The organism is Phytohabitans aurantiacus (assembly GCF_027923225.1).
Classification (GTDB): domain Bacteria; phylum Actinomycetota; class Actinomycetes; order Mycobacteriales; family Micromonosporaceae; genus Phytohabitans; species Phytohabitans aurantiacus.
Map to the genome: position 1 here is coordinate 112,065 of NZ_BSDI01000007.1, position 56,939 is coordinate 169,003.

Here is a 56,939-nt window from a genome sequence, read left to right on the forward strand (position 1 = left end):
TCGGGCGACACGCCCAGCGTGTGGGCGGTCTCGTCGCCGACCGCCAGGACGTCCAGCCGCCGGCCGGTGACGGTCAGGTAGCAGATGGTGCCGCCGATCACGACCGCGGCCACGGCCAGCAGGGCGTCCCAGCGGGCCAGGCCCAGCGACCCGAGCAGCCAGAACATCACCGACCGCGAGCCCTCGGCGGACCCGGAGGCGAAGATGAGGAAGCTGGTGGCCGCGTAGAGCGCGTATCCGACGGCCACGCCCGCCAGCAGCAACCGGATCGAGGTGACCCGGCCGCCGCTGCGGGCGATCAGGAACACCAGCAGCGACGCGGCGAGCGCACCCACGAACGCGCTGGTCGACAGCGCGTACTGCCCGAAGCCGGCGCCCGCCCCGAACAGGATGGCCGCGGCGGCGCCGCTGGACGCTCCGGAGTTGATGCCCAGCAGGTACGGGTCGGCAAGCACGTTGCGCACCATCGCCTGCAACGCCACGCCACAGGTGGCCAGCCCGGCACCGACGAGCATGCCGAGCAGCACCCGCGGCAGCCGCACCTGCCAGACGATCGCCTCCTGCGGCGGCGTCCAGCTCACCTCTCCCACGCCGAACAGCTGGTGACCGAGGATCCGCGCCACGGTCAGCGGGCTGATCGCGATCGCCCCCGTGCCGACCGCGAACACCCCCGTCATGGCCAGCCCGACGGTCAGGGCCAGCAACCACGACACGGTGCGCCGCCGCTGCGCGCCGACGCCGAGCACGTCGTGGTCCTGGCTCGCCGGCAGGGCGCTGCCCAACGTCGAAACCCCAATCACCGCTCTTGAGTACTTGCCAAAGTTAGGCAATAACCTAACAGCAAGATCAAAGCTGGTGAAGGGTGGTGAACGCCACTCGGGCCCGCTAGCGGACCAAGATCTCCCGGGTGTAGTAGTTCGAGCGGCCACTGCCGTCGACGAACTCCGTGAAGATGGCCAGCGGCAGGATGCCCAGGTTGAGGCGGCCCTGGAGGTAGACCCGCATGAAGCCGTGGTCGTACACCGCCAGGAACGCCGGGCCGCCGCCGGTCGCCGAGATGTCGGCGTAGTGCGTGTCAGCCGGATCCACAGTGGAGCGGGCGCCGCCGGTCACGCTGATGTCGGCGTACACCTCCGCCGGCACCTCGCCCCACTCGATCGGCCCGTCCGGGCCCGCCCCGCGCACCGCCACATACAGGTCGCCGTCCCGCACCGAGCAGGTCACCTCGCTGATCCCGCGCGAGGTCACGTCGGTGTTGTGCCAGTGCCCGACCATCGGCTCCGGGGTCACCGGGGATCGCAGCATCGACAGCAGCTCGTCGCCCCGGGTGTACGCGAGATCGGTCATGACATCTCACCCCGCCGGTGCATGTACTCGCGGGAGAAGTAGCCGCGGCGGCCACTCCCGTCGGTGAATCGGGTGTACGCCGCGCACACGGTGATGAGGTGCATGACGTTGAACTGGAGTTGCACCTCCGCGTGCCCCAGGTCGAAGAAGACGCGGTAGGCGCAGGCACGGTTGGAGCGCGGCCCGTCGGTGTAGATGGCCTCCGCTGGCGCCTCACCCCAGTCGATCAGGTGGTCGGCCTCCGGGTCGCGGCACCACACGTGTGTCCACACTCGACCGTCGCGCTCGCCGACAGCCAGGCGACGGACCCCGAACGTGTGCCGGTTGGCGTTGCGCCACTCGCCGAGGATCCCACTCAGTTCAACGGTCATTGGTATCCCGCCATTCGATCGACGTCGATGCCATCCTAGGGTGTGCGAGGCGCGCCGCCGAGCGTCGTAAACCCCCCGGGGGGTGCGCCGCCGTCACGACCTTCCCGCGAGGTCGTGCGGTCCCCGGCGGTACCAGATCACCGGCTCGGCGCCGGGATCGCCGGCCTGCCACAGCGGCCCGCCGAAGACCAGTACGTGGTCGGCGACGGCGATCGTGTCCCGCACCGCGCACACCGCGCCGGTGACCGCCCCGGGCAGGAGCGGCACACCGTGCGTCCACCGGTGCGGCACGCCCGCGAAACGCGCGGCCGGCTCGCCGGAAGCGAACGCGCGGGCCAGGCGCCGCTGAGCCGTCGACAGTACGCAGATCCCGAACCGTCCGGACCGCTCGACCGCGGCCAGGGTACGGCTGCGCGCGGCGAGCGAGACGAGCAGCAGCGGCGGGTCCGCCGACACCGACGCGAGCGCGGTGACGGTGCAGCCGAGCGGCCGCGCACCGTCCGCGCCGGTCACCACCGCCACTCCCGTGGGCCAACCGGCCATCAGGTCGCGGAACCGGTCGGCCGGCGGCGCCTGCACCGGCATCTCAGGGCTTGAAGAACGAGGCGTCATGGTCCCGTCCCAGCGCGGCCCGGCCGATGGTGGCGATGAGGTGGTCGTCGTTGTCGTGGCGCACGTAGAAGGTCAGGTCGCGCAGGATCCGCTCGACTGGGCTGGGTCGCACGAGCGAGCGCGCCCCGCAGGCCCGGACGCAGTGGTCCACGGTGGACAGCGCGAGATGCTCGACCACGTGCCGGGCCCGGCTGCCGGCGACCCGGGCCTCGGCGGTGCGACCGCTGTCCCACAGCCGCGCCACGTGCGCCAGCCACAGCCGGGCCGTGTCGAGGTCGACCGCCATGCCACCGACCCGCTGCTGCACGTACGGGTCGCCACCCTTGTCCTGCTTCTCCAGGTACCGGATCGCGTAGTCGTACGCACCCTCGGCCGCACCGAGAAAGCTCGCGGCGTAGTGCGGGATGAACGCCGACTGCCAGCCCTGCCGCACGTAGTCGCCCGGCGCGCCGAGCTGCCAGGCCGCCGGCACCGGCGTCCGGTCGAAGTGGACGACGTGGCTGGCGGTGGCCCGCATGCCAACCGGGTCCCACCACGACGTGTCCACAGTGACCGATGGATGCCGCAGGTCGCAGCCGAGCAGCAGCACGCTCTCCGGCGCGTCCGCGTGCCGCGCGCCGCCCGGCCCGGCGAGGCTCACCAGCAGGACCGCCCAGTCCGCGCCGGTCGCGCTGGTCGCGAACGCCTTGGTGCCGTCGACGGTCCAGCCGTCCGCGGTACGGGTCACCGTGGTGCCGAAGCGGCGGACCTCGCCGGGCTTGGGGGCCTGCGGCTCGCCGCTCCAGGCGACCCACTTCTCGCCCCGGCGCACCACGCCGTCGAACCACCGCTGGCGCTGCGGGCCCGTCGCGAACGCGTCGACGAGTACCAGCGCGTTCGCGTGCCCCTCCCAGCAGCGGGCCAGCGACAGGTCGACCCGGGCCAGTTCCCGGGTCATCTCCCACAACGTGTGGGTGTCGTGGCGCAGCGGGCCCAGGCCGAGCCCGCCGCTCTGCGCCGGCACGGTCGGGGCGAGCAGCCCGGCGGTGAAAAGGTCGTCCAGGTCGGCGGCGGGAAACTCCGCCTCGCGGTCGTACCCGGCGGCCCGGGCGGCGAACCGGTCGCGGGCCAGGTCGGCGACGCGCCGTACGGCGGCGGCACCGGTCACGCGTGTCTCGAAGTCGACGCTCATCGTCCCTCAGCTCGATAGAAGTGTTCGCGGACGTAGCAGGGGTACCGGTGGCCGCCGTCCCCGAAGGTGCTCGCCGTCTCGATGGTCAGCAGGCGCCGGTCGAGGTACCCGACCATCTCCACGCGGCCGGCGGCGAGCTCGAAGAAGGCGGTGAACGCGATCGCGACCGCGCTGCGCATGTCGCCGGCGTACGCGCTGCCGACCGTCTCGTGCCAGTCGTGGCGGCGCGGCGCCCACACGCCGTACGGGCGCACGGCGAGATAGCCGTCGCGCTCCCGGATCCGCACCCGGGCCAGCCGGGTGGCCGCCGCGTCCACGTTGCGCCACAGCCCGTCCAGGGCGCTGGGATCGAGCTGCCACGGCCCGAGCGGCGCCGAGGTGGGCCTCGGGTCGCCGTACCGCCCGGCCGGCTCGACCGCCATGGGAGCGGCCGGGCCGTCACGGTGGAAGAACTCCCGTGTCCAGTACGGTGCCGGCCAGCCCGGGCCGCTGAACGCCTGGTACGTGGTGACGACCAGCAGCCCGCCGCGGGTGTACGCCGCCAGCCGCAGGCCGCGCAGCTCGGTGTCGTGCACCGCGGTGAACGCCCACGCGGCGGGCAGGTTCGGCGTGGCCGCGTACGCCCGCGCCTCGATCTCGCCCCAGTCGTAGGGCTGGCGCCGCCCCGCGCCGAGTACCCGAAGGCGCAGATCGCCGCCGCCGTCGGACAGCACCAAGCGCCGCACGCCCCCGGCGGCGGGGTCGGTGTTGCGCCAGCCGCCCAGCAGCGCGGCGTGATCCAGCACCGAGTGTCCGTTATGGAGAGTCGAGACCCGCATGGGTCACCACCTCTCGGATCGTCGGCTCCGGCGGCATCGGCCGGCCGGTCATCAGCCGAAACTGGTGGGCCGCCTCGACGGCCATCACGCGCCGGCCGTCGACCGTGCGCAGCCCGCGACCGCGGGCCTCCGCCACGAGCGCGCTCACCCCGGAAGGCGGGCACACCAGGTCGACCACGGCGGCACCGGCGCTGAGCCCTTCCACCGGAAACGGGAGTCTGGTGTGGACGGACGTGGCGTGCACCACGACGCACGGCCCGGTCGGACGGAACGCGTCGAGCGGTGTGAACGGGAGCCCGAGCAGGTCGGCGGCGAGGCGGCCACGGGTCTCCCTGCGGTTGACCATCGTCACGTCGGCCCCCACGTAGCGCAGCGCCACCGCGGCCGCCCGGCCCGCCCCACCGCAGCCAACGACCGCGGCCGGACGGCCGGCGAGCGGCACACCGACCCAACGCAGCGCCGCCGCGACGGCGGACGAGTCGGTGGTGGCCGCCCGCCAGCGCCCGCCCCGCCGGGTGAGGGCGTTCGCCGCGCCGGCCGCCCGGGCAACCGGGCTGACCACGTCGGCGACGTGCAACGCCACCTCCTTCAGCGGGCCGCTGACGGTCAGGCCGCGCAGCGGCATGCCGAGCGCGCGCAGCCCATCCGGTACGGCGGGCCAGAATCCGGTCAGGAAGTCGCCGATCCCGGTCAGGTGGAACGGCAGGTACAGGGCGGGGATGCCGCGTTCCCGGTACGCGTGGTTGTGCAGGCCCAGGAAGCTGGACGCCAGTGCCACCGGGCCGGCCAGGCCGTACAGGTCACGCAACGGCGGCAGGGCCGCGAACGGGTAATCGGCGCAGATCCGCGCCACGTCGAGGGCGCCGGTGCTTCGGGACCGGTCGAGCGGGCCGGCGACGGCGGGCGCCCCCAGCCACGGGGCGAGCAGGCGGCTCCAGACGCCGAGGGCGCCCGTACCGTACGCGGTCACGTCCGCGCGGCCGAGCCCGGCCAGCAGCCGCAGCGGCACCAGCGCGTCCGCGGCCGACGCCGCCCGCGGCGCCAGCAGGTACCCGGCCGCCGGTACGGCCGCCATCGCGGCGAACCGCTCCCGCAGCTCCGTCAGCGCGGCGGACGGGCCGTGCCACGAGACGCGCCGCCGCGCCGCGGGTACCGCTGCGAGTACCTCCGGCCGCAGGTCGTGGTCCGCCTCCAGGTCGACGGTGTCGTACCCGAGCGCGGCCCACGCGAGCCGCGCCCGGCGTACCTCTGGCGGGTCGGCGCACCGGCCGCCGTGTGCGCGGCTGCGCAGCGTGTACTGGAGGCGGCCGGCGAAGGCCAGGCGCAGCGGTGCCGGATCGAGGTCGCCCACCAGGTCGGCGCGGATCTCCAAGCGCGTCACGCCAGCGGGCACTGTGGACAGATCCACCGGCCAGCTCGTCACGGTCGCGGTCACGTCCGTCACGGTCACCTCGGTCATGGCCGCACCGCCCCGGGGGTTTTCGCACCCTGGACAGGATGCCCGTGGCGGCGCACACTTCCGGGGCTGTGGGAGAGAACTGGCACCAGTTCGCCGCGGTGGCCACCGCACGCCACTGCAAGCGCGCCTTTCTGGACCGGCCGGTGCCGCGCGAGGTGCTCGAACGGATTCTCACGGTCGCCGCGCACGCGCCCTCCACCCGCAACATCCAGCCCTGGCGGGTCGCCGTGGTGACCGGTGCGGCCCGCGAGGCGCTCGGCCGGCGGCTGCGCGCCGAGTTCGACCGCGGCGTGCCGCCGCATCCCGACTACGCCAACCTTCCGGCGGGGCTCGACGAGGCGACCCGGGACCGAGCAGCCGCGTTCGGCGCCGGCCTGCTCGGCGCGATGGGCATCGCCCGGGACGACGCGGCCGGTCGCCGCACGCACCTGCGGGCCAACCTCGACTTTCACGGCGCGCCGGCGACCCTGGTCTTCCACCTGCCGGCCGACGCGGCACCCGGCACGTTTCTGGAGCTGGGCTTCTTCCTGCAGAGCACCATGCTCGGGCTGGTCGCCTGCGGCCTGGGCGGCTGTCCACAGTACAGCGTCGCCGGTTACCCGGACGTGCTGCGCGACGCGCTGGGCCTCGCCGGCCGGCTGATCGTGTGCGGCCTCGCCACGGGCTACCCGGACCCGGCCGCGAGCGTCAACGCGTACGTGCCCGAGCGGGCCGCGCTGCCGGAGTACGTAACCTGGCATGATCAGCCACCCACCTGCTGAAGGTGTGGCAGGCGCTCGCGCAGCCGCGTGCGCACCTGCTCGCGCAACGCCTGGGCGGTGCGCAGATAGGCCGACGCGGGATCCGGCGCGCCGGACGGGTCGGCGATGTCCCGCGCCGGATCCAGGCAGAAGGTGCGACCCCGCGCCTCGGGCGCGATCTGCTCGACGGCCGTGCGCTGCGCCTGGGTCATGCAGAACACCGCGTCGGCTTCGCGGCACATCTGGCGGGTGAGCAGCCGGGTGCGGTGCCGCCGCGGCGGTACCCCGATCCGCCGGAGCGCGGCGACGGCGGGCGCGGCCATCGGCTCGCCAGCCACCCGCGGCGCCAGCCCGGCGCTCCGCGGGCTCCAGGTGCCGTCGCCGTCGGCGCGGGCGATCGCCTCGGCCATCGCGGACCTGCCGGTGTTGCCGCCGCAGACGAAGACCACCCGGTGCCGCCGCGCCCACGCCCACCGCCGGGCGGCGGCCGCGCGCAGCGCCGGATAGCTGAGCGCCAGCACCGCCAGGCCGATGAGCGCGGTGCCGGCGAGTTGGCCCGCCCCGGGTGTGGCGATGCCGGTCAGCCACGCGAGACCGTAGGACGCGACCAGGCCCGAGAGCAGGCTGGCGCAGCGGTTCGCCGGCACGCACCACGTGTACTCGCGGGGGTCGAGGTAGATGAGCGTGCCGTAGACGAACAGCGCCTCGTAGAGCAGGCCGACCCCGAACGCCGGGACCGCGGCCGGCGTCAGCAGGAACGAGGTGAACCCCTCGCGCAGCGCGCCGAGGACGGGGCCGGCGCCGATCGCGGCCAGTACCGCGAGCAGCCCCACCTGCCACAGCACGGCCGCGATCTGCTCCTCCACCAGATACCGGCGGTCGATCGCCGGGTCGCCGGTCTTCGCGACCCGGCTCATGATCTGGAACCGTCCGATGTAGCCGGACAGGTAGACGCCGAGGCTCGCCACGGCGGCCAGGGTCAGCTGGTAGCTGTCCACATCGGCCAGTGCGACGGCGACCGCGAGGAGGCTGAGGCCGAGGGCCGCCCACGAGTACACCAGGACCGGCCGGCGCCGGGCGGCGTCGACGACCGGCGACAGGACGAGCACGCCGCCGCGCATCATCAGCAGCATGAACAGGATGGAGACCCCGGCGAACGTGTAGTTCAGCGTCGTGGTCGCGATGATCAGGGCCATGAAGAGGCCGGCGGTCACGGCGGCCGGTGCGGGCCAGAGCACCTCCCGCCCGGCCACCCGGCGGCGCCCGGCGTACCGCCACCAGCCGGAGACGCTCAGGAAGGCCAGCGAACCGGCGAGCGTGCCGAGGGCGGCCGCCGGTAACAGCACCAGGCCGCCGACCCGGGCGTCCATGCCGGGCAGCAACCCGCTGGACAGCGCCTTGGTGAGCGCCGCATAGGGCGTGTACCAGACGAAGTATCCGATCGCCAGGCCGAGCATACCGACGCCGACCATGCTTCTGCGGGTCGTCACCACGACCGTTCTCCCTCACGCTTAATTGGCGCCACATTTCGGGTCAGAACCCGGCCTATCACGGCCCCTAAATGGCTGCAACTCGGGAACGGAATATTTCCGTGGAGGGCCACAGAAATGAACTTTGTCAACAACCCCCGGGGGGTTCTGTACATGGCACATCCCCTGGGGGATTGGCAGCGAATAGCGACCGCCCCTACGCTTCGGCCGCCTCATTTCCTCTTAGTTGGAGGTGATCTATGCACGCAAATGTTGGAGGCGGCCACGGGGGGCGGTGGCTGCGACCGCTGCTGCTCGCGGCGGCGTCGGCCCTCGCGCTGGCCGGCACCAGCCAGGCGGCGCTGGCCGTCCTGGACCGGGACGCCCGGCCGGCCGTGGCCGCACACGCCAGGTCGGGTGACGGCATCGCGGCGACCGTGACCCACGCCGCCGAGGTCGGCCGCCCGCACGAGCACGACCAGGGCAACAGCGGTGGTGGGCAGGGCTTCCGGATGCCGTTGTCGATGATGCCGGGCATGCCGCCCGAGGGTCAGGTGCGGATGTCGGTGGCCCTCACGCTGGCCAACACCGCCGCCGTCGGCCGGCCGATCGACCCACCGGGCGAGTTCACGCTCACCGACGACCGCACCGGCCAGAGCTGGCCGGCGATCGCCGACACGTTCGGCGGCCTGCCTCGACTCGGGCCGGCGACCGTGGTGAACGGAACGCTCTTCTTCGACCTGCCACCCGTCCCGTCCAGCGCCCAACTGGTCGTCGACTGGAAGCGGGACGGACGGTCATACCGGCTCGCCGTGCCACGTGAGTCCGGATTCACCGAGCATTCACACGAGTCGTAGTCGAACTTATTCCGAAAGCTGGGAAATCGATGCGAACCACACCAGATCAACTGCGGCGAAGAGCCGCACTGGGGGTCGCTCTCGCCACGGCACTGATGCTGTGGCAGCACCTCCTCGACACACTTCGACATGGGCACCTGACGACACCGCTACAGCACGCCCAAGCTGCATTTTTGGATGTACTCATCGCTATTCCGGCCGCCGTCGCGGCAATCTGGCTCGCCGACCTCGCGGTGCGCCACACGCGGGCGGACGGGCGGACTTCGGCGGCGCACGCGGCCGCCGTCTCGCTGTTCTGCGTACCGCTGATGGTGCCGCTCGGCCAGCTCCAGCCGATCGTGCACGGCCTCTTCGTCGACGCCGCCGCGGGGCACCACGCCTCGGCCGGCGGCGGGACGCTGGCCGGCGCCATCTGGTACGCGATCGGCGCCCAGCCGGTGGCCTTCGCGGTCGCCCTCCTCACCGGCGAGCGGCTGGGCCGGCGACCGGTGCGTCGGCGCCGGTGGGCCCGGCGCGTCAGCCGCGCCGTCGTGCTCGCCAGCGCGTCCCTGCTCGTGGTCGGCATGATCCCGCAATCCGCCAGCGCGGCGGCCGCCGCCGCGCCCAGAACGGTGCCCGACCGGGTCGCCGCGGCCGCCGCCGTGGGCGAGTGCGGGTCGGTGCCCCGCCGCCAGTACGACGTCTCCGCCATCAACCTCGACATCACCGTCAACCGGCACGGCGACCACGACCCGTTCGGCTTCATGTACGTCCTCAACGCCCGCGAGGCGGACGTACGCGCGCAGGAAGCCGCGCTCCGGGCCGCGGCCCGCGCTCCCGACGGCGCCACCACCGGCGCCAAGGTCTCCATTGGACTCGCCCAGGATCCGATCCAACCGCTCGTGCTGCGGGCCCGGGTCGGCGACTGCGTCGTCATCAACCTCACCAACAAGCTCACGCAGCCGCCCAAGGGCGGTCCCGGCTTCCAGACCACACCGATCGTCACCCAGCCCGGCGGCGTGCCCTCGGTCTCCGTCGACATGCAGGGCGTCGCGTACTCCGCCGCCGCGGGCGAGGGCGGGGACCTGGTCGGCAACAACCCGGCCAGCGTCATGGTGCCGCCCGGCGCCACCCGCACCTACCGGTTCTACCTCGACCCGCTGCTCGGCGAGGGCGCCCGCGTCTTCCGCAGCGGCGGCAACTCCGTGCAGACGACCGCGCACGGCCTCTTCGGCGCGCTCGTCGCCGAACCGGCCGGCTCCACCTGGTCGGACCCGCGCACCGGACAGGACCGCACGTCCGACGTGAGCTGGAACAGCTGGGAGGCGATGGTCCGGCCGCCGAACGAGCCCGCGTTCCGCGAGTTCACCCTCATGTACCACGAGATCGGCGACGAGAACTTCAACCTGCGCCGGCCCCCGCGGGAGGGCGCGCCGCAGCCGGCGACGCCGGACCCGGGTGACGGCGAGGGCGCGCCGCTGCCGATGATCGACGAGACCGGCCAGGCCACCGGCGGCGCCAACACCAAGGCGTACCGGCCGGGCAGCCGCGGGCTCAACTACCGCAGCGAGCCGTTCATGCGACGGCTCAACTCGCTGGCCGCGGCGGGCAAGACCGACGCGCAGATGCTGGCCAACGAGTCGCTCGCGTACGGCTCCTACATGTTCGGCGACTCGCCCACCCCGATGCCGCGCTCCTATCTGGGCGAGCCGACGAAGACCCGGCTGGTGCATCCGGGCTTCGAGCAGTTGCACGTACACCACCTGCACGGCGGTGCCACGCGCTGGCGGCAGAACCCGGACGCCGACAACACCGACATGGCGGGCGGGCTGCGCAAGGTTCCGGTCCAGAACGCCAGCTCCATCCGGCTCGACTCGCAGACGATCGGCCCGGAGGAGACCTACAACCTCGAGCACGAGTGCGGTGCCGGCGGCTGCCAGCAGGCCGCGGGCGACTTCCTCTTCCACTGCCACATCGCGCACCACTACATCGCCGGCATGTGGAGCTTCTGGCGGGTCTTCGACACCCGGCAGGCGGACCTGGCGACCCTGCCAGGACGCGCCCAGGCGCCGGCGGCGGTGGACTCGGCCGGGCTGCTCGGCCGGCAGATCGGCGGGCGCACCGTCGTGCTGCGTGCCAATGTCACCAACGCCTCCACCCAGGTCGCGCTGGAGGATCTCGTCGAGTCCCAGATCCCGCCGCAGGGGGTCCGGGTCGACGACGAGGACGCCACGGTCTGGAACTGGACCAAGGAGGGCACCGCGACCGCGCCGGTCTACAAGGGAGAGCCGGAGGACACCCGCGTCTGGGCCAACTTCTCCTCGACCGCGCCGGGCGTGCGGCCGGCGATCCAGTTCAACCCGACCAACGGGCGGCCGGCCTGGCCGATGCTGCGGCCGCACTTCGCGCAACGACCACCCTTCTCACCGAATGGCCACAGCGGCGCGCCGTGGCTCGGCGAGAACGGCTCCGCGCAGCGGCCGGACGGGCTGTGTCCCTCGGGGGCGCCGCTAAAGACGTACAACGTCACGGCGGTCAGCCTGCCGGTGCGGCAGACCGTGCGCGAGACCGACGCCGGCGGGCGGCTCTTCGTGCTCAACGAGGACAAGCAGGCGCTCCTGAACGGCACCCGGCCACCCGATCCGCTCACCATCCGGTCCAATGTGGGCGACTGCGTGGCGGTCACCTTCTCCAGCGAGCTGAACCCGGCCGGCCAGGAGAAGGTCAACATGCACACGCACTTCGTCCAGTTCGACCCGCAGGCCTCGGACGGCGTCATCAGCGGCTTCTCGTACGAGCAGTCCATCTACTCGGACGCGCGCGAGGACCGCACCGCCACCGCGGCGACCGCCGCCGGCGCCACGACGATCGACGTGACCAACGTGGACCGGCTGCGCCCGGGCATCTCCATCGGCGTCGGCGTGGGCCGGCCCAACATCGAGATCCGGCGCATCACCGGGATCAGCGGCAACACGCTCACCTTCGATCGCGCGCTCACCAACGCGCACGCCGTGGGTGACCCGGTGACCGTGGAGTTCGTCCAGTACCGGTGGTACTCCGATGTGGACTCCGGGACGGTGTTCTGGCACGACCACGTCGACGGCATCCAGTCGTGGGCGCACGGCCTGTTCGGCGCGCACATCATCGAGCCGGCCGGCTCGACGTACCACGACCCGCGCACCGGCGCCCAGGTGCGCAGCGGCACCATCGTGGACATCCGCACCAGCCGCTCCGTCGGCGTCGGCACGGGCGGATCGTTCCGCGAGTTCATGCTCTTCCTCGGCAACGGCCGACAAGGCAGACCGGAGCTCGACAATCCCGCCTTCTTCGGCATCCTCGGCCAGAACCGGAACTTCGGCCAGGAGTGCGAGGAGGGATGGATCAACCTCCGGGCCGCACCGATCGGCGAGCGGGTGCCTCCCGGCAGTACGCCCGCCGATCCCGCCACCACCGACCAGCGGCAGGAGTTCAGCGGGGCGGTGTGCCGAAGTACGACGAGTAACCAGAACGTGCCGGACGGCTCCAACACGGTGAACGCCACCGTGGCCACAGTGGACCCGTACGCGTTCTCCTCGGTGAAGTACGGCGATCCGGGCACGCCGTTGCTGCGCGCGTACGTCGGTGACCCCGTCGTGATCCGCACGATCGGGCTCAACGAGCGCGGTGAGGCCCTGAGGATGCAGGGACACCGCTTCCGGGTGGAGCGGTTCAACGCCGCCGGCGAACTGACCGACACCGCCACGACCGGCATCTCCGAACGGTTCGACTACATACTGGACGGCGGCGCCGGCGGGCCGGGACAGATGCCGGGCGACTACCTGTACCACAGCGCCCGCAACTTCGCCTTCGAGACCGGGGCGTGGGGCATCTTCCGGGTGCACGACCGGCGCAGCGCCGACCTGGCACCGCTGCCGGACCGCGCCGCGCCACCGACCGGCACCGGCTTCCCGCTGCTGTCGGCGGCCACCGGCAACACGCAACAGGCGCCGGGACCGAACCCGCCGCCGGCCACCCAGTCCGGCGTGGTCTCGTCCACCCGCGACCCGTGCCCCGCCGGCGTGCCGCAGCGGGCGTACGACGTCTCCCTCATCAACGTCACGCTGCCGACCGCGCCGGTCATCGACACGGAAGGAGTGATCTATGCCCTCACCTCCGACGTGGCGGGCATCAGGAGCGGGCAGAAACCCGTCGAACCACTGGTGCTGCGCGTCAACCGGGGCGACTGCCTGCAGGTGACGCTGCGCAACCAGGTCGACGCCGACTCGCGGTACGGTGGCCGGCGCGCGGGCTTCGACCTGAGCAAGCTGCCGTTCAACCCGCAGACGTCCGGTGGCGGCGCGGTCGGGCTCAACCCGGACACGACCGTGGCGATCGGCGGCAGCGTCACGTACCGCGCGTTCGCCGACCGGGACACCGGCACGTCCATCTTCCGCAACCTCGGCAGCGAGGTGTCGCAGCGGCACGGCGCGTACGGCCTGCTGATCGTCGAACCGACCGGCTCGACCTGGTTCAACAGCGCCAACAACGCGCCACTCGGTGCCACGGCGACCAGTACGCAGGCGATCATCCGCGGGCCGGGCACCCAGCGGTTCCGGGAGTTCGCACTCACCCTCTCCACCACCGACCAGCACTACTCGCGCAGCATCGTGCCGTATCAGGACGTGGTGGCCGGCACGGGCGTCAACAGCACCTTCACGGCCGGCAACCCGCCGGTCGCGGACAAGGGATTCACCCACGTCAGCTACCACAGCGAACCCATCACCGTGCGGCTGGGCCTGACCAGCTCGCCGCCGAACCCGTCACCCAACTACGGCACCGCGTTCAGCTCGGCGGTCCACGGCGACCCGGCCACGCCGGTGTTCCGTGCCTACGCCGGCGATCCCGTGGTCTACCGGCTCGGGATCGGTGCCTCCGACCAGCTCCACAACTTCACCATCGCCGGCCACATGTTCCCGAAGGAACCGAACATGTGGAACGGCACCACCGACCGGCGCTCCGCGCTGCTCAGCTCCCGCACGGTCACGGCGGGCGAGACGATCGACGCCGAAATCGTCGGCGGTGCCGGCGGCCCGCCAGCCAACACCGGTGACTACATGTACCGCGACGGCCGCCAGCCGTTCACGGAAGCCGGGATGTGGGGCATCTTCCGGGTGGTACCCAGCGGAACCACCCTCGGCGACCTGGCTCGCCTGTAACGCCGGGACGGGTGTGGGGGCGCGACCTCCACACCCGTCCTCCCTTGTCCACCATGTCTGTCCCCTTTGGAGGAACCGTGACAAGCGTCGAGAAACTCTGGAAGTTCTACCTGTGCGACGAGGAGCTGAGCCTGTTCGACATCTGGGAGGGTGGTGCGGCCAACGGCGACTCGGTGACGCCGTCGACGTACAGCGCGCGATACCGGGCCTGGATGATCGACTTTCTGCGCGGCGTGCTGGACCGCACCAGCCCGTCGACGTTGCTCAGCATCGGCTGCGGCAACGCCTCGGTCGAGGCCGAGGTGGCCCGCGCCGGCTACCCGGTGCTCGCCGTCGACATCCTGGACCGCGCCGTGCGCATCGCCCGCCGCAAGGGGCTCACGGCCGAGGTCGCCGACATCAGCTCGTGGTCACCCGAGGAGGGTCGCTGGGGCGTCGTGTACGCCGACGGCCTGCTCGCCCACCTGTACGACCCGGAGGACGGGCTGGTATCGATCCTCAAGCACCTGCACGGTTGGCTGGTACCGGGCCCCGGCGTTCTCGTCGTGTCCAACGACAGCGCCCGCGAGGGACGCGACGCGCAGCCCGCCCCCGGTGTGCCCGCGCACTGGCTGTCCGCCGGGTACCTGCTCGACCAGTGCCGCGAGGCGGGCTTCACCGACGTCTCCTACACCACGTTCACCTACACCCGCCCCCTCTCCGGCCCCCGGGACCGGGTGGTGGTGACCGCCCGCACCGGCGACGCCTGAGCCCTCAGGCGACGGGGATGTCAGCGGTGACCGTGTACTGGTCCACTTCGGACGTACGCACCGTGACGCGCAGGCCCCAGGCGCCCGCCGACGGGATCGTGACCGCCCGGGCCGTGTACCGGCCCGGGGCGGCACGCTCCAGCGGCACCGGCATGGGCGCGCCGAACGCGTCGTTGACGAGGCGCGCGGCGACCTCCGGCACGTCCCGGGGCAACCCGTCCGCGCTCCGCACGTTGAGCACCAACTCGTTGGGGCCCGACCGGGCGGGGGCAAGCCACACCTGCACGTCGCCCCCGCCGGGCAGCGGCACCACCGCCGAGTACGGCCCGCTCGCCGCCGGCTCCCTGTGCGCGTGCCCGGCCGGCGAGGTCGACACCAGCGCCGCGGTCAGCGCGAGCACGGCGGCGGCGATCACCACCTCCAGCCGGACCGAGCGGCGCAGGAGCGCGACCGCCTCCTCGTCCTGCCGCCGTTCCGCGGCGCGGCGCTTGCGCTCGACCCGTTCCAGGCGCGCCCCGGTCACCGCCGCCGTGGCCCGCTTGGCCGGCGCGGCCACGGTGCCCGCGGCGGCGTACCCGACCGGACGCACGTACCGGTAGCGAACCAGTGCGCGGGAGCCGGCACCGAGACAGATCAGCAGGCCGAACGCGGCCAGCTTCCAGGCCAGCAGCCGCGGATAGCCGGACGGCCCAGACAGGTCCGCGCCGCGCAGTTCGCGCCACGCCTGGAAGGCGCCGGTGACGACCAGCGCCGCCACCGCCGCGGACGCGATCCAGGAGAACCGGGGCAGCACGGCGAGCGCCGTCCGGACCGGTACGCCGCCACGAGCCGGGAGCACGCGGGCGAACAGCAGCGCCAGGCCGCCCAGCCACACCGCCATCGCGAGGACGTGCACCGCGTCGGCGGCCAGTGCGAGCATGGCGCCCGCGCCGACCCGGGCGTGCCCGGCCGCCGCCCAGGTGAGCGGCAGCGCCAGTCCGATCCCGGCAGCCCCCGCCACGAGCATCCGGCCGCCCCGGGTGGACAGTCGGGCCAGTAGGAAGCCGCCGGCGGCAAGCAGGGCCAGGCGGGCCAGGCAGAGCCGCCCGTAGTCGGAGTCCACAGTGGCCCGCAGCAGGGCCGGATCGAGCACGCCGGCGAGGCTCTTCCCGGCCGCGTACGGGCCCTGCAGCACCAGGACCGCGGCCGCCGCGCCCAGACTCGCCCACCAGCCGGCCCATACCAGGCGGCGGGCGCGCCGGTCCGACCAGCCGGCCGGCCAGCACAGCACCAGGAACGCCGCGCCACCCAGCAGCAGCGCCAGCGCCGCGTACCCGAACCCCCGGAAGGTCCAGAAGGCCACCCGTACTCCGGAATCGACGGCCTGGACCGGCGTCGACGCCGGCGCCGCACCCACCGCCTCGCCCACCGTGAAGGTCAGCGACCCCGCCACCGGGTGGGAGTCCGCGGATACCACCCGCCACGCCACGACGTACAGCCCGTCGGGCAGGCCCGACGGCACCGCCAGGCGGACCCGCTCCGGCTGGCCGGGCACCGGCTCGGCCGCCGCGCCGCCGCGCACCGCGCTGCCGGTGGCGTCGAGCAGCCGCGTCGCGTCCCGCACCGGCGCGACCGGCTCGCTGAAGCGCAGCACCACCTCGGCGGGCGCGCGCGCCAGCACGGCACCGGACGCGGGGGTGGTGCCCAGCAGTTCGGCGTGGGCGGCCGCCGGGGCGGCGGGCAGCAGCACCCAGCACAGCGCCGCGGTGACCGCGACGAAACCCGACCGGCTCATGCCGAGCCTCCTCTACGTCAGCAACGCCCGCGCGTCGAGGAGGGCGTCGGTGGGTTGGAGCAGACCCAGCGTGTACGCCTTGGCGAGCGCCGCGGCCCGGTTGTGCACGCCGAGCTTGCTGAACAGGTGGCCCTGTGCGTTCTCCACCGTCTTCATCGCGATACCGAGCGCGCGTGCGGTCTGCCGCACGGTCTGGTTGCGCCCGATCAGGCGCAGGATGTCGTGCTCCCGGGCGGTCAGTCGCGGCGTCATCGGCGGCAGGTCGGCCGACCAGTTCCACATGGAGTCGATGAACAGCCCCGAAGAGGCCGGATCCATCACCAGGTAGCCGCCGGCAGCGAGGTGCATCGCCGGCATCAGGCGGGACTCGACGTGGTCGGCGTGCACCAGCGCCAGTACGCCGTTGGCCAGCGCCTCCCCCATGGCGCGGCGGTCGACGCGGCCGTCGTGCACCATGACGGCGGACCAGCCGAGCGTCGCGCCGACCCGCCACTGCTCGGCTGTCGGGTCGACCAGGACGCGCACCACCGGGCCACGGTGCGAGCGGTTCCAGTGCACCTGCGTCGTCGCTTGTGGACAGTGCTCGCGTACGACCCCGATCCCGTGCCTGATCAGAATCGTGACCGCCCGGTCGAGCACCGCGCTGGCGTGGCCGACCACGAGGGCGAGCGTCGCGTGGTCGCCCTCTGCCCGCGGCTCACTCCCGGGCCGGCCGGTCCGGGCCGCCGGCGTACTGTCGATGAGGCCGAGCGAGGCAGCCCGCGCCACAGCGTGCGCCGCGCTGGTCGCGCTCAGCTTCGCGTACAGGCGTCGCTTGTGGTTCTCCACGGTGCCCGGGCTGATCGCGAGCATCTCGGCGATCTCGGTGACCTGATGGCCCGACGCGACCAGCAGCAGGATCTCCCGCTGGCGGCCGGTGAGCCCGACGCCCTTGCCGGTCACCTCGACGCCGGTGGCGAGCCCGCGCAGGACGGTCACCAGGCCGCCGAGCCCGTGGGCGTACGGCACGACCGCCACCACGCCCGACTCTCGCACGCCGGCGAACTCCTCAGTGGACAGCCGCTCGTACGCCAGTACCAGCCGGGTCGCCGGCTGCCGGGCGTGCAGCACCTGGATCGTCGGCGTGCTCGCGCCCGGGCGCCGGCCACCATCGATGAGGACGATGTGTGGCCGTTCGAGTTCGACGAGAGGGATCAGATGATGGCCGTCGACGACCCGTCCGACGACGGTGAAGTCGGGCAGGCCGCCCAGATAGGCGGCCAACGCGTCGCGCCGAAGCTGATCACTGGAGCACACGGCGATCCGGCTCGTACCCTGCCCGCTTCCCCTGCCCATGTGGGCCCCCAACCGGGAACATGAAATTGCGCGTGTACAACGGCGGCAGGGCCAGTACCCAAGGCGGCGGAATTGAAACGTCTTTTCCTACCCCCCAAGGTGTATCAGTCGGCCTGCGGCACCGTCGGGTCGGGGGCCCACGGGTGACTCAGAACGGGATGTGTGGCTCACCGGCGAGGCACTCGCCACCCCATCGGTGTGAGCTGCCCCGGTCGGCGGCGATCCAGGGCGCGGTGCCGCTGTCCATGTCCAGCCACTGTCCACGATGGATACAGAGGGTCACGCCACCGGACTGGTTGATGTCCTGGTAGACGCGTACGTGGTCGCAACCGGCGCACGGTACGCCGTTGTTGGCCCACGACCGGTCGTCGTCCGCGATGGTCCCGTCCGCGAGCGAGCCCATGCCGTTGTGCCAGTCGCTGTCGTTGTCGATGTCCTGCCACTTCGGCGTGCCGTATCCCTCCAGGAACCACACGCAGAAGTAGCCGCTGGGGCAGGACGGGTCTACGGCCAGGGCGCCAGCGTCGGCCGGCTTCGCCGACGCCGGCTGGGCCAGGACCACCATGAGCGCGCCGGCCATCAGCAGCACCGCCGCGAGGGCTCGGAAGCCTTTGTGAAGCATGTGTGCGTCTCCTTCTCTCTACCGCTCGGCGTTTACGATCTCCAGCGCCACATTGAGCGCGTGGACGGAAAGCTTCTGGTACTCGGCGATCACCTCCCGGTGGTTGGCGTATGTCCGTTCGGCGTGGGCCCGCTGGAGTTCCCGCGCCGTGCGGACCGTCGCGGTTCGCGCCGCGCACTCCGCCTCGGCCACCGCCGCCCGCACCTCGGCGTCGCTGGGCGTACCGGTCGTCGCCGGTGCCACCAGCGTGCGAAGCTGGGCCGGGTCGGCGGCGGCGTAGCCACGCGCGGCCATGCACCCGCTCCAGGCGCGCAGTGCGGTCCGGTAACCCGGATCGGCGGTCACCTGTCGCGTGTACTCGGACGGCAGGCGGTCGACCATGGCACGCGCCCGGACCCAGTCGGCGAGGTCGCCGTACAGGCGTCGCTGCGCCTGCGCCGTGCACCCCTGACCGCTCTGGTGCAGGGCCTTGCCGTCGGGCAGCCGCACCGTGACCGGATCGCGGCGGTCGCCGTCCAGCGCCGCGAGGTACGCGTCTCGCCGCTGCGCGGGCAGCTCCGTGACGTAGGTGTGGTTCGGGTCCTTGGCGCGCGCCGCCGCCACGGCCCGCAGCGCGTACGCGACACCGAAACCGTGCGCCGCCGCCCACGCCGGATCGTCGTTTCCGTACGGGAACTCGGGCGGCTGCGGCGCCTCCTCGGCGACCTCGAAGTACTCGAAACCCTGCCGGCGCATGCACTCCGCGATCAGCCGCGTCTGCGCCTGGCTGATCTGCTTGCGTTCCGCCCCGGTGAGCGCGCGGCCGCCGTCCGGCGGAGCGTCGCCGGACCCGCCGCAGCCGGTGCCCATGAGCATCAGCGCCGCCGCGAGGACGGCCACTCGTACTTTAAGCACCCACCGATCGTCGGCCCGGCTCGGCGGCGAGTGGTGAGTCTTTCGGCTGGCGCCGAACAACCCCGCGCTCAGTCGTGCCGGGCGCCGTCCAGAAGCACCGCCCCAGCTCGGCTGAGGCTGTGCAGCACGGTGTTGCCCAACCGCCGGGTCGTGATCAGCCCCGCGTCGCGCAGGATCGAGGCGTGCTCGCTGGCCGAGGGCGCGGAGATGTGCACCTGCTTGGCGATACCGGTGGTGGTGACGGGACCGCGCCCGACGGTGTCGAGTACCGCCGCGCGGGTGCCGCCGAGCAGTGCCGCCAGTGCCCGTTCGCCGCGCGCGCCGGGCCGGTCCGGGTGCGCCAGCCACTCCAGGTCGTGCTCGATCGGATACACCAGTACCGGTGGCAGCGCCGCGTCGATGAGCGTGACCGGGTTGCGCCAGCAGAAGAACGAGGGCACCAGCAGCAGTCCACGACCGTCGAGATGGATGTCGCGATCCACCGGGTACCGGCTGACCAGCGTCGGCGGCCGCCACGACAGCGGCGGCGGGAGGCCGGCCAGTACCCGTTCTGGCCCGCCCAGGCGAGCGTCGCGCAACCGGAGCGCGCGGTCGGCGTCCAGCCTGCGGTCGATGTGGTCCTGGTACGGCGCCACCGCCGCCTGGTGCCAGGCCCGCAGCGCGCCCGCCACCACCGCCAACAGCCGAGGCTCGCCGTCGGCGAGCAGGCTGGTCCAGGCCGGCAGCCGGTGATGGGCGGCGAGCTGGTGCAGATCCTGGCGGATCAGCCGCAGCGGGGTGGCTCGTACGGCCTCCAACCCCGCTTCCAGGCCGAGCGTGCTCGCCGCCGGGGTCAGCAGATCGGCGGACGGCCCGCGCGGCGGCGACAGCGGCAGCAGGACCGCCTCGACCGACCGGCAGGTGCGGGACCGCACCTGCCGCCGCCAGCCGCCGAACACGAGCCGCCCGTCACCGCTGTGCGACAGCTGCAGGCTCAACAGTGTCTCCCACAGCGGGTCCGAAGTGGACACGACGTGGGTGCGGGACAGGTCTTCCGGCAAGAAATGGATTCGTAGCATCCGCCGGCCGATGCGCTACGTCAGAGCGGACGGGTCGCCGCCGGTGTCGATGCCCGGCGTCCAGGCGCGGTCCATTGTCATCCCCCGTGGATTCATGAAATCAAGTATTTCGCGCCCGGCGCGGCATCGCCACGGAGCTATCCAAAAATCGACACAAGTACACCGATTCGCGCCTTTCCGCGTCCGGGGCGGCGGCCTTCGGTGTGACGCGGCAACGCCCCGCCGCCCATTTGAGAGGATGCGAGCGTGGAACTGGAGGATCTGCGACTCGCGGTCTACCGCTCGTTCGCCAGTACCGGGCGCCCGCCACCCGCCGACGCCCTGGATGTCGCGAAGGCCGGCGCCGGGTTGGCCGAACTCGCCCGCGCCCGCCATCTCGTACTCGACGGGTCCGGCCAGATCCTCATGGCCCACCCGTTCTCCGCCGTGCCGCTCGGCTTCGCCGTGATGGGCCGCCAGACGCTGTGGTGGGGCGGCTGCGCCTGGGACTCGTTCGCGCTCCCGCACCTGCTCCCGGACGAGGGCGAGGTGCTCGTGTCCACCAGATGCCCCGCCTGCTCCCGCCCACACGCCTGGAACGTCGGCACCGACCAGCCGCCGCAGGGCGATCAGGTCGCGCACTTCCTGGTGCCCACAGCGCACATGTGGGACGACGTCGTGCACACCTGCCGGCACCAGCGCCTGTTCTGCTCCGAAGACTGCGTCGACGCCTGGTGCCGGAAGACCGGATCCACGCGCGGCTACGTCATGGACCTTCGCACCCTGTGGCGGTTCGCCTCCCACTGGTACGACGGGCGCATGGAGCGCGGCTACGTCAGGCGCGAGCCGGACGCCGCCAAGGAGTACCTGCGAAGCGCGGGCCTGTCCGGGCCGTTCTGGGGCCTGTGACTCGCGACTCAGGTGAGTGGCAGTGTGGTGGCGACGGGCCAGGCGACCACCAGGGCGCCGGCTGGGACGGTTTGCCACCACGGCGTCCCGGCCAGCCGGGCAACGCCCGCCACCAGCAGGTAGATGGCGAACAGGGCTCCGATCAACGGCGTGACGAGCGCGAGGAAGCCGGGGGCCAGGCCGGCGACGGCGGCGACCGGCAACGGCAGGCAGACCGCTCCCAGGACCGCGACGGTCCACGGTGGATCGGCGAGCGCGAGCGCAGAGCGGAGCAGAAGCGCGATAGCGAGGGCAAGCAGCGCGATCAGCCACCAACGCGGCCCGTGCGGCAGCGTCGAGGTTAGTCCAAGGTGTACCGGTACCACTACCGCCGCGGTGACGGCGACCGCCAGCGCTAGCCACGAAAGTCCGCGGCGCCGTTCGGCGGCACGACCGTCCACAGTGGCCATCAACGCTACAGCCCCGAGTGTGGCGCCGGTGAACGCGAAGTACCCGATGAGGTAGCCGCAGAGCGCGGAAGGCAGCGAACGGGCCAGCAGCCACCCGCCGGCGAGCCCGGCCAGCGGGGCGACCATCGCCGCGCCGGCCAGCCACGCCAGCGGTACACGATGAATCCGGACCGGGTGAGAGCCGGCGGTCGCCGGCGTTGCCCGTCGTGACGACCAGGCCAGCGCGGCGACCAGGAGCAGCAGCGCCCCGACCATGCTCAGGCCGCCCGCCGCGACCCGCTGCTTCGCGGCGATCACTCTCCGCTCGGGATCGTGGTTGAGGGCTTGGTCGAGCCAGCGCGCGGCCTCGTGGTGGGTGCGGTCGGCATACAGCACGCCGACGTGCTCGACGAGCGGCACCCGGGCCGCGGGAGCGACCGCCTTACGCGTCCGCCTCGGAGGCAGCCCAGCGCGTCGCGTAGAACCCGTGGACCGCGCCGGCCACGACGCCGGCGACCAGCCAGTAGACCGCTCCGAACGACCCGTGCCGCCCGTCCCATCCGGAGAGCCACACGATCGCCAGCGTCACCAGGCTGACGGGCCACCACACGATGAGCAGCCACAGCATCGGCGGCATGAGGAAGGCGCCCTTGCCAAGCCCTTCGAAGGCGAACCCCAACACCATCGCCCCCGCCTCGGTCTTGGCCAGGGCTCCCAGTATCGCGACGCCGAACGCCACGAAGAGTCCCGAGACCAGTTTCTGGGAAGCGTTGGGAAAGTGTTCCTGGAAACGCTCGGCGACCGGGTGGATGAGGACGAGGGCGAACGGCGCGAACAGGATCGTCAAAAGCACGACCCACAAGGCTCCCGCGCCGATGAACCACGCGATCCGCCCCAGCGCGGCGCCGAGCCCTCGCAGGGCACCGCGCTCGTGCTCGAAGGCGACGGCGATGACTCCCACCACGATGGGGTAGGCGACGAGCACGTTGACGGCCCAGTGGTCGTACCCGCCTTCGGGGAGCGTCCACGCCGCCACGCCACCGACCGCCGCGCCGAGGGCGCCACATCCGAGCTGCGCCAGCTGGGACCGGTCAAGATCCATCCTTAGGACTCCCTACGCCGACGCCCGTGTGACGATACGGCAGCCGCCGTTGGCGGTTGACCCTCTCCCAGGGGGAGGGGAAGGCGATCCACCTCAGGAGAGCAATGATCATTGAGAACGTGGCGTTTCCCGGCGGTCTGCACTGCGAGACCACCGCGCTCGGTGCCCTGCTACGCCACGAGGGCATGGACCTGTCGGAGCCGATGCTGTTCGGTCTCGGCGAAGGCTTGGGCTTCGTCTACTGGGACGCCAAGTACATGGATTTCCCGTTCATCGGCGGCCGCACCAAGCCGGCCACGATCACCCGCACCGTGGCCGACCGGCTGAGCCTGACGCTGCACGTCGAGGAGACCGCCTCGCCCCGCAAGGCGTGGCAGAACGTGGCTACCGCCCTTGGCGCCGGACGCCCGGTCGGGCTGCAACTTGACTCGTACCACCTGGAGTACTTCACCACGAAGGTGCACTTCGGCGGCCACTTCGTCGCGATGTACGGCTTCGACGACAGCCACGCCTATCTGATCGACACCGACCAGCAGGGCGGCGCCGTGACCACCACGCTGAAGAGCCTGGAACTGGCCCGCGGCGAACGCGGACCGATGACCGCGCGCAATCTCTCGTACACCATCGCCAGCCCCGCCAGCCGCCCCGACCTGGGCGAGGCGATCCGGACGGCGATCCGCGCCAACGCGCACGCCTTCCTCAATCCGCCCATCGCCAACCTCGGCCATCGTGGCATCGCCAAGGCGGCCAAGCAGGTGACCACGTGGCTCACCCGCGCGGCCGACCCCTCCCACGATCTGCCGCTGGCCGCGACGCTGATGGAACGCGGCGGGACCGGCGGCGCCCTGTTTCGCGCCATGTACCGCGACTTCCTCGCCGAATGCACCGCGCTCGTCGACGACGCCAACCTGCGCCGCGGCCACGCGCTGTACGCCGAGATCGCCCCGTTGTGGACCGATGTCTCCCACCACATCACGACCGCTGGGGAGACCCGTGACCCAGCTCACCTGACCCGCGCCTCAGCCCTGCTCACCGCGCTCGCGGACCGGGAACGCCACGCCATGGAGGCCCTCGCCGGCATCTGACCACGTCACAGCTGACCGGGCTGTCTCGTCAAGTGGGAGAGGACGAGATCTGATCGGGAAGGTGATGGTCATGCGGGTTTTCGTGGCGGGCGGCAGCGGGGTTCTGGGGCGGCGACTGGTGCCGATGCTGGTGGCCCGGGGGCACCAGGTGACGGCCACGACGACGAACGCGGCCAAGCTGCCCATGCTGGCGCACTGGGGCGCGGACGGTGTGGTGATGGACGGTCTGGACGCGGCGGCGGTCGGTGACGCGGTGGCCCGGGCCCGGCCGGACGTGCTCGTGCATCAGATGACGGCGATCGCGGTGGGCCACGCCGGGAAGCCCGACATGAAGCACATGGACCGGTGGTTCGCCGGCACCAACCGGCTCCGGGCCGAGGGCACGGACCACCTGCTGGCCGCCGCGGAGGCGACGGGCGTATCCCATGTCATCGCGCAGAGCTACGGGGCCTGGAACGGCATCCGGACGGGCGGCTGGGTGAAGACCGAGCAGGACGGGTTGGACCCGATGACGGGAACGCCGGCGGAGCCCGGGATGGCCGCGATCGGCCATGTCGAGGACGCGGTGGTCAAGGCCGGCGGTGGGGTCCTTCGCTACGGCTGGTTCTACGGGCCGGAGGTCATCGAGGACCTCGCCGGGCCGGTACGCAAGCGGCAGTTCCCGATCGTCGGGAGCGGCGCCGGCCACTGTTCGTTCGTGCACCTGGACGACGCGGCCAACGCCACCGTGCTGGCGGTGGAGCAGAAGGCGAAGGGCGTGTTCAACATCGTCGACGACGAACCCGCCCCCGCCAACGAGTGGCTGACCTACCTGGCGACGCGCGTGGGCGCGAAGCGCCCCATGCGGGTTCCCGCCTGGCTCGCGCGGCCGCTGGCCGGGGAGGTGGCGGTGGTGTTGATGACCGAGGGACGCGGTTTCAGCAACGCCAAGGCCAAGCGAGAGCTGGGCTGGCGGCTGAGCTACCCGTCGTGGCGGCAGGGCTTCGCGAAGGAGCTGGCGTGACACGGGATTGACCGTCTCCCACGCCACCGTCTTCGTCGGAAGCACCGGCTCCAACATGGCTTGTTTCGCGCCGTCCGGATACCACGGCTCCCAGGACCAACCTGGGAGCCGTGCTCGTCGCGTGGGTGCCTCGAACCTATGTGACGGGTGTCGTGTGGTATGACGAACCAGCCCGCCCGAACTCATCGGGCGCGCGGCTCACGCGACGATCGGAAAGAGGAGCAGATGACGGAGCCCCAGCCGAAACGCGCGACCTTCGAGACGACCGTGGCCGCGAGCGGCAACAACACGGGGATGGTGGTGCCGGATGAGGTCATCGAGCAGTTGGCGGCGGGCAAGCGCCCCGCCGTAATCGTCGATGTGAACGGTTACGAGTACCGGAACACCGTCGCCGTGATGGGCGGGCAGTACATGATCGGCATCAGCGCCGCCATCCGCAAGGCGACCGGTCTGAAGGGCGGAGACCCGATCCGCGTGACACTCACCGTCGCCGACACTCCCCGCGAGGTCAACGTACCCGCTGACTTCGCCGCCGCGCTCGCGGCCGACGAGGCCGTGGAAGCCTTCTTCGGGAAGCTCTCCAACAGCCTGCAGCGGTATCACATCGACAATGTGAACGCCGCGAAGAGCGCCGAGACCCGCCAGCGACGCATCGAGAAAGCCGTCGCCCTGTTCCGCAACGGCCAGAAGCGGTGACGGACGCTGTTTCGATACCTGATCGCCGCCAGACCGATGTGAGCGTGGTGCGGCGGCTGATCGCCAGGCAGTTCCCGCAGTGGGCCCACCTGCCCGTCCGGCCCGTCGCGGCCGGCGGTTGGGACAACCAGACCTTCCATCTGGGTGACCGCATGTCGGTAAGGCTGCCCACCGCTCGGGAGTACGCCCTCGCGGTCGCCAAGGAGCACCGGTGGCTGCCGGTATTCGCGCCACGCGTGCCGCTGCCCATATCCGTACCGTTGGCGATGGGCGAGCCCGACGAGGGGTACGCCTTCCACTGGTCGGTCTATGAGTGGATCGACGGCGAATCGGCCGGCGTCGACACCATCGGCGACCTGACCGAGTTCGCGGACAGCCTGGCCGCTTTCCTCGTCGCCCTGCGACATGTCGATCCGGCAGGAGGGCCCGAGCCAGGGCTGCACAATTGGTTTCGTGGCGGGCCGGTAGAGGTCTACGACTCTCAAACGCGATGGGCGCTCGGGGAGCTCGACGGCCAGATTCCTCGGGACAGGGTCACGGCGGTCTGGCAGTCGGCCCTGCGGTCGCCGTGGGATGGCCGGCCGGTGTGGTTTCACGGTGACGTGGCGTTGGGAAACCTCCTGGTCCGTGACGGCCGATTGGCTGCCGTCATCGACTTCGGCACCTGCGGTGTCGGTGACCCCGCGTGCGACCTGGCGATCGCCTGGACCCTCCTGTCGGGAGCGAGCCGCGAGGCGTTCCGCGCCAGGCTTGATGTGGACTCTGCGACGTGGGCCCGCGGACGGGGGTGGGCGCTGTGGAAGGCGCTGGTCACCTTCGCCCACGCATCGCGAAGCGACCATGCCACGGCTGCGGCCGCGAAGCGGGTACTCGATCAGGTGCTCACCGACGGTTGACGATCGTCGGCTCAGTGCTGAATCAGGCCACCGACCGCGACAGGAGCGACGTGTCCGGTTGCCGGAAGCGTCCGCGCGAGGGCTAGACCGACGTCGACCAGCGACGAGCGGCACAGACCGGCGACGTCCGGTATCGGCGTCCAGACCGACTCGATCGTCACGCCGTTCGGCTCGGGCCGCAGGACGCCGCCGATGATCCGGACCTGATAGAAGATGCCGACGTTCTGGTGCTCGATCCCTGCCCGCGCCTCAGCGGCGGGAATCACCCTCGAGTCCACGCCCAGCAAGCGCTCGACCACCGCCTCGCAGCCGGTCTCCTCGGCGACCTCCCGCACCACCGCGTCGAACGGATCCTCCGACTGCTCGACCCTGCCGCCCGGAAGGGTCCAGCTCGTGTCCCCCGTCGGCGAAACACAGTGGGCGAGCAGTACGCGCCCATCCTCGACGCACACGGCATACGCCGCCAGCCGGAAACTCATCCACGCACCTCCCGATCAACCCTACCGACCCGACGACGTCACACTCGTTTACGCTGCCGCTGTCGGAGTGACCGGTTGAAGGGCGCCGAGGGAGTCCCACGTCGATGTCGTCCATAGCGGGTGAAATCATTACCGAGACGCTGGAGTACGACGGTGGGCGGCAGGTCACCGCGTATGTACCGGCGGCCGCGGCCGAAGCGGTCGTCTTCGCTGGCGACGGGCAACTGATCGCGTCGTGGGGAAAGGTGCTGGAGGCTGCCGATCTGCCACCCACGATGATCATCGGCGCGCACCGCGTCGAAGATGAGACGCTGCGGCTGCACGAGTACTCACCGGGCCGTAGCACAGCAGCGTTCGCCTTCGACCCGCAACGGTTCGCGGCCCACGAGAAGTTCTTCGTCGAAGATGTCCGGCGATGGGCGGCGACCCGCCTGGCCGTCAGGCTGCCGGCCGACCGAACCGCGGTGTTCGGAGTCTCAGCCGGCGCCGAACTCGCGCTGGCCATGGGGCTTCGCCATCCCGACATCTACGGCGCGGTCCTCTGCGCCTCGCCCGGGGCGGGGTACCGGCCGCTCACCGCGCTGCCCGGCCGGCTTCCGCGTACCTATCTCGTCGCCGGCACCGAGGAACCGTTCTTCCTCACCAACGCGACCCGCTGGGCGGACGCGCTACGCGAGGCGGGCGGAGACGTCATCATGGCCGAACGGGCCGGCGCGCACGGCGGCGCCTTCTGGAAACACGAGTTTCCACTGATGGTGGCCTGGGCGTTCGGACACTGACCCGCACATCACCTGTAGGTTCTCGATGGTCCTGTCGCGGGGTCAGGGGCGTCGCCGTCCTGGTGGTGCTGGTGGAACGGACGTCGGTGGCGATCTGCTGCTCCTGGGAGGGGCAGTAGGCTTCCACGATCCATCCCTGCGGGCTGGCGGCGGGTTGTGGAAACGCGGTGGGTGAGGCCGCGGGAGCAACGGGCATCGCGCACGGCGGGCGCCGCGGCAGCTCAAAGCCCCGATCCTGAACCTGACCCCGAAGCGCTCTAGCCCTCTGGTCTGGGTTCGGGTGGGACGAGGTAGGTGTGGCCGAGGGCGGTGTGCCACTGGAAGACGCCGGGTGCGATCTGGTGATACTCCCAGTCTCCGTGGTGTTTGAGCCCGTGGTCATGCCGGCACAGCGTTCCGAGGTTTTCTTCGATGGTGGGTCCGCCGTGTGCCCAGTCGTGGATGTGGTCGATGTCGGCGCGGTGGGCGGGCACCCGGCAGCCGGGTGCTCGGCAGGTCCGATCTCGTGCGCTGATGTGGTCGGCCATTTCGGCGGTTGGTCTGCGGCGGGTGACGCCGGTGTAGAGGGTGTTGCCGTCGTGGACGGTGAATCGCCATCGGCTGCGTCGTTGTTGTGCGGCGACTTGGCGTGCGATGTCGGCGATGACCGGCCCCCACCCGGCCAACTCGCCGGGCAACTCGGTCAGTCCCATGAGCGTGGACAGCGGCACGGTCAGCTCGACCCCGCCGCGCACCGGCCCGGTGCTGGCTGGGCCGGCGGTGCCCGACGCCGTGTCCCCGCAGGCCGTTTCGCCCGACCCAGGCCGGCCGGCGGCCTCCGCCGCGCCGGGCGCATGGGCAGCCGGGGCCACGCCGGGCGCATAGGCAGCCTCGGCCGTGCCGGGTGGCGCTGGCGCGGTGGACATCGCGGTCGCGGTGCTCAGGCCTTCGAGTAGGTCCAGGAACGTGTCGGCCCGTAGCTGATCCAGGGTGCGTTCGTCGCCGCCGCGGCGGGCGGCGCGGGCGATCGCGTCGATCCGCGCCGAGGCTGCCGCAGCCCGCTCGGCGGGCAGGTTGGTGCCGCCCAGAAACGCGGTGCCCTCCGGCAACAGCCCCTGATCCAGACGCCGATCCACAACACTCTTGTCACGGCGTATGCGAGCCGCGTCGGGGTCGATGGTGATGACCAGCCGCTGCAACCGCACCCGCAACTGCCCCGTCGTCAGACCATCAGCGACCGGCAACAACCGCGCCGCCGCCTCGCGTGCGGTGTCTTCCGGCAACACCGAAAGCACGTCGCAGAACACCCGAGCCCGCGGAATGTCGATGTGGCCGGCCCGCAGCGCGGCGTAGACGTCGGGGAGGCGTTCGACGACGTCCAGGGCGAGGGTGAGTTGCTCGCCAGCGGCGCGGCGGGTCCAACACAACGCGACCCGCACCTCATCATCCGGATACCGGCTCAACCCCTTCAACCGCTCGACCGGACTGTTGAAAACACCGGGCGGGCAGTGCGCCACCTCCACAATGTCGGCCAACAGCTCGGCCTGATCGTGGGCGACCTGACGGGCCCTGGCTTGCATGACGGTGACCATGTCGTGGCCGTTGACACACGACCGGTCGATGCCCGCGAGGACCGCGGCCAACCCCGGACCGGGCGGCATGTCCGCCAGATCTTCAGGGATAACCAGCCTCTCGATCACACGTTCGATTCTACCGAAACCCACCGACATCCGTTGCCCCGCAAGCAACCCGCCTGGTTCAGGATGGCCGTCTGTCCACAATGGTGATCGCGGCGCACGACCCGCCCTCGTCGGGGTTGGTCGTGCGACGGCGGCGGGTGAAGCCGCGGGAGCTACGGCATGGCGCGCACCCGCGGCCTCGCCCTCCGCGGCTACACAAAGCAGTCCCTCCAAGGGCAGCAGATCGCCACAGACGCCGGATCGCGGCAGATCGGTGCGAGAGCCGCAGGAATCACCGCAACCGCAGGATCGCTGGCCGGCAGAGTCTAGAAGGCGACATGTTCGACGAGAAGCTGCGTCACCACCAGCCGCCGAGCGGCGCTCCGCGGTCGCTCATCCAGGTTTCGGGGTCGACGGCTCCGCCTGATCCGGGGTCTCCGTTGACGTGTACCTCGAAGTGTAGGTGGGGGCCGCTGGAGTTTCCGGTGGAGCCGACCTGGCCCAACTCCTGCCCCGTCGACACGAAATCGCCGACGCTGACGAGTGGTTGGCTGACCATGTGACAGTACCGGGTGATCTCTTGTCCACTGTGGATTATGTCGACATGCCAACCGCAGCCGCTCGTGAGGTTGGGGTCGCCGTCACGGTAACAACCCCACGCGCTGCCGTCGCGCACGTCGATCGCGTCGCAGTATGAGCTGATGACGGTTCCGGACGCGGCCGCGACGATGGGCGTGTACCGGGACGCGGCTAGGTCGACACCGTCATGGCCCGGCCGTTCGAAGGTGCGGAATCCAGAAACCACCGGCGCGTCGAGCGGCTGGGTCCAGCCCTGCGCCGAGTCACCGCCGTGGGCGATCGCGGGTGGCACGTAGAGGGGCGCCCCTGGCGAGAGCCCGTCGGATCCCCCAGTGCCGGTTCCGCTCCAGTCAAGCGGAGCGCCGTCCGAAACGAGTCGCAGCTGCGGAGCGGTCAGTCCCAGCAACACCAGTACGGCAAGGAGCACCGGGCGTATCGAGCCAGACATGATCTCCAGTGTGATCACGTGACAGCCGTAGGCGCGCCAGAACATGAGAAGCCGGGACAGCCGTCCCTCCGGTGCGGGAAAATCCGGGTCGGCCCGCGGCGGGTTGTGAAACCGCGCGGGGTGATGCCGCGGGAGCAGCGGTCTTGCGCGCGGCGGGCGTCGCGGTAGCCCGGAAGCTCTTGCAATTGACCGTCTATGGCGTGAAGGCCCGCCGGTACGCGGTCGGGGTGGTGGCGAAGGCCCGGTGGAAGTGGTTGCGCAGGTTCGTGGCGGTGCCCAGCCCGGTGCGGCGGGCGATCTCGTCGATGGTGATTTCGACGTCTTCCAGCAGGGTGCAGGCGGCGCGCAGCCGTTGCTGGGTCAGCCATGCCTGCGGGCTCATCCCGAACCGGTTCCGGAAGGTGCGGTGGAGGGTACGGGTCGAGACCACGCCCTGCTTGGCGAGGTCCGCGACCGTGATCGGCAGATGCAGGTTGGCGTTCGCCCAGGCGGTGACCGCGGCGAGGTCGTCGTCTCCGGTGTCCGTGCCGGCCGGGATGAACTGTGCCTGACCGCCGGCCCGGTGCAGTGGCGTGACCATGTGGCGGGCCCGCTGGATCGCCTCGGCCTGGCCGTGGTCCCGCCCGACGAGGTACAGGCACATGTCCAGGCCGGCGGCCAGCCCGGCGCTGGTGAGCACCTGCCCTTCGTCGATGTAGAGGGCGTTCGCGTCGACGGTGACCCGGGGATGCTCGCGGGCCAGCGCCTCGGCGTGCACCCAGTGCGTCGTCGCCCGCCGGCCGTCGAGCAGGCCGGCCTGGGCCAGCGCGAACGCCCCGGTGCAGATCGACGCGATGCGGGCCCCACGCCGGTACGCGAGGGTCAGGGCGGCGAGCGCGCGTACCGGGGCGGGACCGCGGGCGAAGCCGGGCACGATCACCGTGTCGGCGTCGGTCAACGCGTCGAGCGTGGCATCGATGGTCAGCGCCAGCCCCGAGGTGGTGGTGGGGATCGAGCCGCCGTCCAGTGAGCAGATCGTGGTCGCCCACGGCGTGACCGTCCTCGACGAGCGCGTCGTGGACGACGGTGACCGCATCACCGCGGGCGCCCTCACGGCCGGGCTCGACCTGGGACTGTGGATCACCGAACGGCCGTCGGATCCGGATGGCGGAGGCGGGGGCAGCGGGACGCGGCCTCGAGTGGCAGGATGCGGGGCGTCGGGACGGGGACCGGGGGGTATCGGCCATTGAGCACCGCTGCGTCGACTATGGACACTCGCATCTACAGCCGGGCGTCCGGCCTGGCCGGCGACCACCTCGCCCTGGCGACGTCGACGCCTGAGCGGGTCGAGGAGCAGACCTTCTACGCCGGCTTCGTCCGCACGCCCCGGGTCGTCGCCGGTGGGCTGCTCGCCCTGGCCGACATCGCCGGCGCCGACTTCCGCCAGGCCCGCAGCGACCCGTGGCGGGGCCGTGACCCGGTCGTCACCGGCGACGGCCAGCGGCTGCGGTTCGAGGCCCTGTCCACGTGCGGCGGAGTCTACGGCCGGCTCGACCTGGCCGCCGCCGAGCTCGAAGGCACGGTCGCCGGCCGGGGTACCACCAATGTGGACATCAACCCGCCGCTGTACCGCGCGCTGACCCGGGTCGGCGGCGCGGATCCGCTGCGGCTGTCCGTGGGCGCCGACGGTCTCGCGGTCGCGACCCTCGACGGCGCCGTCGTGGAGAAGAAGGTGCCGCTGCCCACCGCCTGGCTGCGCGGGCTGGCCGAGGTCGCCGCCCGGGCGCTGCCGCTGGATCCGCGGCTGGAGCTGCCGGCGGGCCGGGCGGTGGCGCTGCTGGCGGAGATGTCGGCCCGCTCCGGCAGGCGGGTCCGCTGGCTGCTGCCGGCCGGGACGGCGGTGCGGACCACGGCCGGCCCGGCGCCCGGCGCCGTCTGTGTCGCCGACGGGTTCCGGCTGTCGGTACTGCGCCCGCTGCTCGCCCTGGCCCGCACGGTCACCCTGTACGCGCCGCCTGTCTCCGGGGCGCCGTCGCAGGTCAGCGGCTGGGTGCTCGACTTCGGCACGGCACGGTTCACCCTGCTGGTGTCGACCGGTGCGCGCGACGGCTTCGCCGGTGACGGCCAGCTGCTGACCGACCTCGCCGCCGAGAGCACCGAGGCCGACGCCGACACGCTGAGCACCCTGCTGACCGAAGACCCCGTCGTCGAACGCGCCACCGTCGCCGACCGCACCGGCTGGGCACCCGACCGGGTCACCTCCGCGCTCGCCGCGCTGGCCACGGCCGGGCAGGTCGGGTACGACCTCGCCGACGCGTCGCCGTTCCACCGCCCGCTGCCTTACCGGGCCGACGCCGTCGCGGCGCTGCACCCGCGGCTGGCTGCGGCCCGGGTGCTCGCCACGGCTGGGCGGCTGGTGCGGACGCCGGCGGGGATCGAGGTCACCTCGGCGGACAACACCTATCTGGTACACCGCCGCGACGGCGAGTACGCCTGCACCTGCGCGTGGTGGGCCAGCCATCAGGGCCGCCGCGGACCGTGCAAGCACGTCGTGGCCGCCATCATCGTCGAGAAGCAGGAGCGGTCCGCGTGAGTGATCTGTGGGACGAGGTACGGGTCAGGATCGACGCCGCCGACCTCGACGCGCTCGCCGACCTGCTCGCCGGGCTCGACGACGCCGACCGGACCGTCCTGACAGGACACCTCGACGGTCACCAGCCGGCGCACGCAGAGCCCGAGCCGGTGGTCCTGCCGCCGCTGGAGCCCGAGCCGCTGCCCGAACTGCCGACGTCGGGCTCCTTCACCATCGGCCTCGTCACCTTCGGCGACGAGAAGCCGCCGACCGACCTGCAGGGCATCCGCGAGCACATCGCGCGCCAGCGCACCCGCGAGCGGGAGCGGCAGCGCGGGTGGGAGAAGCGGCGGCTGGAGGAGGAGGCGCGGTGGGCCGCGCGGCAGTTGAGCCAACGCCGAGTCGCGGCCACGGGATTCACCCTGATCGCCTGTACCCAGAAGGCGCCCGACGCGGTCAAGCTGCTGCACCGCCCGTGGAGCGCGGGCCCGGGGCCGCAGGTCTCCCCCGAGATGGTGCCCGGCCTGCTGCGGGTCCGCGGAGCCGCCTGGTGCACCACGCTCGCCCGCGGCTTGCTGCGCCGCACCCGCGCCAACACCATGAGGGGCCGGTGGGCGTTCACCGAGGCGCTGCTGCGGGCGGTCGGCGCGGACCCGCCGGACACGCCCGCCGCCGCGGCGCATTACGTGGCCCTGTACCGCGGAACTCCGCTCGCCCCGATTCTCGCCGCGGATCCGTGGTTCGACCATATGCTGGCGTACCTGTTCGATGTGGACGGTGTGGCGAACACGCTGGCCCGGCAGGGCGAAGCCCGCGAGTGGCCGGCGGCGTTGGTGGAGCTGGCCGGGACCGGCCGCATCGAGCGCGGCCCCCTCATCGCGGGCTGCCTGCGCCGCCTGCGCACCGGTGGGCGGCAAGGCGTCATGAAGTGGTACCTCGCGCTCGTCCGCGACCTGGCACCGACGACCGGCGAGCTGACCGGCCACGTGCAGGAGCTCATCGGCCTGCTCGCCGCACCGCTGTCCACAGTGGCTGACTTCGCGTACACCTCGTTGCAGGCGGTCCACCGCGTCGCGCGACTCGACCCGGCGGCTCTGGCCGAGATCACTGCGCACATGCTCTGCCGGCCGGAGAAGAAGCTGGTTCGCGCTCATCTCGCCTGGCTGCGACCGGTACCGCTCGATGATGTCGCCGACGGACTCGCCGCTGGCCTGCACCACCCCGCCCCCGACCTCGCCGAAGCCGTCCTCGACCTCGTCGAAGCCCGGGTGGCGGAGCTGTCCGAGACCGCGCGTGACCGGCTCGCGGCCGAGGCGCCGTCTCTCGACGGCACCCTCGGCGACCGGCTCGCGAAGGCGCTCGGCACCGCCGCGCCCGCGTCGACGCCCGCACCCGTACTGGCCGCCGCCGACCTGCCCACGCTGATGCCGCCCCCGCTCGACCTCGGCGGGCTCGCCGGTGAGCTGAGCGTCCTGCTGCGCAACGGCGACACCGACCCGGTCCGGCACGAGGCCGTGCTCGACGGCCTGGTCCGCGCCGCCCGCGGCGACCGTGACCTCGCCACCCGCGTTCTGGAGCCGATCCTTCCCCGCTGGCCCGGGCTCTGGTCCGCGCTGATCACCGCGGCCTGCGGCAACCACGCGGACTACCCCGCCCAGCAGGTCACCAGCAAGGTGCCGCGATTCAGCATGTTGATCGAGGGCCGCGCCACCGAGCTGATCCCCTTGCTGTTCCGCCAGCCGCCGCCCGGCCTGCTCGCCACTCCGTCCACAGTGGCTGGTCACGTCGACCCGGCACGGGTGCTGAGCCTGCTGGAGCGGGCCGACCGCGACGGCTGGCAGCCCGCGACCGGTGACCTGACGCAGGCGTTGATGCGCCTTCCCCGCGAGGTCGACCCGGCCATCCACACGGCGGCGGCCCGCCTCACCTCGCCAGCCGGCCGCCGCTTCGCGGCTTGGCTGGCCGCCGGCGTCATCGATCCCCGCACCTGGATCGAGGAGGTTCCCGCGACGGCCTATTCCTCCGGCATGCGCGTGGCGATGCTCGACGCTCCTGGACTGCCGTCCGAGTTCAGCGACGCCCGCGCCGCTCGCGAACGCTCGTCGTTCGGCTGGCCGCGACCCGCGCTGGCGCTGTGGCCGATGGTCACCCCGTCGCACCGGGAGCTCGCCGCCGCGCACCTCCAGCCGTACGTCGCCGCCGCGCTGGAGAGCCCGGACCCGGGCACCGCCTTCCTCGACGGCCTCGCCGCGGCCGATGGTCCCGCCGGCCCGGCGACCGCGGTGACCCTCGCGTACGCCATGGCGAACCGCCGGGAAAGCGTGCGGCTAGCCGCCGGCGACGCCCTCACCACGCTCGCCTCCCGCCCCGGCTGGGACAGCACCGGCGTCGGTGTCGAGCTCGGCATCCTGGCCGCCTCCGATCGCGTCGTCCTGCGGCGCACGCTCCAGCCCCTGACCGAGGCGCTCAAGGCCGGCGCCCACGACGCGGTCTGGCAGATCACCTCGGCCGCGCTGCCCGACCTGCTGGCCGCCAAGGCCCGCCCCGGCCTGCCAGAACTGCTCAGGCTCGCCGCTGACGCGGCGCGCGCCGGCCACCACACGGTGTCACCGGCCGGTCTCGCCGCGCTCGCGAGCAGGACCGATCGCACCCAGCTCACCACCGCCGCCCGCAAGCTCGCCGAGGCCCTCCGGCGGTAGACCCCGATACGGGGCGGCCCGATTGATCGAATCCAGGTATAGTCCCCGCCGGACCATCAACGGGGAGTGACTTTTCATGAAGATGTACCTGCGCGCGCTCGGCGCGGCAGCCATGACCGCCGGCGCGCTCGCGGTTCCCTCGGTCGCCCACGCGGCCGACGAGGCACCGCAGTTCGCGGCGCTGACCGAGCGTGACGAATCCGGCCGCACCATCAGCTACCCGATCCGCCAGGGCGAAACCGCTCCGGTGGTGCTCGGCGTCGCCAACGTGGGCACCGCACCGGCCGCCGGCGTGGTGGTCAACGTCCGCACCTTCAACGACGTCGACCTGCCGCGCACGTTCACCAACTGTCAGTACTATGTGGACAGTAACCTCGAGGGTGCCTGGTGCGAGATCGACCAGACCCTCGCCGCCGACCGCAGCACCTACGCGCTGTCACCGTTCCAGGTCGCCGCCGCCCCCAAGGCAGCCGCCGACCGCTTGCCGGGCATCGTCTTCCAGTGGTTCCCGAAGGACTGGATCGACGAAAACGGCGGCATCGAGGAGTTCGCGAAGAAGGACAGCGGGCAGGGCACGACGCCGGTCGCGGGCACCGGGGGCACGCTGAGCCTGACCGCCAAGACGCTGCCCATCCCGGCGGAGACCAACCGGCTCGGCTTCGCGTACGTGAAACTGGCAACGCCGCCGGCCACCCCGACGCCGAGCGCATCGGTCCCGGCGACGCCGAGCACCACCCCGCCGGCCAGCGGCAGCGGCGGTGGCCTGCCGGTGACCGGCACCGACGCCCAAACCCTGGGCCTCGCCGGCGGCGGCCTCCTGATCGCCGGAGCGGCAGCCTTCCTGATCGCCCGCCGCCGCCGCGCCCGCTTCACCACCTGACGCAACCGCACCGCCGCTGGGCGCCGCCACCGACCGCCGCGCCCAGCCCGGCGCGCCGCCACCGACGAGGCGCCGCGCCCCGAACGCCCCGAACGCCGATCAAGGGCGAATGCCCTTGATCGCGGCGGCATCCCGCGGCCGCACGCGGGGCGCGCGGGCGTCGTTGATCAGCGGAGACCGCATGTTCGGGGAACTTGTCCCCTCGAGCCGCGTCTGATGCCGCAACATCAGGGAAAATGCCGCATCGAGCTACCGCGGCGTGCGTCGCGCGCTATGCCGTTGCTCCCGCGGCCTCACCCTTTCGCGATTCACGGTCAACCCCCGCGTTGGTTGTGGGAACACGAAGGGTGAGGCCGCGGGAGCAGCGGCTCGGACCGCGACGGTCGTCGCGGCAGCTCAGGTGGGTTGGAGGCGGCCGAAGCGGCTGCGGTGGAAGACGAGCGGTGACGGGTCGTCTTGCTGGGCGCGGCGGACGCCGTGGAGGCGGAGCAGCACGATCGTGTGGTCGCCGGCCAGGACCTCGCGGTAGATGGTGGTGTCGAAGGTGGCCAGGCCGTCGTCGAGGATGACGGCACCGTCTTCGGTCGTGCTGAGTGACAGGCCGTCGAAGCGCTGGGCCACGGCGCCCGCCAGTTGGCGGGCCACGACGGAGTGGTGGTCGGCCAGGATCGTGACGCCCAGGTGCACCGCGCGGCGCAGGTCGGGCCAGGTCTTCGAGGCGTTCGCGATGGAAAACGATACTAGCGGCGGGTCGAGGCTCACCGAGGTGAACGAGCTGGCCGCCAGGCCGACGGGTGCGCCGTCGACGAGGGCGGCGACCGCCACGACCCCGCTGGGGTAGATGCCGAACACCTCCCGCAAGCGGTCACGGTCGAGGTCCTGGTTGGTCGGGAATGTGGTCACGACACCACCGCCTTTGTCACCGGCGCCGGAGCGCCGAACGGGACGGATGCGGACGACTGCTGGGTGGGCGCCGGGTGCTGCCAGCGCCCGCGGCGGGACAGCTCTGGCAGTACGCCTTCGCCGAACCGGTACGCCTCCTCCAGGTGCGGGTAGCCGGACAGGACGAACTCGGTGATTCCCACCTCGGCGTACTGCTCGATGAGGTCGGCGACCTGCTGGTGGCTGCCGACGAGTGCGGTACCGGCGCCGCCGCGGACCAGTCCCACGCCGGCCCACAGGTTCGGGTGGATCTCCAGCTCGTCCCTGGTGCCGCCGTTGAGGGCGAGCATCCGCCGCTGGCCCTCGGACTCGCTGCGGCGCAGCCCGGCCTGTACCTCACGGATCTGCTCGTCGGAGATGCCGGCCAGCAGGCGGCCGGCCTCCGTCCAGGCTTCCTCGGCGGTGTCGCGGGCGATGGTGTGCACCCGGAGCCCGAAGGCGATGCTCCGGCCCTCGCGTTCGGCCAGTTCGCGGACCCGCCGCACCTTCTCGGCGACGGCGGACGGCGGCTCGCCCCAGGTCAGGTAGACGTCGACGTACCGGGCCGCCACGTCGAGCGCGGCCGGCGACGACCCTCCGAAGTAGACGAGGGGCGCCGGGTCGGGGCGCTGTGCCAGTACCGCGTCGGAGAGCCGGAAGTGCCGGCCCTCGTACTCGACGGGCTTGCCCGACCACAGCGCGCGGACGATCGAAAGGAACTCCCCGCAGCGTTCGTAGCGGGCGTCCTTGTCGAGGAAGTCCCCGTACATCCGCTGCTCGTGGCTCTCTCCCCCGGTCACCACGTTGAGCAGCAGGCGGCCGCCGGAGAGGTTCTGGAAGGTACCGGCCATCTGCGCGGCCAGGAACGGCGAGGTGAGGCCGGGCCGGAACGCGACGAGGAACTTCAACCGTTCGGAGACGCTGCTGAGCATGGCGGTGGTGATCCAGGCGTCTTCGCACCAGGCGCCGGTCGGTGTCAGGGCGGCCTCGAAGCCGAGTTGCTCGGCCGACCGGGCGATCTGGCCGAGGTACGCGACCGACGCGGGGCGCCCGCCCGAGCCGGCGGGAGTGCCGTGACCGCCACCGACGATGTACCGGCCGTCGCCGCCGTTGGTGGGCAGGAACCAGTGGAACTTCAGATCGCCAGGTAGATCGGGCATGGTTCACACCTGTCCGTGGTTGGGGGGTGGGGTACCGTCCACGGCCCAGCGGCCGAGGTGCTGGACCTTCCAGGCGGCCGGGTCGTGGAGGGTGTGGGTGCGGGCGTTGCGCCAGTGCCGGTCGAGGTTGAGCCCGGCCGCCGCGGATCGGGTACCGGCCACCTCGAACAGCCGGCTGCCCGTTTCGAGGGCCGCGTTCGTGGTGGCCGCCCGCGCCGCGGCGACGGCGAGGGACGCGGCGGTCGTGGAAGCCTCGCTCAGGTCGGCGTTGGCCCGGTCGATGGCCCGGGCCGCCTCGGCCAGCAGCGCCTCGGCTCCGCGTACCGCCAGCTCGATCTCCCCGAACGCGTGGACCACGAGGGGATCGTCGGCCGCCCGCTCGACCTTCGCGTCCGGGTACGGCCGGCTCTTCTCGCGCACGAACGACGCGGCGTCGGTCAGTGCCGCGCGCGCGATGCCGGCGTCGATCGCCGCGTGCAGTACCTGCGCGAACGCGCCGTAGGTCTGCGGCCCCTGGAAGGTCACCGAGTACGGCGTGATGAGCTCGTCGGGCACGGCCACGTCGCGCAGCACCACGGAGCCGCTGGCGGTGGTGCGCTGTCCCAGCCCGTTCCAGTCGTCGATGACCTCGACACCCTCGGCGTCGCGGTCCACCCAGGCGACGTGCAGCGGGCCGTCCAGCCCCAGGTGCGCGAGGACCGGGATCCGGTGTGCCAGCAGCGCCCCGGTGGCGTAGAACTTGCGCCCGTTGAGCCGCCAGTGCCTCGGTGCGTCGGCGATCAGGGTGGTCCTGATGTCGCGCACGTGTTTGGTGTTGGCCTCCGACTGGGCGTTGCCGAAGCGGCGGCCGGCCAGTACCTCGCCGAACAGCAGCTTCTGCTGGGCGTCGGTGCCCTGCAGGCGCAGCTGGTTGACGTACACGAAGTGGCTGTGCGGGATCTGGCCGATGTTGGGGTCACCGGCCGACAGCAGCCGGATCACCTCGGTCACGGTCTCCACGGGTAGCTCGGCTCCGCCGTACCGCGCGGGGATCGTGATCGCCAGCAGTCCGGAGTCGCTGAGCTGGTCCAGCTCGGTCAGCGGAAGGACGCGTTTGGCGTCGCGGTCGGCGGCGTCCCGGGCGAAGACGGCCGCGTGCTCGGCGGCGACCGCCACCGCCTCGGCCGGCCCGAGCACCGGTACGGCACTCATGCCGGCCTCAATCGGGGTACGGCGGTGAGCAGCCGCCGCGTGTACGGGTGTCGTGGCCGTTCGAAGACGTCGTCGGCGCTGCCGTGCTCGACGACCCGGCCGTCCTTCATGACCAGGATCCGGTCGCTCATGTGATGGATCACCCCCAGGTCGTGAGAGATGAACAGGTAGCTCACGCCCAGGTCGTCCTGCAGGTCGGTGAGCAGGTCGAGCACCTGGGCCTGGATGGAGACGTCGAGCGCGGAGGCCGGCTCGTCGCAGACGATGACCGACGGTTCCGGCGCGAGCGCCCGTGCGATGGCGACCCGCTGCCGCTGGCCGCCGGAGAGCCGCAGCGGCGCGGCGCTCAGGTGGTGCTCGCCGAGGCCGACCTGTTCGAGCAGGCGTACCGCCCGCTGCCGGGCCTCGGTCTGGGAACTGGGCGGGTGGGCGGCGGTGGACAGCGCGTCGGTGAGAATGCGCCCCACCGACCAGCGCGGGTCGAAGGAGCTGAGCGGGTCCTGGTAGACCACGCCGATCTGTTTGCGCAGCGGCCGGCGCTGGCCCGGGGTCAGGGCCGTCCACGGTTCGCCGCGCAGCAGTACCTCGCCCGCCTCGGCCCGCAGGATCGCCAGCGCCATCCGGGCCAGCGTCGTCTTGCCCGAACCGGACTCGCCGACGATGCCGAGCGTCTCGCCGCCGAACAGCTCGAAGGAGACGTCGTCGACCACCGTGCGGTCCACCTTGTCGGGGCCGCGGAAGACCTTGGTGAGGTTGCGGGCCTGTAGCACCGGTACGCCCTCGTCGACCGGCCGGCGGACGCGTGCCGTGGAGCCGGTGAGCCGGGTGCCGCGGGTGTGCTCGGACGGGATCGCGTCGAGCAGCATCCGCGTGTACTCGTGCCGAGGTTCTTGGAGCACCTGGCTGGCCGCGCCGTACTCGACGATCTCGCCCTCGCGCATGACCGCGACCTCGTCGGCGAGCCTGGCCACGACGGACAGGTCGTGGCTGATCAGGATGATCGACGTGCCGCGTTCCTTGGCGGCCGCGAGCAGGTCGAGCACCTGGGCCTGCACGGTGACGTCGAGCGCGGTGGTCGGTTCGTCGGCGATCAGCAGCGGCGGGTCCAGCGCGATGGCCGAGGCGATGAGGGCGCGCTGGCGCAGGCCGCCGGACAGCTCGTACGGCCGCTGGCGCGCCCGCACCTCGGGCTCGGGCACGCCGACGGCGTCGAGCAGCTCGATCGCCTTCGCGGGCCGGCTTCTTCGGGTACCCCAGCCGTGCAGCCGCAGCGGCTCGGCGACCTCGTCACCCACCCTGCGCAGCTGGTCGAGCGAGACGAGGGCGTCCTGCAGGACGAAGCCGACCTGCCGGCCGCGCAGCCGGCGCCAGGCCCGCTCGGAGGCGTGCCGAAGATCGGCGCCGCCGAGGTCGAGCCGGTCGGCGGTGACGCTGGCGTTGGAGCCGGTCAGCCCGACGAGGGTACGGGCGGTCACGCTCTTGCCGGAGCCGGACTCGCCGACGATGGCCAGGCACTCGCCCGGGCGGGCGGTGAACGAGATGCCCCTGACCACCTCGGTGTCCCCGAAGGACACTCGCAGGTTCTCGACCTCCACCAGCGCGGTGGTGGTGGGCAGTTGCCGGTCCAACCGTTCAGCGAGACTTGTCATCGGGACGCTCCTCCGAGTCGGTTCTGCAGGGTGCGGCCGAGCGCGGTCACCGAGAGCGCCACGAGGACGATCACGAGGCCGGGCAGGATCTCCAGCCACCACGAGCTGGTGATGTGCAGGCGGCCCGCGTCGAGCAGCGCGCCCCATTCCGAGCTGGGCGGTGGCACGCCCAGGCCGAGGAACGACAGCCCGGAGGCCCAGACGATCGACTGGCCGACGCCGAGGGTGACGACCGCGACGAGCGGTCGCATCGCGTTCGGGAACAGGTGCCGGCGGATGACCGCGAACCGCGGATGACCGAGCGCGGCGGCCGCCTCGACGAAGCCGGCCTGGCGTACGGCGAGGACCTGGCCGCGGACCATCCGGGCGTACCCGGGCGCCGACCCGATGCCGACGGCGATGATCTCGGTGGCCAGCGACGGCCCGCGTACCGCGATGACCAGCAGCGCGAGCAGCAGCGCCGGGAACGCGAACGCGACCTCCAGCACCCGGGTGATGACCGCGTCGACGACTCCCCCGATCAGCGCGGCGGTGAAGCCCAGCGCGATGGCGATCAGGAACGCCAGCCCGGTCGCGCCGAGGCCGATGCCCAGGGACTGGCGCGCGCCGTAGATGACCCGGGTGAGCAGGTCGCGGCCGGCGTCGTCGGTGCCGAACGGGTGCTGCCACGACGGCGGCTGGAGGGTCGCCTTCAGGTCGATCGCGGTGGGGCTGCGGTCGATGAGCAGGCCGGGCGCGATCGCCGCGACGAGTACCAGCACGACGACCACCAGGGCCAGGACGGTACCGGCCGAGGGCAGCCTCACCCGCGTGGTCGACGGCAACGTGAGAGCGCTCATCGGGCCAGCCTCGGGTCGACCACCGCGTAGGCCAGGTCGACCAGCAGGTTGGCGACCACGTACACGGCCGCCACCACCAGGACGATCCCCGACACCGTGGGCAGGTCACGGGTGTTGACGGCGGTGACGAGTACCTGCCCGATGCCGGGCCGGCCGAAGATGTTCTCGGCGATGACGGCGCCGGAGATCAGCGCGCCGAGCGCCCAGCCGGACAGGGTGATCGCCGGGAGTACGGCGTGCCGCAGGACGTGACGCAGCCGCACGCCCAGGTCGGACATGCCGCGGGTCCGGGCCGTGGTCACGAACGGCTGCTCCAGTACCTGCGTGAACTCGTCGCGGGTCACCTGCCCGAGGAAGCCGGCCAGCGGGATCGCGAGGGTCAGCACCGGCAGTACCGTGCCCCACGCGCTGGTGCCCCCGATGATCGGAAAGACCCGCAGCTGGACCGCGAAGACCACGAGCAGGACGACGCCGACCCAGTAGTGCGGCAGGCTGGCCGTCAGCGCCTCCCAGGCGCTGCCGAGGCTGGATAGGATCCGTCCCCGCTTGACGGTCAGCAGGGTGACCCCGAGCGCGAGCAGCCAGGCGACGGCGAGGGCCGCGACGGTCAGCGTGACGCTCGGGAGCAGCTGCCCGCCGATCACCTCGGCCACCGGTCGCTTCTGCGTGTACGACGTGCCGAGGTCGCCGCGGAACAGGCCGGTGACGTAGTGCAGGTACTGCACGACGATCGGATCGTCGAAGCCGTACTTCGCGTTGAGTGGAGCCAGCTCCTGTGCCGTCCACTTCTTGTCCTGCCCCGTTTGCAGGTTCATCAGCGCGGTGGCCCGGTCGCCGGGCACCGCCAGTTGGGCGAGGAAGGTGGCCGAGGCGGCGGCCACGACGACCGCCACCGAGGCGACCACTTTGGACAGTATCCGTCTGATCATCGCCGAATCACCTTGTGAAGTACGCGTCGGAGAACACCGGCTCGCCCTGGCTCTTCTCCAGCCAGACATCCTTCAGGTTCGGGGCGATCGCGTACGTGGAGTTCTGGGTGTAGAGCCCGATCCCCGCCGCGTCGTCCTGGATGATCTTCTGCGCCTGGCCGTAGAGGGCGTTCGCCTTGGCGGTGTCCGGCTCGCTGTTCGCCCGCTGGATCGTCTGCGACAGCGTCTCGTTGTTGTAGAAGGACCGGTTGCTGCCGTTGGGACTGGCCTCTGTGGACGGACGCCAGACGATCCACAGGATCGCCGAGCTGGGACTGGTCCAGTACGAGGGTGTGGCGTCGAACGTGCTCGCGTCGGAGTACTTGCCGCCCCACAGCTCGGCCTGGGTCGCCGGGACGAGTGTCACGTCGATGCCGACCTGCTTCCACTGCTCCTGCAGCACCTGCAGGACGGTCGCGCCCTCCTGGGTGAAGATGAACCCGGCGCCGTAGACGAGCTTGATGGTGAGCGACTGGCCGTTCTTGGTCCGGATCCCGTTGGCGTTCTTGGCCGTCCAGCCGGCCTGGTCCAGCAGCTGTCCCGCCTTGGTGGGGTCGTAGGCGTACGCCTTGGCGACCTCCGCGTCGTAGCCGGGAGTGGCCTGGCTGACGGCGGGGTTGCCCTCGTACGGGATCACCCCGTGGAAGCCCGCCTCGACGGCCGACTTGCGGTCGGCGCCGTACGCGAACGCCTGCCGGACCAGCTTGTCGGTGAACGGACCGACCTTGGTGTTGATGTAGAAGGACACCGGCTTGCCGGGCGTGATGTAGCGGATCGTCTGGTACCGGGACTGGGCGTCCTTCCAGTTCACCGTCGGCACCTCGTAGACGACGTGCGACTCCCCGGTGCTCAGCGAGGCGTACCGGGACACCCCGTCGGCCACGAACTTCCAGCGCACCTCGTCGACGATCGCGGGACCCTCGTGCTTGGCGGTGGCCGGCCAGGAGGTGTAGTCAGGGTTCTTGGTGAGCACGACCTCCTCGCCGTGCTTCCACTCCTTGACGACGAAGCCGCCCGAGCCGATCGGCTTCTCGCAGTTCTCCTTCTCGGTGCGGGCCTTGAACGCCGTGGGCGACTGGATGCCGAAGTAGCCCTGGGTGATGAGGGTCAGGAACGGCGGGTACGGCTTGTGCAGGCTGATCTCGACGTGGCTGGCGTCCACGGCGGTGGCGGCCTTGTAGTACGGGTCGATGGAGACCTTCGCGGTGCCGTTGCCGCCATGGTTCTCCCAGTAGTCGAAGTTCCAGGCCACGGCCGCCGCGTCGACGGGCGTGCCGTCGGTGAACGTGACGCCGTCCTTGAGGGTGAAGGTGTACTTCAGACCGTCCGGCGACACCGTCCACTGTGTAGCCAGCCACGGCTTGACGCTGCCGTCCTCGTCGAGGGTCACGAGCCCGTCGAGCACCTGGCGGGAGATGTACGCCTGCTGGATCCAGCCGCCGAAGATGCACGGCGGCTCCTGGACGTGCCCGTAGATGATCGTGCCGCCGGTCGTCGGGTTTCCACCGTCCGCGACCGCGCTGGTGCCACCACACGCGGTGAGCGCTCCGCTGGCGAGCAGGGCGACGGCGGCGAGTGGCTTTCTCATACGAGTGCTTCCTTCTTGTTTGGGAGGTGAGGCTTGTGTGGCAGGTGGGCTCCGCCGCGGTAGCGGGTGCCGAAATGGCGGTCGGGCAGCCGGTCGCCCTCGCCGAAGATGCGGTCGCGCAGGGTCTCGTTCTCGTCGTACTCGGCGCGCAGGCGTCCGCGTTCGCGCAGTACGGGCACGACCAGCTCGACGAAGTCGCGGACGGTGTCGTGCGAGTGGTACTGGAGCAGGTTGATCCCGTCGATGCCGACGTCGTCGAGCCAGCGCTCGATCTCGTCGGCCACCTGTTCGGGGTCGCCGACGGCGAGCAGCGGCTGGCGGCCGAGGTCGCCGAAGCCGGCGACGAACTCGCCGACGGTCTGCTCGGGGTCGAACACGCGCCAGCGCCCGACGCCACCGTCGCCATTGGCGGCGTCCTTGAGCTTCAACTCCGGCGGCAGGGCGGTCGGGTCCCACGGCAGGCTGGCGTGTGCCAGGTACCCCTCGGGGCTGGCGAGTTCCTGGTACCGGGCGAGCTTGGCCTTGGCCTCCGCCTCCGTGGGCGCCACGATGACACCGGCGATGCTCACGAACCGGACGTCGTCGGCCTTCCGCCCGGCCGCGACGGCCGCCTCCCGGATGCCGGCGATCGTCTTGCGCAGGCTCTCGACATTCGGTCCGCCGGTGAAGACGACCTCGGCGTGCTTGCCGGCGAACCTGGTGCCGGCCGCGCTGGCGGTCGCGGTGAACAGCACGGGGGTTCGCTGCCGGCTGGGCGAGGGCAGGTGCGGGCCCTCCACCTTGAAGTACTGGCCCTCGTGGTGGATCGGGCGGATCTTCGCCGGGTCGGCGAACACGTTGCCCTCGCGGTCGGCGACGATCGCGTCGTCGTCCCACGAGCCTTCCCAGAGCTTGTAGAGCACGTCGAGGTACTCGTCGGCGATCTCGTACCGGTTGTCGTGCTCGACCTCGCCGTCGTGCCCGAAGTTGCGGGCGGCGTTGGGCAGGTACGAGGTGACGATGTTCCAGCCGACCCGGCCCTTGGTGAGGTGGTCGAGGGTGCTGATCCGGCGGGCCCAGGCGAACGGCGGCTCGTAGGTGGTGGAGAACGTGATACCGAAGCCAAGGTGCTTGGTCACGGCGGCCATGGCCGGTACCACCGACGCGGGGTCGTTGTTGGGGATCTGCAGGCCCTCGCGGATCGCGGTGGCGGCCGAACCGCGGAACACGTCGTAGGTGCCGATCACGTCGGCCAGGAAGACGGCGTCGAAACCGCCGTCTTCGAGCAGCTTGGCGAGCTCGATCCAGTACTCGATGTCGTTGAACCGCTCGCGGTTGTTGTCCGGCAGCCGCCACAACCCGTGGGTGATGTGGCTGACACAGTTCATCTCGAAAAGGTTGAGGATGAGGCGCTTGTTCCGGCTCACGGGCGGGCTCTCCAGGGGTTTTGCGGCGTACGAATTCCCTATCAGAACTATAGGGTTAGTAGGTTACTCTGGCGCAAGCCCTCACGTGGAAGGTGTTGCCGATCACCCGGACGCCGTCCCCGATCACCGACCGGAGAGCGCCATGCGTATCGAACAGCTGGAGTACCTCGCCGCCGTCACCCGATACGGCTCCCTGCGCCGCGCCAGCGAGCGGCTACACGTCTCGCAGCCCGCCCTCAGCGAGGCCATCCGCAAGCTCGAACAGGAACTCGGCGTGACCCTGCTCGACCGGCACCGCTCCGGTGCCCGGATCAGCCTCGCCGGACGGGAACTGCTCCAGCCGATCGTCGACGTACTGGAATCGGTCGACCGGCTCAAGGCGGCCGCGGGCGACCAGCTCGCTACCCGGCGGCTGCTGCGGATCGGCACCGTCAACGCCGGCACGGCCTCGCTCGTCCTGCCCGCCGTGCGGGCCTTCCAGGCGGGCAACGGCGGCACCGCGGTCGAGGTCCGCAACCTGCAGCAGGACGAGATCCAGGTATCGCTGGCCGAGGGCACCCTCGACCTGGGCCTGGTCAACCTGCTCGACGGCGACGACGTGCCGCCCGAACTCGAACCCACTCCCCTGCTCGTGGGCCGCCCGGCCGCGGTCCTGCCGGCGGGACACCCGCTCGCCACCCAGGCGGAGGTATCGGCCGACGACCTGCGGCGAGAACGCTTCGTGGCGATGCGCTCGGGCTATCTGATGTACCGGTTCGCCCACCGGCTGTTCGGCTCCAACCTGCCGGCCGCGTGGCACTCCACCGACGGCGCCGAGATGGGCAAGATGATGGTCGCGGAGGGTATCGGGCTCACCGTCCTGCCCGACTACAGCGTGCTCGGCGACCCACTCGAACGAGCCGGCCTGATCGTGGCCCGGCCGCTGGTCGGCGACACCACGGTCGTCACGATGGTGGCACTGCACCGCCGCCAGTCGCGGGTGTCCCCCGCCGTACTCGACGTGCTGCGGCACCTACGCACGCAAGCCGCGGGGGTTGACCGTGAAGCGCGGACGGTGAGGCCGCGGGAGCAGCGGTCTCGCGCACGACGGACGTCGCGGCAGCTCGAAGCTCTTTAGCCGGTCGTCAGAACCACCTTGCCGTGCAGGCCGCCGGCGAGGACCCGGCGGTGTGCGTCGGCGGCTTCGGTCAGGGGCATGGTGACGGCCACGCGCGTGCGCAGCGTGCCCGCCGCCACCCGCTCCACCAGCTCCGCCAGCAGCTTCCGGTCGAGCCGGATGAGCTGCAGGTCCTGGCGGACACCGCGTGCCGGATCGATGGCCGGTGTCGGGCGGGTGGTGACCACGAATCCCCTGTTTTCGACGGCGGCGGCCGCCGCATCGCCGAGCGGGACGGCGTCGAACACCGCGGCCACCGGCCCCACCGCCGCCAGATCGGCGGAACGGGAGACGACCTCGTGGGCGCCGAGACCGCGCACCCACTCCTCGTCGCCGTCGCTGGCCTGCGCGACGACGCGGTAACCCGCCTGCGCCGCGAACTGGGCCGCGAAGCCGCCGACACCACCGCTGGCACCGGTGACGAGGATGCTGCTGCCGTCGGACAGCAGGTCCAACGACAGCAACTCCAAGCCCTGGTGTGCGGTCTGGGCGTTGAGCGGCACCGTGGAAGCCGACGCGAAGTCGAGCCCGTCAGGCAGCGGCACCAACCACTCGGCGTCGGCGGCCACCAGCTCGGCGTAGCCACCGGGCGCGCCCCTGGTCAGGTACCACGGGATCATCCCGACGACCCGGTCACCGACCCGGAAGTCGGTCGTGTCGGAGCCGACCGCAGCCACCTCGCCGGCGATGTCCCACCCGGGCAGGAACGGTGGCATCACCGGCCCGCGCGGGATCTGCCCCGTGGTGGAGGCGACGTCGGCGGGGTGCACGCACACCGCGCGGACCCGCACGACCACCTGCCCGGGCTGCGCCTCAGGATCGGGCAGCTCAGTCACTTGCAGAACCTCAGGCCCGCCAAGCGCGGCCGCGATGACCCCCAGCACGCGTCCACTATAGACGGGCTTCATTCACGGCCGTGAGATCCGGGTGAGCGTCTCCTCGTACGCGGTCGCGGGCACCCTGCCGTGCGCGAACGGTCGCTCGATCTGCTGGATCGTGAAGAGCAGCAACGTGATCATGCTGGCCACCGTCGCGGTCAGCGCGAGCTGCGGAAGTGCCCGGTCGAACGGGAAGAAGAAGATCGGCAGTGCGGCCAGTACCGCGCCGACCAGCAGCGCGAACCAGGTGGCCTCCCCGATCCGCGCGTCGGCCTGCGCCAGCCGCTCCTGCCGAGCCTGCAGCAGCGACTCCACCGCCGCCGGGGCGTCCTCCGCCTGCTCGACGTTGCGGGCCGCCACCTCGTGCATCCGCTGCACCAGCCGCCAGCCCTGGGCGTTCTCGTCCACACCCATGGCGGCTTGCCGGGGCCATTCCTGCTCGACGACCTCGCGCAGGTAGTCCCGGGTGAGCCCCAGCATCTCGGCACGTTCGGGCGCCGGCATGCCGTTCGCGGACCAGGCCACCAACTGCACGGCCTGAGCCTCGGAATAGGTGGCGTCCCGCGCCTCCGCGGCCTTGCTCCACACATCGATGAACACGAAAGCGGCCACGATCGCGAACAGCATGCCCGCGAGGGAAAAGACCGCGCTGAGCACGCTGATGTCGACGAGTGGGCGGGAGTCGCGGCGCCAGCGCCGGAGGACCACTACCACGGCGAGGGTGGTGATCGATACGCCGACCAGCCAGAGCGTTCCAACCAGGTATGTATTCATCACACTTCCACTTAGGATGAACCAACGCTCTTCGGGCTTTCCAGTGCTCTTCGGGTTTTCCAGGATAGATGAGGTCTTCAGTGCGAAAGCGATATGTCGCCTTTCGAATGATCGCGTCCCTGGCCGCGTCACTGCCGGCCGCGGGCGCGCTCGCGCTCGCCGCGCCGGCTGCGGCGGTACGCCCACACGCCGCCCTGGCAACGGATACGAGCCGCTGCACCGGCGGGCTCTACCAGGTCCACACGGTGCGCAAACACCACTCGTCGCGGCTCGTCGCCGTCGATCCGGACACCGGCCGGACCCGCTCCGCCACCCACCTCGATCACACCGTCAACGCCGTCGGTTACGACGTGGCGCGGCACGTGTTCATCGGCGTGGCGACGCGGCGGAATGGTCACCCGATCGGGGACGGCGGGCACATCGTGGCCATCACCCCCGCAGGTGAAACTCGGGACCTCGGCCGGGTCCCTTCCGCCCCGGTATCGAGGGCGTACGTGGCCGCGATCGCCAAGGGCCGCCTCCTTCTCCTGCTCGAGGGCGACCTGGTGGCCGTGGACGTACGCCCCGGCAGCGCCTCATTCCTGCGGGTGGTCAGCCGCAGGTCACTGCCGCACCTGCCCAGCTTCGGCGACTGGGACGTCCGGCCGGGCGACGGCGCTCTCTACGCCGTATCGACGCGGGGACGCGGACCGAGCAGACTGGTGCGGGTCGACCTTGCGACCGGCGCGGTGACCGAGCGACCGGTAGACGGCCTACCGGGGCACGGCTTCTTCGGCGCGGTCGCCTTCGACGACGCCGGCCAGCACCTCTACGCGACGGACAACCACAACGGCGGCGCGCTGTACCGGATCACCATGGACGGCACCGCGACCCGCCTCACCCGCGGCCGCGGCCTGCTCGGCTCCGACGCGGCATGGTGCCGCACCGCGCCGCGCCCACCCGCGACCACCACGCCACCGGCAAAGCCCACACCGGCTCCCCCACGCCGGCAGGCAGTCGTCCCCCCACCTGTGCCGCGGCCTGCGATCCGGCGACCGTCGCCGCCAGCCGCCACACCTCCCCCGGCCTCGCCTTCGCTGGCCTCGCCTTCGCCGGCCGGGATCGTGAAGGCGGCACGGAAGCGTCCCGCGGTCGTCGAGCCGCCAAGAGACCATCGAACGACCACCGTCCGCTTCGGGATCGTGCTGCTGGTACTCGGTCTCGGCGGCGCCGCGTTCGCCAAGCCCGTAACCAGAATCGGCAAACGCTGAGCCAATCTCCCCTATCGTCGGATCATGACGTGGCAGCGGTCGTCGATCGGTCCAAGTCGGACAGTCGGCTGGCTCGCCGTCGTCGTGTGCGGTGTACTGACCGCGGTCGTGCCGACGGCAGGGTGGACGATCGCGCACCTGCCGTCCATCGTGGCCGCACCAGCGGCCACCCTCTGCATGGCGCTGGCCCTATGGCGTTTCGACCTGGCGCCCCGAGCAGCCTGGAACGCCCACGGCGTCGCCCTACGCACGGGCTGGCATGTCGTCGCAACGCGCTGGAACGGCGTGGAGTCGGTCCGGCTCACCCGCTCGGCGTTCGCTGGAGACCGGCTCGCCTTCCGGATGGGCGGTCGCCGCTTCGACGTCGGCCTGGACCGGGTGTGGTGGCTGGCGCGGCCGTCGTCGCGGTACGCCACCCGCAGCCAGCGCCTGTACGAGCGCATACAACTCGCCCGTGAGCAGGCCACCGATGCCGTTAGCGATGGCGAGCCCCCGTCGTTGTCCCGGTTCGCGCCGCTGGCGGGGGTCCTCGCGTGCTGGTCCGGTGGGCTGGGCGTCGCGCTGCTCCTGGGTTGACCCGATCCGTCGTCGACCGGCGGCCGTCCTGGCTGCCGTGCCAGCTTGCCAGGGTGCTTTCATGATCGGATGGGAAGCCACTCTGGAGCGGCGAACGGCGAGCAGCGAGTTCCCGTGGCCGAGGTCCTGCGCGGTCTTGAGATCCACCCGCTGGACCCGGGCGAGACCGCCATCGAGGCGTTCGTGCTGATCAAGCTCCTCGACGCCCAGGGCGAAACCAGCTGGTCGTATCGCACCACCAATCGCCTCAACCGGGAAGAGCTGCTCGGCGCACTGATCGTCCAGGCCGACGTCCTGCGCAAGGAACTGCGCGACGAGTGGGACGACACCGACGACTGACCGCGCCCGGGATCAGGGGTATTTGGTCCTCTTTCGACGGTGGGGAATCATCGAGGCGTGTCCACCACCGATCGAGATCCGACCACGCGCGGCACCCCGGCGTTCGGCCCGGACGCGGCGGCCATCCTCTCGGCCGAGCACTGGAGCCTGCTCACCGCCCGGAGCCTGCTGCTCAGCGAGGGGCAGCAGCGGACCACGGTGTTCCTGACCACGCTCTCGGCGGCCACCGTGGGCATCGCACTGCTCGCCGACGCGAGCGGCTTCGGCCGCGGTGCGCTGGGCTTCGCGCTGGTGATCCTGCCGGTCGTACTGTTCATCGGCGTCGCCACCTACATCCGGCTCATCCAGATCAACCGGGACGAAAAGCAGACCGTGCTGGCGATGAACCGGCTGCGTAACGCGTACCTGGCCATGAGGCCGGAGCTGAGCCCGTACTTCACCACCAGCCCGTACGACGACGAGCGCGGCTTCGCCACGTCGTACTCGCTCGTCGAGCCGACCACCGTGCGCAGCTCACCGTACTTCCTGATCACCACGCCGACCGTGGTCGGCACCGTCGACGCGGCGGTCGCCGGCACGCTGGTGGCGCTCGCCGTCCTGGCGGTCGCGACCCCGCCGACGGTGGTGCTGATTCTCATCGGCGTGGCCGCGTTCGCCGCCGTGTGGACCGGGTTGTTCGCCCTACAGCGACGCACCCTCGAACCGTTGCGCGCGATCCCCCGTTTCCCCAGCCCACCTCCAGCCGAACCTGAATAGCCAAAGGAGCATCAAGAGCCGTGGATCTGTCGGTACTGGAATCCTTTTCGGAAGCCGTCGATTTCGAAGAGGACGTGCGTTGGTTGCCGCTGCCGGCACCCGCGAGCGACCTGACGGCCGCGGCCGTGCCCGCCGGATGGGTCGACCTCATGTCCCAGCCATGGTCAGCCGCCGAACTCACCGCGCGACTCTGGCAGCCCGCCCAAGCGGTACTGCCGCGCACCGTCGACCGGTTCACCCGTGTGCACGAGGTCGCCGTCCTCAGTACCCGCCAACGCGGCGCGTCCCTGGTCTACCTGTTCCGGTCCGCCGACGGCACGTCGACCCCGTGGAGGGGCTTCGCGCCGGCCACCGCGATGCCACCCGTCGCCGCCCGCTTCCCGATCGAACTGTCCACGTTGTACTCGATCCATGACGGGCTCGTCCACTTCTACTCCCACGACGGTGGCCCGTTGCCGTGCGCACAGTGGCGGGCGCTGACCGAGACCGACGCGTCAGACCCCACCCTGGTGGTGATCGCCCAGGACGGGCCGCGCGCGTTCGGCTTCGACGTGTCGCAGAGCCCGGCCCAGGCGTACGACGTGGACCCCGAGGAAGACGATGTCACCCTCGTCGTCGACCCGTGGGCCTTTCTCGACGACATGACGGCGCTGGAGTGGCTCGACGACTGAGTCTGCTACAACCACTGCATGGACGCGCGTCAGACGGTCATTGCGATCTTGTCGGTTCCGGCCGTCTTCCTCGTCTGCTTCGCGATGCTCGGCCTGGCGGTCGTCTTCCTGCGGATGGAGCTCGACACCTTCGTCCTGGCCCGGATGCGGTTGATAGCGCGGTGGGGGCTGTTCCGGACGGTCATCCGCATGTTCGGGCATGACATGCGGACGGGGCAGACCGAACACGCGTACTTCATCGGCGGCATGCTGAGCCGGGCCGGTCTGGGATCGGTCGCGGTCACGATGGCCTTCGTCGTCGCGCTCGCACCGACCGGACTGCCGGCCTGGGCGGTCTGGGCCTGCGCCGTCGCCGGCTTCTCCGCGTTCCACGTCGTTCTGGCGCGCGACGCGCGCACCTTCGCGCGCGCGTCGCGCGAGTTCTTCACGGAAGCAACCACCAAACGCTTCTCCCAGTACCGGGTGCCCCGCGCGTCGATCGTCGGAAGCGTGCTGGCCGTGATGCTCTACCGGCGGTGGAGCTCGATCGTGTTCCACGCGCTCGGACTGTCGATGCTGTTCGCCGTCACGCGTCTCGTGGTCTCGAACGGCTCCGTGGGTCTGGCCACGGCGCTGCTCGTCGGTGGTCCCGCCCTGACGTTTCCACTCGTGCTCCTGATGGGCAGGCTCATCGACGAGATCTGGACCGGAGCCGCGGCGCAGGACGCCATCCAGCATCGCCTGACACCGCGGGAACGGCCGGGCACGTGGGTACGGCCGACGCGCCACGTGTTCGACCGGTTCGCTGACGAGCGGCGGCAGTTGGCACACATCACGGACCTGCTCGTACGCGCCGCCGACCGGCTCAACTCCGCGGCGGCCCCACATCCGAACGCGGTGCTGCTGCGCGGCTGCGCGGCCCGGCTGCGGGCACACCTTTCCAGCCTGACCTCGCTGACCGCGAGGGCGCCGCAGTCGCTCGATACGATCCTGGCCGAGGCGTCGATCCTGTTCATCGGGCCCGGGCGGCCCGATTTCTACGCCAGTCTCAACAGCCTGACAAACGCTTTCGACGCCGAGGGTGCGCCGGCACCGCAGTTCACCGAACCCGCCCGCAAGGGCCTGTGGTCCCTGGTCCGGCGAGCGTCCGACGCGGCGGAGACCGGGCACAAGCTGGTGATGAGCTCCCTCGGCGTCGTCTCGATCGTCGTGTTGACGCTTCTCATCCTCACCGGTCAGCTCAGTGGCACCGCCCTGCTGAAGCCCTGAATCCCGACGGATGCGGCGGACGCGCCCTGCACGCATGGGGATCGGGCCTTCACAGGATCCCGTCGTCGACCTGTTCCAGGATGATCGACCACCAGGCGGCCGCGACCGCGGGTTCGTCGATGTCGTTCAGCGCCTTCTTGAGCTGCTTGACGCGAGCCTCGCGGTTGTCCGGCCGGGCGGCCGCCGGCTTGATCTCGCCGCCGCCGGAACGCGGCCAGCTTCTCGGCCATCTGCTCCGCCGTGTACGTTGCCGGCGGTGGTGCGTCGGTGACCGCGAAGAACTGTTCGAACAGGTCGAGGAAGCGGCGTAGCGCGTCGACGGACGAGTTCAGCGGCATCCGGGTGCCGCCGCTCGGCGAATACGACCACACCGTGCCGTCGCTGTCGACCGCGACCAATTCGGTAGTGGGCTCCCCCACGTAGCCGATGACCGAAAGCCGAGCGCCCTGCACGGTGACCTCAGCCGCCAACCCCGTGGTGTCCAGCACGACACCGAGGGTTGCCTCGTTCGACGCGTTCATTCCGCCGAGCCTACGATCACCGCGCCAGAGCCCGGCATATCGTTCTGGCGTGCGTATTCGATTCGACATCCCGGCCGATCCCACCTACCCGGGCCGGGTGGCCGACGTACTCGGCCGGGCTCGGCTGCGTCGGTACAGCTACATCGGCGCGGTACTGATAGCGGTCGGGCTGATCGGTCTGGTCGCCTTGGGACAGGCCGGCTGGGGTCATTGGACCTCGCCGTTGTGCCTGGGTCTGGTCATGGGAGGCTGGCTCTCCCTGATGTACTCGCCGTGGGTGCGATTCAGGGCCCGCCGCCGCTCCAGCCAATACGCGGTGGCCGGTGGCTACGAAATCACCGACGACAACATCATGATGCGCAGCGGCACCGAATCAGCCGGGATCGCCTGGGACGGAGTCGAGCGGGTGGCGGAAACCCCCGAGTTCTGGATCGTGTACGTCGGACGGATGCCGGCAACCGTGATCCCACGCGGCTTCATGACCGCCGAAGACGCCGAGACGCTACGCGCTTTCATCGTCGAGCGTGGACTGCTCCTACCCTAGGGCGTCCTCGGCCGCCTTGCTGATCACGGCAAGGCGACAATCGTTATGCTCGCCGGCATGACCGCATCCCCGCCGTTGCACAGCCAAGTCGACGCCCTGTTGGCAGCGATGGACCAGCGCGACCCCGACGGATTCAGCGACGCTGTGCCAGGCATCGGGCAGGCGGTACCCAACTCCACACCCGACGAGGTCCAAGCCGCCCTGGTCCGCCTGGAACCGGCGCTCAACCTGCCGTTCGGTATCGCCGGCGACCTGGCGAGGTTGGTCGGCGGCATGGTCGAGTACGGCACCGACCCAGCCGCTGTCGTGCCGACTCTCGTCGAGCGGGCAGCGGAGGCGATGGAGTCCGCCGCACGCTTCGCCGAGCGGTACGGGGCAGCGTTCGGTGATCCGCCGAGCCCGGACGCGCACGATCAGATCGGCGCGACGCTGGAGCGGTTCACCGGTCACGGCCTCGACGAGCGCGAGGCCGAACTGCTGGTGCAGGCGTGGTTCTGCGCCGATCACTGGGTTCAGCCGGTGCTCTACCTGTGCCAGCGTGCCGACGTACGCGCAATGCTTCCGCAACGCGCCCGGCTCACGGCCGCGATCGAACCCGTCCGCGAGGTCTACGGCACGCCACACTGGCTGGCTGGACTGCTGCGCGTCCTCGACGACGAGCCACTGGTGGTCCTGGACCGTGGCTTCGCCGGCACTGGCCGCGGTTACCGCGTGACCATCGGCGGCATCGGTGACAACTTCCAGCTGCACACGTTGCTCGCCGCGGCCCTGATCGGCGACCCGGCCCGCGGCCTGCTCCCGGGCCGTCCACCGACGGCGGTCGAGGTGGCCGCCGCCGGCACCGGCGATGATTTGCAGCCCACTGGCGGCTTGAGCGGCAACTGGAACCTGGTCGACGCCTACGGCGCGTGGATCTGGAATGAAGGATGCCCCGCCGACATCCCACACCTCGACGGTGTACGGGTGGTCGTGCTCGACCCCGAGCCTTACCAGCGCACCTGGAACACCGGCCGCCAGTACCCACTGATGACGCCGCTGTGCCGCGTCGACGACCCGCTACCGCCCGCCGAGGCGGCCGATTGGTTGCGCCGGATCAAGCCGCCAACCCGCTGAGCGACCAACCAGCGGCTCTCATAGCGGGCCCAGGACCTCCTCGGGTGGCACATCCAGCGAAAGCGTCTCAAGCACGCGAAGCAGCTGACGCTCCTCGTACCGGAAATGGCTCTCCATAATGGCTGCGACGCCCTCGAGGTGACGATCCAACTCGGCGGCCGGTGCGGCCCGATCGACCGCTGCCCTCAGGCCGGCGAGCAGGTGCGCGATCATCGAGTGGTCCTGGGTGAGGTTGCGGAGCACGGGCTCCAGCTCCGGGTGGGCCGCCCTGATCGCCGGGAACAGGGCGTGGTCCTCGCCTCGATGGTGCCCGTCGAGGGCGGCGCAGAACCCGTGGCAGTACAGGAGCAGCTCGCGCGTTGCCGCCTGGCCGGACCGGCCTTCGGCAACCGCGCCGCGGGTGAGGACAAGCGCCTCGCGCAGGCGCGCGTGCACCTGGCGAAGCTCACGGCTCCAGGCGATGAGCCTTGTCGTCTCGTGCTCGGTCATGCGAAGACAAAGGATACGACGTCATCGAGCGTGCGCGGCGAGAAGGGCTAGGCTGTGGCATGATCATCAGCAGGGCGCCCGAACCGATCAAGGGAGTCATCTTCGACTTCCACGCCACTCTGGTTGAGGGCGGCGACGCCGGTCGCTGGATCGACGCGGCCATTCGCCGTCTGGTCGCGGACGGAAGCGCGGAGCCGGATCTGAGCGCCGACCAGATCACCGGCCTACGTGAGTATCTTGACCACATCTGGCAGCACGCACACACGATCGACCCGAGAAGT

General features: G+C 71.4%; 54 protein-coding genes (2 of these 54 cut by a window edge). 23 read left to right on the forward strand and 31 right to left on the reverse strand.

All coding sequences use genetic code 11. The annotated features are described in order from the left end of the window. From QMG73_RS08225 to QMG73_RS08255, 7 genes are all read right to left on the reverse strand, one after another. On the reverse strand, window positions 1-800 hold the 5' portion of the coding sequence (locus QMG73_RS08225) for a FecCD family ABC transporter permease (RefSeq protein WP_281893526.1). The gene continues 304 nt to the left of window position 1, outside the view; only the first 800 of its 1,104 coding nucleotides appear in the window; it begins with the start codon at window positions 798-800; its stop codon lies beyond the left edge, outside the window. An 85-nt stretch (window positions 801-885) separates the two neighbouring features. Further along, window positions 886-1,347, reverse strand: coding sequence for a hypothetical protein (locus QMG73_RS08230; protein WP_281893527.1), 462 nt, complete (start codon window positions 1,345-1,347; stop codon window positions 886-888). Further along, on the reverse strand, window positions 1,344-1,718 hold the full coding sequence (locus tag QMG73_RS08235) for a hypothetical protein (protein WP_281893529.1): 375 nt from the start codon (window positions 1,716-1,718) through the stop codon (window positions 1,344-1,346). The genes QMG73_RS08230 and QMG73_RS08235 overlap by 4 nt, the downstream gene beginning before the upstream one ends. A gap of 93 nt (window positions 1,719-1,811) precedes the next feature. Next, window positions 1,812-2,330 carry a flavin reductase family protein gene (locus QMG73_RS08240; RefSeq protein ID WP_281893530.1) on the reverse strand — a complete coding sequence of 173 codons (519 nt, stop codon included), beginning with the start codon at window positions 2,328-2,330 and terminating at the stop codon, window positions 1,812-1,814. Further along, window positions 2,305-3,501, reverse strand: a complete 1,197-nt coding sequence (locus tag QMG73_RS08245; RefSeq protein WP_281893531.1) for an acyl-CoA dehydrogenase family protein — start codon at window positions 3,499-3,501, stop codon at window positions 2,305-2,307. The genes QMG73_RS08240 and QMG73_RS08245 overlap by 26 nt, the downstream gene beginning before the upstream one ends. Continuing rightward, entirely contained in the window at window positions 3,498-4,319 is an 822-nt protein-coding gene (locus tag QMG73_RS08250) for a hypothetical protein (RefSeq protein ID WP_281893532.1), read from the reverse strand. The genes QMG73_RS08245 and QMG73_RS08250 overlap by 4 nt, the downstream gene beginning before the upstream one ends. Then, a complete protein-coding gene (locus tag QMG73_RS08255) occupies window positions 4,297-5,778 on the reverse strand; it encodes a type I 3-dehydroquinate dehydratase (RefSeq protein WP_281893533.1) in 1,482 nt (493 codons plus the stop codon). The genes QMG73_RS08250 and QMG73_RS08255 overlap by 23 nt, the downstream gene beginning before the upstream one ends. A 68-nt stretch (window positions 5,779-5,846) precedes the next feature. On the opposite strand from QMG73_RS08255, the gene QMG73_RS08260 reads away from it, so the two are divergent. Next, a complete protein-coding gene (locus QMG73_RS08260) occupies window positions 5,847-6,539 on the forward strand; it encodes a nitroreductase (RefSeq protein ID WP_281893534.1) in 693 nt (230 codons plus the stop codon). On the opposite strand, the gene QMG73_RS08265 is transcribed toward QMG73_RS08260, so the two are convergent. Then, complete coding sequence (locus QMG73_RS08265; protein WP_281893535.1) at window positions 6,521-8,008, reverse strand: arsenate reductase/protein-tyrosine-phosphatase family protein; 1,488 nt, start codon at window positions 8,006-8,008, stop codon at window positions 6,521-6,523. The two genes, QMG73_RS08260 and QMG73_RS08265, sit on opposite strands and share 19 nt — an antisense overlap. Window positions 8,009-8,247: 239 nt before the next feature. On the opposite strand from QMG73_RS08265, the gene QMG73_RS08270 reads away from it, so the two are divergent. The 3 genes from QMG73_RS08270 (at window position 8,248) to QMG73_RS08280 (ending at window position 14,767) form a co-directional block, all read left to right on the forward strand. Continuing rightward, entirely contained in the window at window positions 8,248-8,844 is a 597-nt protein-coding gene (locus QMG73_RS08270; protein WP_281893536.1) for a hypothetical protein, read from the forward strand. 173 nt (window positions 8,845-9,017) lie between these two features. Beyond that, window positions 9,018-14,018, forward strand: a complete 5,001-nt coding sequence (locus QMG73_RS08275) for a cupredoxin domain-containing protein (protein WP_281893537.1) — start codon at window positions 9,018-9,020, stop codon at window positions 14,016-14,018. 77 nt (window positions 14,019-14,095) lie between these two features. Continuing rightward, on the forward strand, window positions 14,096-14,767 hold the full coding sequence (locus tag QMG73_RS08280) for a class I SAM-dependent methyltransferase (protein ID WP_281893538.1): 672 nt from the start codon (window positions 14,096-14,098) through the stop codon (window positions 14,765-14,767). Between the two features lie 4 nt (window positions 14,768-14,771). Here the strand turns inward: QMG73_RS08280 and QMG73_RS08285 are convergent, their stop codons facing one another. From QMG73_RS08285 to QMG73_RS08305, 5 genes are all read right to left on the reverse strand, one after another. Beyond that, complete coding sequence (locus QMG73_RS08285; protein ID WP_281893539.1) at window positions 14,772-16,541, reverse strand: copper resistance protein CopC; 1,770 nt, start codon at window positions 16,539-16,541, stop codon at window positions 14,772-14,774. A 12-nt stretch (window positions 16,542-16,553) separates the two neighbouring features. Continuing rightward, window positions 16,554-17,876, reverse strand: coding sequence for a LuxR C-terminal-related transcriptional regulator (locus QMG73_RS08290; protein WP_281893540.1), 1,323 nt, complete (start codon window positions 17,874-17,876; stop codon window positions 16,554-16,556). A 148-nt stretch (window positions 17,877-18,024) separates the two neighbouring features. Beyond that, the gene (locus QMG73_RS08295) at window positions 18,025-18,498 is read right to left on the reverse strand and encodes a peptidase inhibitor family I36 protein (protein WP_281893541.1); all 474 of its coding nucleotides are present in this window, start codon (window positions 18,496-18,498) and stop codon (window positions 18,025-18,027) included. 18 nt (window positions 18,499-18,516) lie between these two features. Next, window positions 18,517-19,392, reverse strand: a complete 876-nt coding sequence (locus tag QMG73_RS08300; protein WP_281893542.1) for a hypothetical protein — start codon at window positions 19,390-19,392, stop codon at window positions 18,517-18,519. A gap of 68 nt (window positions 19,393-19,460) precedes the next feature. Then, window positions 19,461-20,450: an ArsR/SmtB family transcription factor gene (locus QMG73_RS08305; protein ID WP_281893543.1), complete on the reverse strand. Its 990-nt coding sequence runs from the start codon at window positions 20,448-20,450 to the stop codon at window positions 19,461-19,463. A 246-nt stretch (window positions 20,451-20,696) separates the two neighbouring features. Here QMG73_RS08305 and merB point away from each other — a divergent pair, with 246 nt between their 5' ends. Further along, entirely contained in the window at window positions 20,697-21,338 is a 642-nt protein-coding gene (gene merB / locus QMG73_RS08310) for an organomercurial lyase (protein ID WP_281893544.1), read from the forward strand. An 8-nt stretch (window positions 21,339-21,346) separates the two neighbouring features. Here merB and QMG73_RS08315 read toward each other — a convergent pair whose 3' ends face one another. Together QMG73_RS08315 and QMG73_RS08320 are read right to left on the reverse strand one after the other, a co-directional pair. After that, window positions 21,347-22,186, reverse strand: coding sequence for a hypothetical protein (locus QMG73_RS08315; RefSeq protein ID WP_281893545.1), 840 nt, complete (start codon window positions 22,184-22,186; stop codon window positions 21,347-21,349). A 22-nt stretch (window positions 22,187-22,208) separates the two neighbouring features. After that, complete coding sequence (locus QMG73_RS08320; RefSeq protein WP_281893546.1) at window positions 22,209-22,868, reverse strand: hypothetical protein; 660 nt, start codon at window positions 22,866-22,868, stop codon at window positions 22,209-22,211. 104 nt (window positions 22,869-22,972) lie between these two features. On the opposite strand from QMG73_RS08320, the gene QMG73_RS08325 reads away from it, so the two are divergent. From QMG73_RS08325 to QMG73_RS08340, 4 genes are all read left to right on the forward strand, one after another. Continuing rightward, a complete protein-coding gene (locus tag QMG73_RS08325; RefSeq protein ID WP_281893548.1) occupies window positions 22,973-23,953 on the forward strand; it encodes a BtrH N-terminal domain-containing protein in 981 nt (326 codons plus the stop codon). Between the two features lie 70 nt (window positions 23,954-24,023). Then, window positions 24,024-24,956, forward strand: coding sequence for an NAD-dependent epimerase/dehydratase family protein (locus tag QMG73_RS08330; RefSeq protein ID WP_281893549.1), 933 nt, complete (start codon window positions 24,024-24,026; stop codon window positions 24,954-24,956). Window positions 24,957-25,181: 225 nt separating this feature from the next. Beyond that, on the forward strand, window positions 25,182-25,652 hold the full coding sequence (locus QMG73_RS08335; RefSeq protein ID WP_281893550.1) for a YdeI/OmpD-associated family protein: 471 nt from the start codon (window positions 25,182-25,184) through the stop codon (window positions 25,650-25,652). Beyond that, window positions 25,649-26,548 (forward strand): aminoglycoside phosphotransferase family protein, encoded by a 900-nt coding sequence (locus QMG73_RS08340; RefSeq protein ID WP_281893551.1) that lies wholly within the window; start codon window positions 25,649-25,651, stop codon window positions 26,546-26,548. The genes QMG73_RS08335 and QMG73_RS08340 overlap by 4 nt, the downstream gene beginning before the upstream one ends. A gap of 11 nt (window positions 26,549-26,559) precedes the next feature. Here QMG73_RS08340 and QMG73_RS08345 read toward each other — a convergent pair whose 3' ends face one another. Beyond that, window positions 26,560-27,027 carry an NUDIX hydrolase gene (locus QMG73_RS08345; RefSeq protein ID WP_281893552.1) on the reverse strand — a complete coding sequence of 156 codons (468 nt, stop codon included), beginning with the start codon at window positions 27,025-27,027 and terminating at the stop codon, window positions 26,560-26,562. Window positions 27,028-27,131: 104 nt separating this feature from the next. On the opposite strand from QMG73_RS08345, the gene QMG73_RS08350 reads away from it, so the two are divergent. After that, a complete protein-coding gene (locus QMG73_RS08350) occupies window positions 27,132-27,806 on the forward strand; it encodes an alpha/beta hydrolase (protein WP_281893553.1) in 675 nt (224 codons plus the stop codon). A gap of 257 nt (window positions 27,807-28,063) precedes the next feature. On the opposite strand, the gene QMG73_RS08355 is transcribed toward QMG73_RS08350, so the two are convergent. The 3 genes from QMG73_RS08355 to QMG73_RS08365 form a co-directional block, all read right to left on the reverse strand. Beyond that, on the reverse strand, window positions 28,064-29,485 hold the full coding sequence (locus QMG73_RS08355) for an HNH endonuclease signature motif containing protein (RefSeq protein WP_281893554.1): 1,422 nt from the start codon (window positions 29,483-29,485) through the stop codon (window positions 28,064-28,066). A gap of 337 nt (window positions 29,486-29,822) precedes the next feature. Next, window positions 29,823-30,491, reverse strand: coding sequence for a M23 family metallopeptidase (locus QMG73_RS08360; RefSeq protein ID WP_281893555.1), 669 nt, complete (start codon window positions 30,489-30,491; stop codon window positions 29,823-29,825). 193 nt (window positions 30,492-30,684) lie between these two features. Next, window positions 30,685-31,566, reverse strand: a complete 882-nt coding sequence (locus QMG73_RS08365) for a GlxA family transcriptional regulator (protein ID WP_281894361.1) — start codon at window positions 31,564-31,566, stop codon at window positions 30,685-30,687. A 171-nt stretch (window positions 31,567-31,737) separates the two neighbouring features. Between QMG73_RS08365 and QMG73_RS08370 the strand changes: the two genes are divergently transcribed. From QMG73_RS08370 to QMG73_RS08380, 3 genes are all read left to right on the forward strand, one after another. Beyond that, window positions 31,738-33,063, forward strand: a complete 1,326-nt coding sequence (locus QMG73_RS08370; protein ID WP_281893556.1) for an SWIM zinc finger family protein — start codon at window positions 31,738-31,740, stop codon at window positions 33,061-33,063. Further along, on the forward strand, window positions 33,060-35,741 hold the full coding sequence (locus QMG73_RS08375; RefSeq protein WP_281893557.1) for a DUF6493 family protein: 2,682 nt from the start codon (window positions 33,060-33,062) through the stop codon (window positions 35,739-35,741). The genes QMG73_RS08370 and QMG73_RS08375 overlap by 4 nt, the downstream gene beginning before the upstream one ends. Window positions 35,742-35,817: 76 nt before the next feature. Beyond that, window positions 35,818-36,621 carry an LPXTG cell wall anchor domain-containing protein gene (locus QMG73_RS08380; RefSeq protein WP_281893559.1) on the forward strand — a complete coding sequence of 268 codons (804 nt, stop codon included), beginning with the start codon at window positions 35,818-35,820 and terminating at the stop codon, window positions 36,619-36,621. A gap of 396 nt (window positions 36,622-37,017) precedes the next feature. Here QMG73_RS08380 and QMG73_RS08385 read toward each other — a convergent pair whose 3' ends face one another. Genes QMG73_RS08385 through QMG73_RS08420 form a run of 8 tightly spaced genes read right to left on the reverse strand, consistent with a single transcriptional unit; the run spans window position 37,018 to window position 46,343 of the window. Then, window positions 37,018-37,524 carry a flavin reductase family protein gene (locus QMG73_RS08385; protein WP_281893560.1) on the reverse strand — a complete coding sequence of 169 codons (507 nt, stop codon included), beginning with the start codon at window positions 37,522-37,524 and terminating at the stop codon, window positions 37,018-37,020. Continuing rightward, the gene (locus QMG73_RS08390; protein ID WP_281893561.1) at window positions 37,521-38,702 is read right to left on the reverse strand and encodes an LLM class flavin-dependent oxidoreductase; all 1,182 of its coding nucleotides are present in this window, start codon (window positions 38,700-38,702) and stop codon (window positions 37,521-37,523) included. Before QMG73_RS08390 ends, QMG73_RS08385 begins: the two co-directional genes overlap by 4 nt. A gap of 3 nt (window positions 38,703-38,705) precedes the next feature. Continuing rightward, window positions 38,706-39,893, reverse strand: coding sequence for an SfnB family sulfur acquisition oxidoreductase (locus tag QMG73_RS08395; protein WP_281893562.1), 1,188 nt, complete (start codon window positions 39,891-39,893; stop codon window positions 38,706-38,708). Further along, window positions 39,890-41,542 (reverse strand): dipeptide ABC transporter ATP-binding protein, encoded by a 1,653-nt coding sequence (locus tag QMG73_RS08400; protein WP_281893563.1) that lies wholly within the window; start codon window positions 41,540-41,542, stop codon window positions 39,890-39,892. The genes QMG73_RS08395 and QMG73_RS08400 overlap by 4 nt, the downstream gene beginning before the upstream one ends. Beyond that, on the reverse strand, window positions 41,539-42,381 hold the full coding sequence (locus QMG73_RS08405; RefSeq protein ID WP_281893564.1) for an ABC transporter permease: 843 nt from the start codon (window positions 42,379-42,381) through the stop codon (window positions 41,539-41,541). Before QMG73_RS08405 ends, QMG73_RS08400 begins: the two co-directional genes overlap by 4 nt. Beyond that, window positions 42,378-43,310: an ABC transporter permease gene (locus QMG73_RS08410; protein ID WP_281893565.1), complete on the reverse strand. Its 933-nt coding sequence runs from the start codon at window positions 43,308-43,310 to the stop codon at window positions 42,378-42,380. Before QMG73_RS08410 ends, QMG73_RS08405 begins: the two co-directional genes overlap by 4 nt. A gap of 7 nt (window positions 43,311-43,317) precedes the next feature. Continuing rightward, the gene (locus QMG73_RS08415; protein ID WP_281893567.1) at window positions 43,318-44,937 is read right to left on the reverse strand and encodes an ABC transporter substrate-binding protein; all 1,620 of its coding nucleotides are present in this window, start codon (window positions 44,935-44,937) and stop codon (window positions 43,318-43,320) included. After that, window positions 44,934-46,343 (reverse strand): LLM class flavin-dependent oxidoreductase, encoded by a 1,410-nt coding sequence (locus QMG73_RS08420; protein ID WP_281893568.1) that lies wholly within the window; start codon window positions 46,341-46,343, stop codon window positions 44,934-44,936. The genes QMG73_RS08415 and QMG73_RS08420 overlap by 4 nt, the downstream gene beginning before the upstream one ends. Before the next feature lie 142 nt (window positions 46,344-46,485). Here QMG73_RS08420 and QMG73_RS08425 point away from each other — a divergent pair, with 142 nt between their 5' ends. Then, window positions 46,486-47,460, forward strand: coding sequence for a LysR family transcriptional regulator (locus QMG73_RS08425; protein WP_281893569.1), 975 nt, complete (start codon window positions 46,486-46,488; stop codon window positions 47,458-47,460). Here QMG73_RS08425 and QMG73_RS08430 read toward each other — a convergent pair. Next, window positions 47,457-48,335 (reverse strand): NADP-dependent oxidoreductase, encoded by an 879-nt coding sequence (locus QMG73_RS08430; RefSeq protein WP_281893570.1) that lies wholly within the window; start codon window positions 48,333-48,335, stop codon window positions 47,457-47,459. The genes QMG73_RS08425 and QMG73_RS08430 overlap by 4 nt on opposite strands. A 72-nt stretch (window positions 48,336-48,407) precedes the next feature. After that, window positions 48,408-49,151, reverse strand: a complete 744-nt coding sequence (locus QMG73_RS08435) for a bestrophin-like domain (RefSeq protein WP_281893571.1) — start codon at window positions 49,149-49,151, stop codon at window positions 48,408-48,410. 107 nt (window positions 49,152-49,258) lie between these two features. On the opposite strand from QMG73_RS08435, the gene QMG73_RS08440 reads away from it, so the two are divergent. From QMG73_RS08440 to QMG73_RS08465, 6 genes are all read left to right on the forward strand, one after another. Beyond that, entirely contained in the window at window positions 49,259-50,401 is a 1,143-nt protein-coding gene (locus tag QMG73_RS08440) for a DUF6923 family protein (protein ID WP_281893572.1), read from the forward strand. 24 nt (window positions 50,402-50,425) lie between these two features. Further along, window positions 50,426-50,977 carry a hypothetical protein gene (locus QMG73_RS08445; RefSeq protein ID WP_281893573.1) on the forward strand — a complete coding sequence of 184 codons (552 nt, stop codon included), beginning with the start codon at window positions 50,426-50,428 and terminating at the stop codon, window positions 50,975-50,977. 69 nt (window positions 50,978-51,046) lie between these two features. Next, on the forward strand, window positions 51,047-51,316 hold the full coding sequence (locus QMG73_RS08450; RefSeq protein WP_281893574.1) for a hypothetical protein: 270 nt from the start codon (window positions 51,047-51,049) through the stop codon (window positions 51,314-51,316). Window positions 51,317-51,373: 57 nt separating this feature from the next. Then, on the forward strand, window positions 51,374-52,072 hold the full coding sequence (locus tag QMG73_RS08455) for a hypothetical protein (protein WP_281893575.1): 699 nt from the start codon (window positions 51,374-51,376) through the stop codon (window positions 52,070-52,072). A gap of 20 nt (window positions 52,073-52,092) precedes the next feature. Next, window positions 52,093-52,743, forward strand: a complete 651-nt coding sequence (locus QMG73_RS08460) for a hypothetical protein (RefSeq protein WP_281893576.1) — start codon at window positions 52,093-52,095, stop codon at window positions 52,741-52,743. Window positions 52,744-52,761: 18 nt separating this feature from the next. Continuing rightward, a complete protein-coding gene (locus tag QMG73_RS08465) occupies window positions 52,762-53,991 on the forward strand; it encodes a hypothetical protein (protein ID WP_281893577.1) in 1,230 nt (409 codons plus the stop codon). Here QMG73_RS08465 and QMG73_RS08470 read toward each other — a convergent pair. Further along, on the reverse strand, window positions 53,958-54,512 hold the full coding sequence (locus QMG73_RS08470) for an SUKH-4 family immunity protein (protein ID WP_281893578.1): 555 nt from the start codon (window positions 54,510-54,512) through the stop codon (window positions 53,958-53,960). The genes QMG73_RS08465 and QMG73_RS08470 overlap by 34 nt on opposite strands. Window positions 54,513-54,561: 49 nt before the next feature. On the opposite strand from QMG73_RS08470, the gene QMG73_RS08475 reads away from it, so the two are divergent. Then, entirely contained in the window at window positions 54,562-55,056 is a 495-nt protein-coding gene (locus QMG73_RS08475; protein WP_281893579.1) for a YcxB family protein, read from the forward strand. A gap of 57 nt (window positions 55,057-55,113) precedes the next feature. After that, the gene (locus QMG73_RS08480) at window positions 55,114-56,169 is read left to right on the forward strand and encodes a hypothetical protein (RefSeq protein WP_281893580.1); all 1,056 of its coding nucleotides are present in this window, start codon (window positions 55,114-55,116) and stop codon (window positions 56,167-56,169) included. 18 nt (window positions 56,170-56,187) lie between these two features. Here QMG73_RS08480 and QMG73_RS08485 read toward each other — a convergent pair whose 3' ends face one another. Next, window positions 56,188-56,658, reverse strand: a complete 471-nt coding sequence (locus QMG73_RS08485) for a hemerythrin domain-containing protein (protein ID WP_281893581.1) — start codon at window positions 56,656-56,658, stop codon at window positions 56,188-56,190. Between the two features lie 59 nt (window positions 56,659-56,717). Between QMG73_RS08485 and QMG73_RS08490 the strand changes: the two genes are divergently transcribed. Further along, on the forward strand, window positions 56,718-56,939 hold the beginning of the coding sequence (locus tag QMG73_RS08490; protein ID WP_281893582.1) for an HAD family hydrolase. Its footprint extends 486 nt past the window's final position; only the first 222 of its 708 coding nucleotides appear in the window; it begins with the start codon at window positions 56,718-56,720; the stop codon falls past the right edge of the window.

Coding starts and splice junctions, on each gene's coding strand:
- QMG73_RS08415 (WP_281893567.1), bottom strand. CDS start 44,937: ATGAGAAAGCCACTCGCCGCCGTCGCCCTGCTCGCCAGCGGAGCGCTC.
- QMG73_RS08365 (WP_281894361.1), bottom strand. CDS start 31,566: ATGCGGTCACCGTCGTCCACGACGCGCTCGTCGAGGACGGTCACGCCG.
- QMG73_RS08250 (WP_281893532.1), bottom strand. CDS start 4,319: ATGCGGGTCTCGACTCTCCATAACGGACACTCGGTGCTGGATCACGCC.
- QMG73_RS08235 (WP_281893529.1), bottom strand. CDS start 1,718: ATGACCGTTGAACTGAGTGGGATCCTCGGCGAGTGGCGCAACGCCAAC.
- QMG73_RS08330 (WP_281893549.1), top strand. CDS start 24,024: ATGCGGGTTTTCGTGGCGGGCGGCAGCGGGGTTCTGGGGCGGCGACTG.
- QMG73_RS08485 (WP_281893581.1), bottom strand. CDS start 56,658: ATGACCGAGCACGAGACGACAAGGCTCATCGCCTGGAGCCGTGAGCTT.
- QMG73_RS08270 (WP_281893536.1), top strand. CDS start 8,248: ATGCACGCAAATGTTGGAGGCGGCCACGGGGGGCGGTGGCTGCGACCG.
- QMG73_RS08435 (WP_281893571.1), bottom strand. CDS start 49,151: ATGAATACATACCTGGTTGGAACGCTCTGGCTGGTCGGCGTATCGATC.
- QMG73_RS08445 (WP_281893573.1), top strand. CDS start 50,426: ATGACGTGGCAGCGGTCGTCGATCGGTCCAAGTCGGACAGTCGGCTGG.
- QMG73_RS08360 (WP_281893555.1), bottom strand. CDS start 30,491: ATGTCTGGCTCGATACGCCCGGTGCTCCTTGCCGTACTGGTGTTGCTG.
- QMG73_RS08470 (WP_281893578.1), bottom strand. CDS start 54,512: ATGAACGCGTCGAACGAGGCAACCCTCGGTGTCGTGCTGGACACCACG.
- QMG73_RS08345 (WP_281893552.1), bottom strand. CDS start 27,027: ATGAGTTTCCGGCTGGCGGCGTATGCCGTGTGCGTCGAGGATGGGCGC.
- QMG73_RS08335 (WP_281893550.1), top strand. CDS start 25,182: ATGACGGAGCCCCAGCCGAAACGCGCGACCTTCGAGACGACCGTGGCC.
- QMG73_RS08305 (WP_281893543.1), bottom strand. CDS start 20,450: ATGCTACGAATCCATTTCTTGCCGGAAGACCTGTCCCGCACCCACGTC.
- QMG73_RS08230 (WP_281893527.1), bottom strand. CDS start 1,347: ATGACCGATCTCGCGTACACCCGGGGCGACGAGCTGCTGTCGATGCTG.
- QMG73_RS08240 (WP_281893530.1), bottom strand. CDS start 2,330: ATGACGCCTCGTTCTTCAAGCCCTGAGATGCCGGTGCAGGCGCCGCCG.
- QMG73_RS08440 (WP_281893572.1), top strand. CDS start 49,259: ATGATCGCGTCCCTGGCCGCGTCACTGCCGGCCGCGGGCGCGCTCGCG.
- QMG73_RS08380 (WP_281893559.1), top strand. CDS start 35,818: ATGAAGATGTACCTGCGCGCGCTCGGCGCGGCAGCCATGACCGCCGGC.
- QMG73_RS08410 (WP_281893565.1), bottom strand. CDS start 43,310: ATGATCAGACGGATACTGTCCAAAGTGGTCGCCTCGGTGGCGGTCGTC.
- QMG73_RS08255 (WP_281893533.1), bottom strand. CDS start 5,778: ATGACCGAGGTGACCGTGACGGACGTGACCGCGACCGTGACGAGCTGG.
- QMG73_RS08425 (WP_281893569.1), top strand. CDS start 46,486: ATGCGTATCGAACAGCTGGAGTACCTCGCCGCCGTCACCCGATACGGC.
- QMG73_RS08295 (WP_281893541.1), bottom strand. CDS start 18,498: ATGCTTCACAAAGGCTTCCGAGCCCTCGCGGCGGTGCTGCTGATGGCC.
- QMG73_RS08480 (WP_281893580.1), top strand. CDS start 55,114: ATGACCGCATCCCCGCCGTTGCACAGCCAAGTCGACGCCCTGTTGGCA.
- QMG73_RS08450 (WP_281893574.1), top strand. CDS start 51,047: ATGGGAAGCCACTCTGGAGCGGCGAACGGCGAGCAGCGAGTTCCCGTG.
- QMG73_RS08370 (WP_281893556.1), top strand. CDS start 31,738: ATGGACACTCGCATCTACAGCCGGGCGTCCGGCCTGGCCGGCGACCAC.
- QMG73_RS08350 (WP_281893553.1), top strand. CDS start 27,132: ATGTCGTCCATAGCGGGTGAAATCATTACCGAGACGCTGGAGTACGAC.
- QMG73_RS08290 (WP_281893540.1), bottom strand. CDS start 17,876: ATGGGCAGGGGAAGCGGGCAGGGTACGAGCCGGATCGCCGTGTGCTCC.
- QMG73_RS08400 (WP_281893563.1), bottom strand. CDS start 41,542: ATGACAAGTCTCGCTGAACGGTTGGACCGGCAACTGCCCACCACCACC.
- QMG73_RS08285 (WP_281893539.1), bottom strand. CDS start 16,541: ATGAGCCGGTCGGGTTTCGTCGCGGTCACCGCGGCGCTGTGCTGGGTG.
- QMG73_RS08465 (WP_281893577.1), top strand. CDS start 52,762: ATGGACGCGCGTCAGACGGTCATTGCGATCTTGTCGGTTCCGGCCGTC.
- QMG73_RS08325 (WP_281893548.1), top strand. CDS start 22,973: ATGATCATTGAGAACGTGGCGTTTCCCGGCGGTCTGCACTGCGAGACC.
- QMG73_RS08245 (WP_281893531.1), bottom strand. CDS start 3,501: ATGAGCGTCGACTTCGAGACACGCGTGACCGGTGCCGCCGCCGTACGG.
- QMG73_RS08390 (WP_281893561.1), bottom strand. CDS start 38,702: ATGCCCGATCTACCTGGCGATCTGAAGTTCCACTGGTTCCTGCCCACC.
- QMG73_RS08320 (WP_281893546.1), bottom strand. CDS start 22,868: ATGGATCTTGACCGGTCCCAGCTGGCGCAGCTCGGATGTGGCGCCCTC.
- QMG73_RS08405 (WP_281893564.1), bottom strand. CDS start 42,381: ATGAGCGCTCTCACGTTGCCGTCGACCACGCGGGTGAGGCTGCCCTCG.
- QMG73_RS08395 (WP_281893562.1), bottom strand. CDS start 39,893: ATGAGTGCCGTACCGGTGCTCGGGCCGGCCGAGGCGGTGGCGGTCGCC.